Consider the following 57,671-nt stretch of genomic DNA (forward strand, 5'->3'; position numbering starts at 1 on the left):
CTCTCATCGGTCATCGTCGTCTCCGTTTCAGGTTTCAGGTGTTGCAACCCGAACCTTCTCCAAGATCGGCGATGACCGCCAGCGTCACTGTCGGCTGCGCGCTGCGCTATGCCGACCGCTCCGCGCGCGGCCTCCTACACCATCAGCGCGGACACGACCCAGGCCGCCCCCCGCCGACCCGCCCGGTCACTGCGGCATCAGCGCGAATCGTGATAGACGTCCCGCAACGGGTTCCGTCCAGCCACAACCTCGCAATTGAGCCTGGGGCATCCAAAGGGCGACAACAAGCCGGATGGACAAGCGACACGCCATGCACGCATCGAACCAACGTTCAGCCACGACGACCCTTTTCGACGCCGTTTCGGCTGAGAATCCTGTCGACGTCCTTCGCCGGGTCTGGGGCTATCCGGCGTTTCGTGGAAAGCAGGCAGATGTCATCCGCCATGTCATGGCAGGGAAGGACGCACTCGTGCTCTTCCCGACCGGCAAGGGCAAGTCGCTCTGTTTCCAGCTTCCCGGCGTTTGCCTGCCCGGCGTCACCGTCGTCATCTCTCCGCTGGTGGCGCTGATGAGGGATCAGGTCGAAGAACTGAAGGCACTTGGGATCGCAGCCGAGTGCCTCTGGTCCCAGCAGTCCGAAGAGGAATCGCGCGCCGTCAGGGCGAGGCTCCGCGCCGGGCAGATCAAGCTGATCTACGTCACCCCCGAGCGTGTGGTCCTTCCCGGCTTCGCCGGCCTCTTCGGAGACGTACCGATCTCGCTGATTGCGATCGACGAATGCCACTGCGTCAGCAGCTGGGGCCATAACTTCCGCAAGGACTATCTCGGGCTCGGGAAACTGAAGGAACTTTATCCCGGTGTTCCGCGCATTGCCCTCACGGCCACGGCCGACCCCCACACGCGTGACGATATCATCCGCCAGCTCCAGCTCGACGACGCCGCCGTCTTCGGAGACAGCTTCGACCGGCCCAACATTAGCTACCACATTGCAGAGCGGGACAACGCCAGGTCGCAACTCGTTCGTTTCCTGCAGCGCCACGAAGGCTCCAGCGGCATCGTCTATTGCCTTTCGCGGCGCAAGGTCGAGGAAACCGCCGCCTGGCTCAATGACCATGGCATCAAGGCGAGGCCGTACCATGCGGGCATGGACCCGGCCGTCAAGGCGGAGAACCAGGACGCGTTCCGGATGGAGGAAGACCTTTGCCTGGTCGCAACCGTCGCATTCGGGATGGGCATCAACAAGCCGAACGTCAGGTACGTCGCCCACCTGGACCTGCCCTCTTCCGTCGAAGGCTATTACCAGGAAACCGGACGTGCTGGTCGTGATGGCCTCCCCTCGGAAGCCTTCATGATCTATGGGATGCAGGACATCGTCCAACGTCAGCGGATGATCGACGAGGGCGACGCGACAGACGAGATAAAGCGCATCGAACGGGCGAAACTGAGCGCGCTCCTCGGAATCTGCGAGACCGCCGGGTGCCGCCGGAAGGCGATCCTTTCCCATTTTGGTGAAGCGGCGCCTGACCGGTGCGGCAACTGCGACACATGTAACAATCCCGTCGAGACCTGGGATGGCAGCGAATCGTCAATCAAGGCGTTGGCCGCCGTCTATCGCACAGGAGAACGCTTCGGGACCGCACACGTGATCGACGTCCTTCTTGGAAAGGACACGGAACGGACAAGGAAGTTCGCGCATGACCAGCTGGCCGTCTTCGGCGTTGGCAAAGAGCTTCCTGCCCACGCCTGGCAATCGATTTTCAGACAACTCCTCGCGCTCGGCTACATCCGGGTTGCTCACGACGAATATGGCGCACTGAAGCTGGAGCCGGCTGCTCATCGTGTTTTCAAGAAGGAAGTGGCGGTGATCCTTCGCCGGGACGCCGTTGACACCGTCCGCAAAAGGGAACGAGGGAAACCCGTCGTTACGGCAACGAGAGCCAGATTGACTGACGAGGACGAGACGCTTTTCCAGGCGTTGCGCGCCGAGCGGCTGGCGATCTCCAAGTCCCTGGGTGTCGCTCCTTATGTCGTCTTTCCGGATACGACGCTTATTTCCTTCGCGACCGCTCGTCCGAAGACGGAGCAAGAGATGCTCTCGATCTCGGGTGTCGGAGCGACAAAGTTCGCTCGCTACGGCGAGAAGTTCATGGCCATCATCGCGGGCGGCTAATACGGAGGGCGGCACGGGCCGGCGGGCCGACCGGCCCGCCCCCGTCGTCATTCTGGTTACGCCGCCAACCGCGCCGCGTCGCGCGGGATTTCCACCTCGATTTCGAGAATGGAAACGTGCTCGTCACGGTCCATCTTGACCTGCACCTTGTCGCCATCGACCTGCACGTGCCTGGCGATCACGGCGAGGATTTCCTCGCGGAGAACGGCGACCAGATCCGATCCCATCGAGGCGCGTTCATGGGCGAGCAGCACCTGCAGCCGCTCGCGCGCCATCGGCGCCGACTTCTGTTTGCGGAACAGACTGAAGATGCTCATGCAGCCCTCCGTGCGAAGATCTTGCCGAGGATGCCGCGCTTTTCGCCTGGAATTTCGACCGGCAGAACCTCGCCGGCAAGCCGGCGGGCCGCAGCGAAATAGGCCTGCGCCGCACCGCTGCGGGTGTCGGCCAACGTGACCGGCGCGCCGATGTTGGAAGCCCGCAGCACGTCCATGCTCTCGGGGATGATGCCGAGCAGCGGGATCGAGAGGATTTCCAGCACATCGTCCACCTTCAGCATGTCGCCGCGCTGGGCGCGCGCGCCGTCATAGCGGGTGAGCAGGAGGTGCTTTTCGATCCGCTCGCCGCGTTCGGCCTTGGCCGTCTTGGCGTCGAGAAGGCCGATGATGCGGTCGGAATCGCGCACGGAGGAGACTTCCGGATTGGTGACGACGACCGCCATGTCGGCGTGGCGCATGGCAAGTGTCGCACCGCGCTCGATGCCGGCCGGGCTGTCGCAAATCACCCAGTCGAAATAGCGCTTCAGTTCACCGATGACCTGTTCCACGCCTTCGGCCGTCAGGTTGTCCTTGTCGCGGGTCTGGGAGGCGGGCAACAGGTAAAGCGTCTCCAGCCGCTTGTCGCGGATCAGCGCCTGCGGCAGCTTGGCGTCGCCCTGGATGACGTTGATCAGGTCGTAGACGACGCGGCGTTCGGCGCCCATGACGAGATCCAGATTGCGAAGGCCGACGTCGAAATCGACGACGACGACCTTTTCGTTGCGCTGTGCGAGCGCAGCGCCCAGTGCGGCCGTCGAGGTGGTCTTGCCGACCCCGCCCTTGCCTGATGTGACGACGACTACCTTCCCCATCTTGCTCTCCTGTTTTCGGCCGGTTACGGCTCAGCTGAGTTTCTCTGCCATGATCGTGTCGCCTTCCAGCCACCACTGGGCGGGCTGTCCGCGCAGGCTGGCCGGCATGTCTTCCGCCATCTTGTAGACGCCGTCGATCGCCACCAGCTCTGCTTCGAGCTTGCGGCAGAAGATCCGGGCGGACGCGTTGCCGACGGAACCCGCGAGCGCTCGTCCGCGCAAGGCGCCGTAGATGTGGATCGAACCTCCGGCGATCACTTCGGCGCCGGAAGCGACCGAACCGATGACCGTCACGTCGCCCTCGGCGAAGATCACCGATTGCCCCGAGCGCACCGGCTCGCGAATGATGAGCGACTGCAGCGCCTGGCGGGTCGCGGCAGGCTCCGGCGTCCGGTTCTCTTCGCGCTTCTCCGTCGCCGTGTCGCTGACCGTCACCTCGAAATCGGAGGCCGGCCGGCCACCCTTCAGGATCGGCGGCATTCCGGCCTCGACGAGCGAAGGACGCCCGCCCTCGATACCCATGATGCTGACATTCCGTTGCGCGAGCTCGGCAGTGAGCTCCTTCAGCTCGGCACGATTGATGGCAAGCTCGGTGACGTCCAGCACGACCGGTCGCCCGAGAAAGAAGCCCGCCGAGCGCGCGGCGAGATCGTCGAGCCTTTTCAGCCAGTCGTCGAGCGGCAGATCGGGCGAGAGCACGACCGCCAGAAAGGAGCGGCCCTTGATGCGGATCGAGCGGGCGTCTGTTAGCACTTTGGTCATCTGCGTTAATGATTGGTTATCCTTGCCTACCTCCGGCATGGTTAACAAAGCGTTAACCGCAGCCGCTGACGATCGATACCGGATACGGCTGAGGCAGCCCCGCCGGCCGCGCGAGGCGCGCCCCAATAACGCGTCGCGCCGTCGCCACGTTCTGCCCCCAATCATGGTTAACGATCGGTCAATATTTCGCTGCCTACGATGAAACCGGAATCACTGCTTCGCCGTTACCGGCGAGAAAATACGGGAGGATCGATCATGCTTGCGATTCTGAAGGCTATCCGCGAACACTTGGCGGAAACGCCCGACGCCTGGACCACTGCTCCCGAGATCTGCACCCCGGACACCGGCACCTATGCCGACGGCGCCCTGCCCCTGCAGTCGTTCGACCCGAAAGACCGCCGCGGCGAGACCGCCCGTGCCGCCTTCCTCCGCGACTATGGCCAGGGCCGGACCGTCAGGCCCGAGGGCGCCGGATACGCCTGACCGACAATAGTCCGGCGAACGACGGCCCGCAGTCGCCCGCCAGGACGCTTCGATTGCTCCATAACAGGGAATGATAGCCCGTTCGCGGGAGGAGAAGTTCTCCCTGCGTTGTGGCTCAGTTGCCCTATCGTCCGGGGGCATCTGTCTGCTAGACGGGAGCGGCATATTGAACCGCCGGGCACCCGGGGTTCGAAGAAAAGAGGCGCATCCCATGGCAGATCTTTCCAGCTTCCCCATCACGCGGAAATGGCCGCCGGCCAATCCGGACGTCATCCAGCTCTACTCGCTGCCGACCCCGAACGGCGTCAAGATCTCGATCGCCCTCGAAGAGCTCGGCCTCCCATACGAGGCGCACAAGGTGAGCTTCGCCACGAACGACCAGAAGAGCCCGGAATTTACGTCGCTGAACCCGAACGGGCGCATCCCGGCGATCATCGATCCCGACGGGCCGGACGGAAAGCCGATCGGTCTCTTCGAATCGGGCGCCATCCTCATCTATCTCGCCGAGAAGACGGGCCGGCTCATGCCGGCGACGGCGCGCGAGCGCTACGAGATGCTCTGCTGGATCATGTTCCAGATGGGGGGCGTCGGCCCGATGTTCGGGCAGTTCGGACATTTCCACAAATTCGCCGCCGACAAGGTTGCGAACAACTCCTATCCGGTCGAACGCTACCGCGACGAGGGCAAGCGGCTGCTCGGCGTTCTGGAGGGTCGCCTCAAGGATCGGCAATATCTGATGGGCGACGATTACACGATCGCCGACATCACCACGTTCCCATGGATCTGGTGCGCCGATTTCTACTATGGCGGACGCGAGGTGCTGGAATACGAGCGCTTCCCCGCGGTCATGGCATGGTTCGAGCGCTGCATGGCGAAACCCGCAAGCCAGAAGGGGCTGACAGTCCCGGCCTGAGGCTGCGCAGAAGCGAGGTCGCGCTTGCGCATGACGCGTTCCCGCCGCTTCAGCCGAGGTCGGCGGGATCGGTTGCGCCGGCGATGACGTCAAGCGGTGACTGATCCGGGCGCCGCACCGCAAGGGCAAGCCGATATCCGTCGCAAGGCAGGAACTCGAAGAACCGCCAGGCGTCGGGATTGCTCGGCTCAGCAGAACCGTTTTCCGACGGCCAGAGCGTCACGCGCAGCGGGTCGAGTTGGAAGGCGGGCGAGTCCAGCCTTCCCGACAATCCCTCGCCGGTCGCCTTGAGATAGGCTTCCTTCAGCGTCCAGAGCCGGAAGAATATCGAGCGGTATTCGGCGCCCGCAGCCTTCGCAAGCATCGCACGTTCGCCCGGCGCGAAGCGTTCGGCCACTGCCGACGGGACGTTGCCGTCACTCGCCTCGACATCGACACCGACCGGGACACCCGCGATCACGCAGGCGACCAGACCACGGGTGTGCGAAATGTTGAAGTGGAGCCGTGATCGGGTGCTGGCGGCAAGCTCCGGCTTGCCGGAGAGGCCGGTCTCGAATGTCCACGCCCTCGGGTCGCCGCCGAGGGCTTCGCTCAGCATATGGCGGAGCAGCGCGTGGGCGGCGACGTAAGCGGCCCTGTCCGCGCGATGACGAAAGCGCGTTGCCCGGGCCTGTTCGGAGAGGTTGAGGAGAGCAAACCAGCGCTCCAGATACCGGTCCGGCAAATCAGTGGTCCGCAGCCACAGGAGCCGCACGCTTTCGGGAGCGAGAGGAGCCACGGCGAGGGCTGGTGCAAGAATATCTCCCTCGGCACCCATTCTCGCGCTCCGCAAACCACCTGTCCGTCCTTTCCCTTGGCCGATATTGGCGCGGCCATCGCTTCGCGATCGCCCCTCAGTCGCCTTCGAAGAAGGCAAAGCGCAGAGCGCGCGGCAGGCAGGTGACGAGCGAGCTCGAATGCTCGCCACCCTCCTCGATATCGCAGCGCACCGTCACTCCATCGCCATAGGTTTTCGCGAGCTGTTCAGAAAATGTCTGAACATTGCCGATCATGGCCCGGCGACGGCGGAGCGACACGTAGGAGGCGTTTGCCGCGAGATCGACCTGCCACGGGGCCGGTTCCTCCTCCCACTGGCCGACCGTCAGGTAGGCGCGACGGGGGGCGTCGAAGGCCGCTTTTCGCTCGGCGAGCTGGCCGAGCAGCGCCTCGCGTCCCCACCAGATGGAGGGACTGACCGCCAGGAATGCCTGGAACGACTGAGGCCGCTGACAGAGCCAGTCGAGCACAAGGTATCCCGCGAGCGAATGGCCAAGCAGTGCAGACTGATCCTCTCGGACGGGAAAGGTCGACCGGATGAAGGGCTTCAGCCGGTTTTCGACGAAATCGATGAAGGCCGCCTGACCGCCGTAGCAGACACTCGCCTGCCATCCGGCATCGTCGATTTCGGGAGGGCCGCGAGTGAAGTCCTCGTATCGACGGTCGAGATCATAGTCGCCACCCTCGGAATAGCCGATGCCGACCACCACCATCGGATGGATGCCGCTCGCCTTCGGTCGACGTGAGAGGCGCCGCAGTGTCTCCACGACGAGCAGGAAATCGGCATTCGCATCCAGCAGGTAGAGGACGGGAAAGCCGCCAGGCGGAACCTCCACCGCCGGCACATGGACGAAGATCTCGTGCCTTCGACCGCCGGCGCCGGGCAGCGGGAAGCGCTCGCAATCCGGAACCATCAGGCTGCTGCCGGGCGGCCGGGCACGATCGAACGCATGAAAACGCCTTGTCTTGTTGTCAGCCACGCAGGGTCGCGCCTCCGTCCACGTAAATGTCGGCCATGGTGATGTGTCCCGCCTGATCGGAGAGAAGAAACAGCACCGCGTTTGCAACATCCTCCGGCATGGCGAGTTTCTTCAGCGGAATGCCTGTTCGGTAGCTCGCAAGATCACCCTCGATGACCTGCGCTTCGGCGGCCGGTGTCGCCCACATGCCGGTCTGCATCGGCGTCAGGGTCGAACCGGGCGCAACGATGTTGCAGCGAACGCCGTGCCCGGCTACCTCCAGACCGAGACAGCGCACGAACATCGCCGCCGCCGCCTTCGAGGCTGCATAGGCCGCCATGTTTTTCCGCGGAATGCCGGCCGCATTCGAGCCGACGACGACGATGGCGCCCTGTCCGCGTTCGGCCATGCGGGCGGCGAGCGCCCGGCAGACGAAGAAGGTGCCGTGGCAATTGACGTCGAAAACGCGGCGCCAGACGTCACCTGAAAGCTCGGCCACGGGCGTCGTATCCAGGATGCCGGCGACGTTCACCCCGAAGTCGAAGCCGCCCATCTCCGCATCTGCCTCGGCAATCACACGCTGCACTGCTACCTCGTCGCTGATATCGAGCGCTGTACCCCACACCGGGCCTTCTGCAGCGCTCCAGGTGGGGTCGGCCTGCCTGTCCGTCGCGAAGACCCGTACGCCCGAAGCCACCAAGCCGTCGACCACAGCGCGGCCGATGCCCCCTGCCGCCCCCGTCACGAAGGCCGCCTTTCCTGCCAGTCCCGTCAGTTGCATCCCCGATCCTCCGACGCCGCCATTTCTGCCGCGAGAAGCGGTGCGATCGCCTCCACCGCCGGCGGCGAAGTCAGCTCTGCATGGATGAACGGCACACGTTGCTCTTTCACCGCTTCCGCATGGGGTCTCCAGTCCGCAGGCGAAAGCCGTCCCTTCCCGGAAGGCGCCGCGGCCACATGCAGAATTGTGCCCGGATAGCGCTCGTGAACATGCTCGCGCACCAGTCGGTTGTTGCCGCACACGACGCGCATGATGCCCTCAAAGGCAGTCTCGGGCAGCGCCGCGAGCGGGCTTTCCTTGCGACGGAGGAAATCCCTGACCGCATCCCGTGTCATAGGCAGGTCGAGGAGCCGGTCTGGATCATGGCCTGCGATGGCGAGAAGCGCCTTCAGCCCAGCGTCCGGGCCGGGGTCCGGCTCGTTCCGCCAGCAGTCGGCCGGATAGGAATCGAGCATGGCGAGGCATCCAACGGGCCGGCCCGACCGGACGAGCGCGTTTGCAACCGCATGCGCGATGATACCTCCGACCGACCAGCCGCAAAGATGCACCGGTCGAGCGCCAGCCACCTCCCCTATGCGTCGGGTATAGGCGAGCGCCATGGCCTGCAGGCTTTCCGGCTCGGGACGACCGGGATCGAGCGCCTCGGCCTGGATGCCCCAGACCGCACGTTCGCCGGCGAGAGCGCGCGCATAACCACCATAGCACCAGCCAATGCCCCCGGCCGGGTGGATCATGAAGAGCGGCGGCGCATCATTGTCGGTGGCATTGAGCCTGATCACCGGCTGCAATCCGTTGTCGTCCACCCTCGCCTCGCCGTCGAGATGCGCGGCAAGCCGCTTCACCGTCGGGTAGCGGAACAAGGCACCGAGCCCGATATCGCGTCCGAAAACGCGGCCGAGCTGTTGCACGAGGCGCACCGCCAGCAAGGAGTGGCCGCCGAGCGCGAAGAAGTCGTCATTGCGCCCGACCGGCTCACTCAAATCGAGAAGGTCGGCGAAGAGATCGGCGAGGATCTGCTCGGTGCCGGGCAGCGGAGGCTCGCCCCGCCCGGCCGAAAACCGGGGTGCCGGCAGGGCATTGCGGTCGAGCTTGCCGTTGGAAGACAGCGGCATGGCTGGAAGGCAGACGAGCAGCGACGGGACCATGTAGTCAGGCAGATGGCGCTCAAGGTGCCGCCGCAGCGCCGGCTCTTCAACTGCGGGCGAGGCAACGTAATAGCCAACGATCCGTTTCTCCGGTCCCGCCTGGTGCAGGATCACGACGGACTGGGTGACGTGCGGATACGAGAGAATGGCAGCCTCGATCTCGCCGAGTTCGATCCTGAGACCGCGCAGCTTGATCTGGTTGTCCAGCCTGCCGAGATAGTCGATCGCGCCGTCCGACCGCAACCGCGCAAGATCGCCCGTGTCGTACATCCGCTCGCCCTTGTGGAAAGGGTCCGCCACAAAGCGCTCGGCGGTGAGATCGGGCCGCCCGACATATTCGCGGGCAAGCTGCACGCCGGCGATATAGAGCCGTCCTGCCACCCCCGGCGGCACCGGCCTCAGGCGTCCGTCGAGGACGTAAAGACGAGTGTTCCAGACGGGCAAGCCGATCGGAACGAGATTGGAACCATCGTCGGGAGACGCCGCCCAGCAGCTGACGTCGACCGCGGCCTCGGTCGGGCCGTAGAGATTGTGCAGTTCGGCGGAGATCTCGCGATGGAAGCGGTCCCGCAGATCGGCTGTCAGTTCCTCGCCGCTTGCGAAGACGCGCCGCAGCGAAAGGCCACGCGCCTTCGGCTCCGACACGAAGGCCGAGAGCATCGACGGAACGAAGTGCGCGGTCGTCACGCCATTCTCCCGGATGAGGCGCGCGAGCCACTCGGGATCCTTGTGCGCCTCGGGCGACGCCATCACCAGGGTCCCTCCCGCAAAGAAGGAGAGAAAGAGTTCCCAGACCGAGACGTCGAAGGTCATCGGGGTCTTCTGCAGGATGACGTCGTCAGCCGAAAAGCCGTAATGGCTCTTCATCCATTCCAGCCGGTTGACGATCGCGCGGTGTTCGACGAGCACCCCCTTCGGCTCGCCGGTCGAGCCAGAGGTGAAGATCACATAGGCTGCATCGCCGGGAGCGACGGTCGGAAGCGCGCCAGCGGATGTTTCGGTTTCCCAGGCGGAAGGGGCAAGCACCGGCAGGTCCCCGATCAGCACGCCGTCGGGCGCGAGTGCCAGAACCGGCGTGCCGCGGGCAAGCATGCGTTCGATCCGCTCGGCCGGATGGGAGAGATCGACGGGCATGTAGGCGGCACCGCTCCGCAAGATGGCGACAAGTCCGATCAGAAGCTCCGTCGAGCGCGGCAACGCAACGGCTATCCGACGGTCGCGACCGGCGCCGGCCGCGATCAGTTGCCGGGCGAGCGCCGCCGAGCGGCGGTCCAGCTCGGCATAGCTCAGGGTCTCATCGCCGAACCTAACGGCCACCCGCCCGGCGTGGTCGGCAAAGGCTTTGTCGATCACCTCCACGAGCGTCACAGGCTCCACCACATGGCCGGTGTCGTTCAGTGTTCCGATCAGCCATGCGGCCTCTGTATCCGTCACCGTCGGGACATCCGCGAGCGTGCCGTCGGCGAGCGCGGACGCGACCGACCGGTCGAGGAAGTGCAGGAGGCGCTCCGCGTGCGCACGGACCTCCGCCATGCCGTAGAGGCCCGGATTGGCGTCGATCTCGACCGTCAGGTTCGTCCGCATCGGGTCACCGCGGAAGGAGAAGGTAATGTCGTCGACCGGGCCGGTTCCGAGCCGCTCCGTGGTGACCGTGGCACCCTCGAGTCTCAGATCCCCCTCGTAGGGCAGCACGTTGACCAGCGGCCCGAACAGCCGCCGCTGGCCACCGCCGAGGCCGAGATCGCGGCGGATATGCTCATGGCGATAGCGTCCGTGGCGACGCGCCACCGCGAGCGTCGCGGCTGCCGCGGCGAGCCAGTCGCCGAGGCGCTGGTCCTCGTCGATCCTCAGGCGCACCGGCAGGATGTTCATCAGCATGAGCGGCACGCGCGCGGCGGGCGAACCGAAACGCCCCATGAAAGCGACGCCGACCGTCACGTCCTGCTGCCCGACGAAGCGCGCGTAGTAGGCCGCGACGAGAGCCGTCACGATGTCGCTCCAACCCAGTCTTAGCGCCATCGAAAGTTCGCGAAGCCGTTCGGTCAGCGCCACCGGAACAGCCTGGACCTCATGATGATAGCTGCGGGCGGTCAGGGCCGGCCCCTGCTTGATGCCGGCCACCTCCGGCATGTCCTTCAGGGCGTCGACCCAGAAGGCACGGTCCTCGGCATATTGCGGCGACCCCCCGTAAAGCCGGTCCTGTTCGAGCGCGATCTCGAGGGGAGAAAGCGCCGGCCCTGTGTCCGCCGCGCCGCGGTTATAAAGCTCTGCCGTCCGCGACAGAATGAGGTGGGTCGCAAAGCCGTCGGCGATGACGTGGTGAAGCCGCACATACCACCAGAAGCGGTTCTTGCTAAGCCGGTAGAGCCGGAAGAGAGCCGGGTTGCAGCGGGCGAGATCAAGCGGCGTTTCCATGTCGCGCCGAATGTCGCTGCGGGCGACGGCGGCGGGATCGGCCTCTTGCGACAGGTCGACGATCGAAAGCGACGGCTCCTTGCAGGGGGCGAGGACCTGCCGGTTGTCGTCGAGGATGCGAAGAGACAGGCTGTCGGCTTCCTTATGGAGCTTGGCGACAGCACGGGCGAACCGCTCGACATCGAGCGCGCCGCAGATCTCCATCACCTGGCCGGTGTTGAAGACCGGGTTATCCGGGTCGAGCGCCTGGGCGAACCACAGTCCGCGCTGAGCCTCTCCGAGCGGGTGGACCTCCAGGAGGTCGGAGCTGTCGGAACGCACGGTGCCAGCCAAGGATGCCATGGGTCAGGTCCTTTCCATGTCCTGCTGCCGCGCGACGACGGCCCACCAGCCGGCAAGCGTGACGTCGGCCGCAAGTTCGGAGAAGTCGAGCTTGAGGCCCTGCTGTTCCCAGGAGAGCACGAGCGCCATCGCCCTCATGGAGTCGAGCCCGAGGTCCATGAGATTGTCATCGGCTCCGATCTCGGAAGGATCGGCATGGATCATCCGGGCGATGTCCCGGCGAAGCGTCTCCATCGTGAAATCCGTCATGGCTTATGCCCCCCGATCTCTTGAAGCGCGCGGGTGAGCCCGAGCGGTACAGCGAAGGTGCTCGCGGCATAGGCGAGCGCCATGTCGTGCTTCTCGCGGGAGAAATCCGCGAGGCAGTCGGCGACGAGGAAGGGCTCTATGTCCTGCTGGAAAGCATCGGCAGCGGTCAGCGTGCAGCCGATATGGGCGTAGACACCGCAGACGAGCAACTGGTCCCTGCCCCGGACGCGCATCAGATGGGCAAGATTGCTGTGCTGGAAGGCGCTGTAGCGGTGCTTGACCAGAACCACGTCCCCTACCTCGGGGGCGAGGCGCGCGTCGATGTGCTGGTGCTCCGGCGCGCTCGTCATGCCGGGTCCCCAGAGATCGGCCTGAAGCCCTCGGTCACGCCGGTCCTGATTGCCGTTCTGCGCCGTGTAGAAGACCGGAATGCCTTTGGCACGGCAGGCGCTGGCGAGGCTCCGGATGTTTTCGACCACCGGCGCGATCGGTGCAGCATCGGCCGCAAAGGCGCCGATGAAGTAGTTCTGCATGTCGTGGATCAGTAGCGCGGCACGCTTCGGCTCGAGCCGCCACGGTGCGCGCGCGGTCGGAAGCTCGTCGGCGCGTGGCAAGTCGTAAGCGGCAATTCTCGGCAGTCCCATCTTATACCTCCTCCTTTTCACGGCTCATGAGCGCATCCCGCAGCCGCTGGCGCAGCACCTTGCGGCTCACCTTTCCGACCGCCGTGGTCTCGAAGCTCTCGGCGAAGACGATCTGGTCGGGCACCTTGAACTCCGCGAGCCCGCGGCCACGGATGAAGGCCTTAAGGTCGGCGATGCCCGGCCTCGGGCCGTCCGGAATGACGAAGGCGCAGCTACGCTCACCGAGATAGGGGTCGGGAATCGCCACCATCGCAGCGTCGAACACCCCCGGATGAGCGAGCAGATGATCCTCGATCTCCTCGGCGGAGATCTTCTCGCCGGCGCGGTTGATGTGGTCGCCGGCGCGGCCCTCGACGACAAGATATCCCTCGGGCGTCATGCGCACGATGTCGCCGGTCCTATAGTAGCCGTCGGCGGTGAAAGCCCGCTGATTGGCGGCAGGGTCATTGTGGTAGGCGCGGATCGTATAGGGTCCGCGGGTGAGGAGGAGACCCCGCTCCCCCGCCGGCACCGGTTGCCCCATGTCGTCGACGATCAGGATCTCGTCGTCGGGGCTGATCGGCCGCCCCTGGGTTTCCGTCACCAGGTCCTCCGGATCGTCGAGCCGCGTGTAGTTGACGAGACCCTCGGCCATGCCGAAGACCTGCTGCAGCTTGCATCCGAGCGTCGAGGACACCCGCCGCGCCGCCTCGGGCGCGAATTTTGCGCCGCCGACCTGCAGGACTTCGAGACTCGAGATGTCGAACGTCGACCGCCCCGCCGCCTGCATCCAAAGGAGTGCGAGCGGCGGCACCAGTCCGGTCATCGTCACCCGCTCCTGCTCGATCCAGTGAAACGCCGTCTCGGGGCTCGGCGACGGGCACATGACGACACGGGCGCCGACATATACCGCGCCGAAGATCCCCGGAGAGCTCATAGGGAAGTTGTGGGCCACCGGCAGGCTGCCCATGAAGACGGTGTCGGGCGTCATTCCGCAGATTTCCGCGCTCGCCCGGAAACTGTAGACATAGTCGTCGTGCGTGCGCGGAATGAGCTTGGAGAGCCCGGTGCTTCCGCCGGAGATCTGCAGGAACGCTACGCTTTCGGGCGCGGGGTCCGCCGGAAGTGGCGCGTCGCCGGCCGGGAGGTCATCGAGGCTCGGGAATTCCTCCGCCTCCCCGACCACGATGACATGGCGCAGCGCCGGCACCTCCTGCTTCACCTTGCGGGCGAGCGCACGGTAGTCGAAGCCGCCATGACGGTCTGCGACGATGTAGCCGACCGCTTCGGCCCGGTGGAGGAAGTGGGCGATCTCCGTCTCCCGATGCGCCGGCAGCGAAAATACCGGGATCAAGCCGGCGCGGAAGAGGCCGAAGACGACGGAAAGAAAGGCCGTGCAGTTCGGCAGCTGCACCACCACGCGGTCGCCGGGCGTGAGGCCCGCGGAGAGCAGCCCGCGGGCGATCCGTTCGGCTCGCTCATGCAGTTCGCGGTAGGTCCAGCGTCCGTCGGTGCCGACGACCGCGAGGTTGTCCGGATAGGCAGCAGCCGTCCTGCGCAACACGCCGAACATGGTTTCGCCGCGCCAGTAGCCTTTTTCCCGGTAGCGTTCGGCAAGATGTTGGGGCCAGGTCTGTCGAAGCGGTTGCATCTCAGGCCTCTCCGATCTGCGCGGCGGAAAGGCCGAACGCTTCGAGCATGGCGGAAAACTTGTGGGCGGTCTCGGCAAGCTCCCCTTCCGGTGTCGAGCCGGGGACGATCCCCGCGCCGGCATAGAGGCGGGCGTGCCGGCCCTCGATCTCGGCGCAGCGGATCGAAACATACCAGCGGCCGTCGCCGGAGGAATCACACCAGCCGACCGCGCCGGCATAGAAGCCGCGGTCGTAACCTTCGAGATCACGGATGACCGCATCGGCCTCTATGCGCGGCATGCCGCAGACCGCCGGCGTCGGGTGCAGGAGCGCCACCAGATCGACACTCGACGTTCCGATATCCTTCAGCGTTCCTTTGATCCGCGTGCCGAGATGCCACATGCTGCGGGTGGCCTTGAGCGTCACGCCGTCCGGAGCTTGAAGCTCCGTGCAGAGTGGAGAAAGCACGTCCATGATCTGCTCGACCACCAGCGCATGCTCGCGCCGATCCTTTTCGGAGCTCAGCAACGCCTCGGCCGCTTCGCGGTCGCGCGCGGCATCCGGGCTCCGTCGTGCCGAGCCCGCGAGCGGATGGGAAAAGACGCGCGAACCCCTTCGCTCCACCAGAAGTTCGGGCGTCGCGCCCACAAGGAAGCGCAGATTTGCCTCCCGTGGCGACAACGGCGTGGCAAACGTCACGACGGCATCATCGACCGCGAGCCTCGCTATGAGGGCCGGTATGGAGATGTCGCTGCCGACGGTGATCCTGAGGCTGCGAGACAGGACGATTTTGCGCAGGCTGTCCGGTTCCTCACGGAGCCGCGCGAGCCCGCGAGCGACGGCGGCCGAGAAGACGTCTGTCGGCGGCTCCGCCGTCACCTGCGTGCCGAAACCTTGGGGCGCGAGGCGGCCGGCCGGTGTGGCGAGTTCGTGGCGGCCCATGACCCGCAGCGCCTTTTCCGGGCGAAGAAGATAGGCCGGAGCCTCGCGGGCATAGGGGATCGCGCCGACCAGAATGTCGGGACCGGTCGGGTGTTCTTCGAAATGACGCCGGACGCGGTCTGCAAGATCGGCGATGGCACCGCCCGGCAGCTCGCGCGCGACGCCATAGGCAAGCAGGGTCTCGTCGCCGGACCGGAGCACGTAGGACGGCCGGTTCGCCGGGAAGACCCGATCTTCGGGCAGTACGTCATTCAAGGTCGACGGATGGACCATGGTGAACTCCTATGTCTGGGTTTTCTGCCGACGAACGCGGTGGCGTCCGGCGGATCACTTTGTCCAGTAGGTGCCCGCTAGCGGCACGGCGGTGCGGGCATTCAGCTCTTCGAGAGCCTGTCCCGCGTCGAAATCTGTGAAGGCCTGCGGGTAATACCACGTCGCCATCAGTTGCATCGCCAGGAGGTCGAAGCCGGGCGCCAGCAATTGCGACGACATACCGTGGACGCGGCCGGATGCGACCGCCGGCAGGCTCGAAAAGCCGGGGCGTGAAAGCAGCCGCACAAGCGAGGCCTCGGTCGTTTCGGCGTCATAGGAAGGGCCGATCAGCAGGCCGTTACGTTTCTCCATGTAGGGGCCACCGGTCGCGATGTAGACCTCCGGGCCGGAAGAGATCACGTGTTCCGTGCTCACCTGCCCGAACGGGCGTCCCTTCAGGATATCGCCGATATTCCGGACCTTGAGGAGGGCGAGTATCCTGCCGAAGTTTTCCGTTCCCGGAGAATTGCAGCAAGCCTCGGTCGTCGAGGCATGCGTCTCCATGAAGACGGTCGGCGATCCGGCCGCGGCGACCTCGTCTACGCGCGCCACCAGCCCGGCGATCTCCCCATCGCGGAAGTCGGCAAAGGCATCGGCCGCCGCCTCGTTTCCCGTCAGCCGGCCGAGCAGTCGAATACTCTCCCCGGTATGGGCGAGCGGATCGAGTGTGAAGTCGACATAGGCGACGGGAATGCCGAGCGCTTCGAGCTGTCCGATCTGTTCGGGAGCAACGTGTGAGTACAGCGAGAGCAGCACCAGATCCGGCTTCGCCGCGACGATTTCCTCCACCGCGAGGTTCTGCTGGTTGCTCGCAATCTGCGGCAGCCCGTCGATCTGCGGAAAGCGCGCGCGATAGGCCTGGTAGAGATCTTCGCCGATCCGTGCCACGTCGTGCGGCCAGGCCGCGACAAGCGCCGGAGCCTCCTTCCCCGTGAAGGAGAGGGCGATGATGGTGCGCGCATCGTCGACAGCCAGCCTGCGGGCGGGCGCCCGCAAATGGACCTCGCGACCCTTGAGATCGGTCGTGACGATCTCGGCCTCTGCGGCGAAGGCCGACAGCAGCGTGAAGAGCATGGCTGCGAGCATCCCGACCAGGTGGTGGACCGCCCCCAGCCGTATGACAGCATGTCTCAGTCCGGTCATCTCGGCGCCCTTCAGGCAGCGACGCCAACGGCCGTCACCCGTTCGCCGGCGCGCGTCCGCGGACGGATGAAGGTCATGCCGTCGCCGAGCGGCACGAGCGACATGTCCACCCGATCGTCGGACTGGATCTTGAGATTGAGGCTGCGAAGCGCCACCGTTTCCGGCCGCATGTCCTCCGGGTCGGCCACGGAGCGCCCCCAGAACATGTTGTCGAAGCAGATCAGGCCGCCCGGCCGCACGAGCTTCAGGCAAAGTTCGTAATAGGCGTCGTAGCTTTCCTTGTCGGCATCGATGAAGGCGAAGTCGAAGCCGGCGCCGCCTTCCTCCGCCAGGATCCCCTCCAAGGTGCGGGTGGCATCCCCGAGACGCAGCTCGATCCGGTCGTCGAGACCGGCCTCCCTCCAGTAGGATCTGGCGACCGCCGTCCATTCCTCGCTGGCGTCGCAGGCGACGAGGATGCCGTCCTCCGGCAGGACGTCTGCGACACAAAGGGCGCTATATCCGGTGAAGGTGCCGATTTCGAGCACGCGTCGGGCTCCTATGCTTCGCGCCAGAAGCGCGAGCAACTGACCGGCGGCCGGGGTGGTCATCATGTGCCCCTCGGCAAGTGCCAGCGTCTGTTCCCGCAACCTTCTGAGGAGCGGCGTCTGGCGCGTGCCGCAATCGATGACGTACTGGCGGATCTGCTGGTCCGGGATCTTCGGCATTCTGCTCTCCATTTTCGTTCTTGCTCGCCGCTCACCACTTGTATTTCAGCGTGGCGTAGACGGTGCGGGTGCTGCCGTAGAAGCAGGCCGTCGTCGAACTGCAGCTCGACACGTATTCCTTGTTGAAGATGTTGCTGGCCGCGACGTTCAGGCTCAGCCCCGCAAGGTCGGGATTGCGGCGGCCGAAATCGTAGTCGAGCGCCGCGTCGAAGAGCGTGAAGGCCGACACCTTGAAGCTGTTGGCCTCGTCGCCGTAAGTCGACCCGACATAACGCACGCCTGCGCCGAGCCCGAGGCCTTCGAACGCTCCGTCCTGGACGCTGTAATGGACCCAGAGCGAAGCAGCGTCCTCCGGCACGGCATAAGGCCGGTTGCCGACATAGGCCGCGGTCGCGTTCTCGGTCATCTCGGCGTCCATGTGGGTATAGGCCGCCGTGACATCCCAGCCGGCATCGAATGCCAGCTTGGCTTCGAGCTCCACGCCCGTCGTGGTCACCTCCGCGACCTGCAGGTAATAGCCGGGATGGGCGGCATCCGAGGTCGTCATGTTGGACTGGACGAGGTGGTAGACCGAGGCCGCGAGGTAGCTGTCCGAGCCTTCCGGCTGGTACTTGACGCCGGCTTCGATCTGCCGGCCCTCCACGGGATCGAGGGCGACGCCGCCGGCCGTGCTGTAGCCGAGTCCGGTCGGCGGCTCGAACGAGGTGGCATAACTCACATAGGGTGCAATGCCCGAATCGAAGAGATAGGCTGCTCCGACCCTGCCGGTAAACGCATGACTGTCCTGCTCCGTCGATGTGGTGACGTCAGTTGCAAGCGTCGTCGTGTCGGTCTGGATGTCGTAGCTGTCGTAGCGTCCGCCGAGCGTCACATTGAGCTTGCCGAACTCGATCTGGTCCTGCGCGTAGAGGCCGGTCTGGCTCGTCAGCTGCCGGGTGTCGGAGGTGAAGGCCGGGACGGCAATCGCGGCGCCATAGACCGGGTTGAGGTAGTCGATCGACGGTGCCGGCCCGGTCCCCATCAGCCGGTCGGCATCGGCATATTGATAGTCGAGGCCGAAGAGCAGCGTGTGGGCCAGCGGTCCGGTCTCGAAGTCGGCCTGCAACTGATTGTCGACGACGAAGGTGTCGACCTCTTCCTGGAGATGGGAAGCCAGCCGGGTGATCGTGGTTCCGCTCATCGAGCGCCCGCTGAGGCCGATATGCTCGCTCTCGACATGCATGTAGCGCAGGTTCTGACGGAAGGTCAGGTAGTCGTTCAGTTCATGCTCGAACTCGTAGCCGACGCGCGTCGTCCGACGTTCGAAGCTGTCGAAGTCCGGATCACCGACATTGAAGTCGTAGGGAATGTCCGGATAGCTGCCGTTTGCATAGGCGGTGCCGGCGGCCGGCAGGCCGGCCGGATAGGCGCTCGCCGGATCGTCGGTATAGTTGAACAGAAAAGTGAGGCTGGTGCCTTCCTCCGGCTTGATCAGCAGCGAGGGAGAAACCGAAAACCGCTTCGAGGTCACGTCATCCATGTTCGTCTCGTTGTAGCGGCCGGAGGCCGCCAGCCGGTAGAAGAAGACGTCGCTGCCGGCGACCGGGCCGCCGAGGTCCAGCGTCGCCTTGACATACCGATCCGTCCCGATCGTCATCCCGGCCTCGTGGTAAGGGTCCTCGGTCGGGTGCTTCGAGACCAGATTGACGAAGCCGCCCGGCGCCATCTGCCCGTAGAGCACGGAGGACGGCCCCCGCACGACGTCGATGCGCTCGACATCAAAAAGGTCGACGGTCGGCTGGGAGAAGGAAAGGCCGCGCTGCATGCGCAGGCCGTCGAGATAGCCGATGAAGTTCTGATAATTGGCCATGCCCATGCCGCGCACGGGCACGATGTCGTAGCGGTCGTTGTTGCGGATGTCGGGCGTGACGCCCGGCGTGTAGCGCAGGGCCTGTGCCGCAGTCGCAGCACCCTGCTGTTCGAACTGCGTCTTCGTCACCACGGAGACCGCCTGGGGCGTCTTGATGAGGGGCGTCCCCGTCTTTGTCGCCGTGCGCGCGCTCTTGGCGACGAACGTGTTGCCGCTTCTGTCGGCCTGGTCGCCTTTCTGGGTGACCACGATTTCCTCGAGAACGGTCGAATCCTGAGCCACCGCGGAAAACGCGGCCAGGACCGCCAGCGTGCTCACCGATCCCCTGAACCCCCAATGCATAACCCGGACTTTCACAATGCCTCCGCGAATGTCAATTTAACATGATTGCTTTACTCATGTTTTCTATATAGCAAGGACCTGTGCCGACCAATGCCGAGGTCTTTTGCGCACCGCGAAATTTCTTTTGCGAATTCGAAACCCATCCTTCCTGGAGGGCGCCATGGGCGAGATCATCCGGACCGGCGACTTCATCGACCGCCTGCGGCGGCAGAACCGGACCGTCTCGCTGGTCGAGCACGACCCCGGAACCGATTCTTCTCTGATGCGCGGCCGGTTCTGCGACATCGAACTCCGACGGGGGCTGAGCGTGCACGTCTCGGACGTCGTCAGTCTCTGCGACTTGACCGCCGAAACCGAGATAAGGCCCCACATGTCGATCAAGTTCTTCTTCGAGGGAAAGGTCGATGCCGAGATCGGCAACCGGCGCCTGCCCTCCCCGCAGCAGATCCCGCCCTCCTCGCGCTGGATCCCGGCAGCCTGCATGCTCGCCAATCGCCAGGAGGAACGCTTCCGCAATCACACCAGCGCCGGCAATCACATCCGCAAGCTGAAGATCAGGATCGAACCGGAATGGCTGGCGGCCGGCGACATGTTCGCGGACCGCTCCGCCGGCGCGATCGAGCGCTTTGCCCGGTCCGAGTTCGAGCTACTGTCATGGCAACCGACGCCCGCCCTCCTGAAGCTGGCGAACCGGATCATGTCGCCCCCAGAGGAAGAGGCGTGCCTCCGCCATCTCTTCCTTGAAGCCCAGACCCTCGCCGTCATTCACGAGTGCTTCAAGCTCATCGCCGGCGGCAATGCGGACGCCGGAGCGCCGGTCGCGGCGCTGAGAGCATCGGAAGAAAGGAAGCTCGCAGAAGCGGAAGACTATATTCGCGACTGCACGGGCCGCATGCCGTCCGCCGAGGAGATCGCCGCCCATCTGTCGGTCAGCGTCAACACGCTGCACCGCCTGATACGTCGCGGGCGCACCGTCGGCACAGCCAGCTTCGTGCGCACGACGAAGCTCAGGCAGGCGCGGCACGCCATCGAGAACGACGGTCTGCAGATCGCCCGCGCCGCTCATCTTGCCGGTTATTCGAGCCCGGCGAATTTCTCCACCGCCTTCAGGCGTGAATTCGGCGTCCCGCCGAAGGCCGTGCGCGGCTAGCATCAGGCCTGAATCAAGACAGCACGGAAATCATTGACGTTGGTCAGCGTCGGCCCGGTCACCACCTGCCCGTCGATCGCCCCGAAGAAGCTGTGCGCGTCATTCTCTGCCAGCGCCTTTTCAGGATCGAGACCGAGAGACTGTGCGCGGGCAAGCGTGTCGGGACGGACGATGGCGCCTGCCACCTCCGCTGCTCCGTCGACGCCGTCGGTATCGCAGGCGATCGCATGAATGGCTTTGGCGCCGTTCAGCGCCAGTGCCAGTGCCAGGCAGAATTCAGCGTTCGGTCCGCCGACGCCCTTGCCTCGCCGCGTCACGGTGAGTTCGCCGCCGGAAAGCAACAGTGCCGGAGGATCGCCGGGCTTCATCCCCGCCTTTATGGCAAGAGCCTGCTCTGCCTGGGCGGCGGCCACCTCGCGCGCCTCGCCTTCGAGGCTGTCGCCCAGCATGTGAACGGCACAGCCGGCCTGCCCGGCGAGCGCCGTCGCCGCATTCAGCGATTGCCGAGGGGCGGCATAGATGATGTTCTCCACCCGGGAGAGCCTCGGATCGCCCGGCGGCACGACCCCGCCCGGGCGGCGAAGCGCAGCCCGCACGCTCTCCGGGACCTCGACCTTCCATCGGCTGAGCACATCGAGCGCCTCCTCGCGGGTCGACGCGTCACCGACCGTCGGGCCCGAGCCGATGAAGGCCGGATCGTCGCCCGGTACGTCGGAGATCATGAGCGCCAGCATCCGCGCCGGATAGGCGGCCGCGGCGAGCTGGCCGCCCTTTACCCGGCTCAGGTGCTTGCGCACCGTGTTCATCCGGTCGATCGGCGCGCCGGAAGCAAGAAGCGCCGCGTTGACCGCCTGCTTGTCGGCAAGGGAAACGCCCTCGACAGGCTGCACCAGAAGAGCCGAGGCCCCGCCGGAAATCAGCGCCAGCACGAAATCGCCCTCCTTTGCAGCCGCAAGCAGATCCAGCATGCGGCGGGTTGCTACGAGCCCCGCCTCATCCGGCACCGGATGGGCGGCCTCGACGATTTCGATCCCCCGGCAGGGCCTCGCATAGCCGTAGCGTGTGATGACCAGACCCTCGCAAGGACCCCATTCCGCCTCGACGGCCTCAGCCATCCGCGCGCTCGCCTTGCCGGCGCCGACGACGATCACCCGCCCTTCGGGTTTCGGCGGCAGGAAAGCCTTGAGCGAACGCATCGGGTCTGCGACTTCGACCGCCCGGTCGAAAAGCTGCCGCAGGAAGCGGTCCGGATCGTTGATCATGCCTCTGGCCCCCTCCCGCTGGTCTCCCGGATGACGAGCTCGACGGGGGTCAATCGCTCCGGCAGAGGGGGGTGGTTCTCCTCCAGCCATGCGAGGACCGTTTCGGCGATCTGCCGGCCGAAGTCGGCGATCCCGCACCGGACGGTCGACAGCGTCGGGTAGACCTGGCTGCATTCCTCGATATCGTCGAAGCCGACGATACGAAATGCGCTGCCGATGCTCCTGCCGATCTGGGCGAAGCCCGACAGCATGCCGAGCGCGACGAGGTCGTTGAAGCAGATCGCAGCGTCCACGTCCGGGTGGTCGCGCGTCAGCGTGACGGCCGCCTCGCGCCCGAAGGCGCGGCTCGCGCGTCCCGAGACGACAAACGGTTCCATGCCGGCCTCCTCCAGTGCCTGGAGATAGCCGGCCATGCGCTCCTGCGTGACCGTCCGGTCCGGCAAGCCGCCGACGAAGGCGATCCGGCGCGGCGAGAAGCCGAGCAGATGCCGCGTCGCGAGCAGGCTTCCGTTCCTGTAGTCCGGTGCCGCAAACGGAAAGAGATCGACGCGCGGATTGACCTTGCGCAGCACCTGCATGGTCGGGATGCCGGCCCGCGCGATCGCCTCGAACGTCGAGGCGTCGTCGTCATAGGCCGGCGAGACGACGAGAGCCGACACCCCATGCTCGATCATCGCCGCGACCACCTGCGCCTGGATGCGCGGGTCCTCGTCGGTATTGGCAAGCACGGTCGCATAGCCGCGGGCCGACAGCGCCATCTGCAGCGAGGTCGCGAACTCGGTGAAGAACGGGTTGCGGAGATCGTTGATGACGAGGCCGATCAGGCCGACATTGGAGGTGCGCAGGTTGGCGGCGGCGCGGTTGTAGACATAGCCGATCCGGTCCATGGCCTCGCGTACCGCGTGGCGCGTTTCCTCCTTGACCAGCGGGCTGTTCTGCAGCACGAGGCTGACGGTCGACTTCGACACGCCGGCGACGCGCGCCACATCCACGATTGTCGGCCTACGCTCCATTACCGCTCATTCGACTCCGTTGATCTCCAGCAGGAGACGCATCCTTCTCACGGCAAGCTCGGGGTCGGCAAGCAGGTTTGCCTGGTCGGCGAGGCGGAAGACCGCGCTGTAGTGGACAATGTCGCGGCTCGACTGGAAACCGGCCGGCATGATGAAGTGCTTCTGGTAGCCATTGAGCCATGCGAGAAAGGCGATGCCCGCCTTGTAGAAGCGCGTCGGCGCGCGAAAGATCTCGCGGCTCAAGGGCACCGTCGGTGCCAGCAGGCGATGGTAGGTCTGAAGGTCGCCGCCGGCCAGCGCATCGAGGGCCTGCGAGGCCGCCGGCGCGATCGCCGCGAAGATCCCGAGCAGCGCATGGGAGTAGTGCTTGCCGTCGCCGGCAATCAGATCGGCATAGTTGAAGTCGTCGCCGGTATAGAGCCGCACGCCCTCGGGGAGGCGGGCGCGGAAGGCCTCCTCGTGCGCCTGGTCGAGCAGGGAGATCTTGATGCCATCGACCTTGGCCGGGTTTTCGGAAATCAGCGCGAGGACGAAGTCGCTGGCGGTCGCGACGTCCTCGCTGCCCCAATAGCCCTTGAGCGCAGGATCGAACATGTCGCCGAGCCAGTGCAGGATGACGGGCGCTGCCGCCCCGTCGATCAGCTTGCGATAGACCGAGCGGTAAACCTCCGGCCCAGCGCCGATTGCCGGGAAGGCGCGCGAGGCCATCAGGATCAGCTGTCCGTCGACGGCCTCGATCGCCTCCGCCTGATGTTCGTAGGCAGCGAGGATCGCGCCCGCGTCGCGCAGATCCTGCGGGGCCACGTGATCGGTGCCCGCACCGCAGGCAACCCGCGGTTTCATCGGATGCGACCGGGCCGCGGCCATGGTGCGCTCGATCAGTTCGCGCGCCGTCTGCCAGTCGACACCCATGCCGCGCTGGGCGGTATCCATGGCTTCGGCAAGGCCGAGCCCCTGGTTCCAGAGCCCCTGACGGAAGGCGAGCGTCGCCTCCCAATCGACTGCAGGCCTCGTATCCCATGGATTGCGCTCCCGCAGCGGGTCCGACACGACATGCGCCGCGGCGAAGGCGGTGCGGGTCAACGGACGGGAAGGCGCGCGTGGCGTGAGCGGCGCGCCGGTGAGCGTGTAGTCCTCTATCCGGCAATCCTCGGTGGGCAAACGTATCATGGTGATGTCCTTCAGTTTTGAACCGGCAGGTCGAACACGAGGATCCCGTCGAGGCCGCCCTCTGCATGGGCAACCAGCCGGGCGCCGAAGCGCTGGTGATCGGGATGGGCCTGATAGGCTTCGAGCGCCGGCCAGTCGGCGAAATCGGCAACGAAGCCGTGCATGTAGCCCCGCTCGATCTTTTCCGGGCTCTCGCTGCGGCCGGAGGTGATGGAAAGCAGGCCGTCGATCCTGCCTTCGATGGCGTGAAGCTCCTCGAAAAGGGCGCGGATCGTCGCTTCATCGACATCCGCGCGAAACCGGACGAGCACGATATGGCGGATCATCGGTCACACTCCATGGTCGGCGCGGATCATGTCGGCGGCCTTTTCGGCAATCATGATCGTCGGCGCGTTGGTGTTCGAGGAGACGACGGCCGGCATGATCGAGGCGTCGACCACACGCAGGCCGTCGATGCCGTTGAACCTGAGGCGCGGATCGACGACGGCGGCGGGATCGGAGCCCATACGGCAAGTGCCCGCCGGATGATGATCGGTCTTGGCGTGCGCGCAGGCGTAGTTGAAATAGTCCTCGTCGGTCGAAACGTCGGGACCGGGCAGCCGCTCCGCCTTGACGAAAGGCTTCAACGCATCCTGCCGCATGATCTCGCGGGCGAGCTTCAGGCCGCGGATCGACATCTCGCGGTCGTAAGGGTCTTCCCAGTAGTTCGGATCGATGAGCGGCGCGGCAAGCGGATCGGCCGAGGCAAGCCGCACCGTGCCGCGGGAGCGTGGCCGCAGATAGGCGGAGTTGAGCGTTACCCCGCCATTTTCCATTGCCGCCACGCCGGCCTCGATGCCGGAGCCGAGGCCGAGATGGAACTGGATGTCCGGCGAGCGTGCCTCCGGGTCGGCATACCAGAAACCGCCGGTCTCGAAGAGGCTCGAGGCCACCGGCCCGGTCCGCGAGAGGATGTACTGAAGCCCGGCCAGAACCGAGAGGTGCGGCTTGGCGTAGCGGTCGTAGGTGTGGGGTCCGGTGCACTCGGCGATCACGAAGAGGTCGAGGTGATCCTGGAGATTGGATCCGACGCCCGGCTGGTCCAAGACGACGGGCACGCCCACGGATTTCAGATGATCGGCCGGTCCGATGCCGGAGAGCATCAGCAGCCGCGGGCTACCGATCGCACCGGAGGAGAGGATGACCTCCCGCTCGGTGCGGACGATGCCCTCGCCCGCAAGGTCGACGCCGACGGCGCGCCCCTTCTCGACGACGACCTTCAGGACCTGCGCCCCGGTCCGGATCGTCAGGTTCCTGCGGCCGCGCGCCGGGTTGAGGTAGGCAATCGAGGCGGACGAACGGCGGACGTTGCGCTGGGTGAGCTGATAGTAGCCGACGCCGTCCTGCTTTTCGCCGGTCATGTCGGGGTTGAAGGGAATACCGAGTTCGCCCGCTGCCTTGAAATAGGCCTCGCAGATCGGCAGGGGTGCGGCCGGTTTGCTCACCCCCAGAGGTCCGCCCTTGCCGTGATAGCGGTTGTCGTAGGTGTCGTTGTCCTCGGCCTTGCGGAAATAGGGCAACACGTCATCGTAGGCCCACCCCTCGCAACCCGCCTGCCGCCAGCCGTCGTAGTCGAGCGCATTGCCGCGGGTGTAGATCTGGGCGTTGATGGTCGACCCGCCGCCAAGCACCTTTGCCTGCGTATAGCGGATCACCATGTCCTTCATGTGCCGCTGCGGCACTGTCTGCCAGCCCCAGCTGCCGATGCCCTTGGTCATTTTGGCAAAGCCCGCCGGCAGGTGATAGAAGGGATGCCAGTCGCGACCGCCGGCCTCGAGCAGCAGAACGCGCGTTTGCGGGTTCTCCGAGAGCCGCGCGGCGAGCACCGAACCGGCCGAGCCTCCCCCGACGACGATGAAATCATAGGACGTCTGCATACGATGCTCCTACAGGCGCGGGATCGAAAGGCCGCCGTCGACGGGAACGATAGCGCCGCTGGCGAAAGCGAGGTTTCCCTCGGCCATCGGAACCACCACCCGGCCGATGTCTTCGGGCTGCCCCCAGCGCTGTGCGGGCACGAGCCCCCCTTCGATCCGGGCGGTGTACTTGTCCTTCACGCCGGCGGTCATCTCGGTTGCGATGATGCCGGGCCGAAGCTCGAACACGCCGATGCCGTGCGGCGCCAGGCGAACGGCGAAGAGTTCCGCCATCATCGCCGCCCCTGCCTTCGAGATGCAGTATTCGGCCCGTTCGATCGACGCCATGGCGGCGCTGACCGACGTGACGAAGATCAACGAACGGTAGACGTCGGAAGGTCGGGCGACCATGCGGCGGGCGACCTCCTGGGCGAAGAAGAAGGCGCCGCGCAGATTGACGCCGAGGACGAAATCGAAGCTCTCCGGGGAAAGATCGAGCATGTCGCCGCGCACCTTCGCCGGTACGCCGGCATTCGAGACAAGCGTCGTTACCGGTCCCATCTCGCCTTCGATCGCGTCGAGCACGGTGCCGACCCTGTCGATCTCCTGCAGGTCGTGCCGGAAATAGCGCGCCCTGTCCCCGAGCCTTTCGAGCGCGGTCCCGACCTGCGGGGTGTCCGCCTCCGAACGCGATACCAGCGCCACGCGGAAGCCGGCGCCGACCAGGGCCTCTGCAATGCCGAGGCCGATACCCTGCTGTCCGCCGGTGATGAGTGCGAGCCGTGTCACTGCTGGAACTCCGTTTTGGTGATGTGCCTTGCAGCCCTGAGCGCAAGCGCGGCGATGGTGAGTGCCGGATTGACGGCCGCCGAAGTGGGCAGGACCGACGCGTCGACGACGAAGAGGTTGCCGTGATCGTGGCTGCGGCCATAGCTGTCGACGACACTCGTCCGCGGATCGGCTCCCATGCGTGCCGTCCCGCACTGGTGGGACGGCGTGCGCCGGTCGAAGGCCCGTGACAGCACCACCGGATAGCCAGCCTTGCGCAAGAGCGCCTTGAGACGCGCGACGAGCGCCAGATGCGCTTCCCAATTGGAGCGCTTCCAGTCGAGCACGATTTGCCCGTCCTTCAGGCTCACCCGACTTTCGGGATTGGGCAGATCCTCGGACATCGCGTAGAGATCGATCGACCGGGCGGCGATCCAGTGCGCGAGCCGCCGCGGCAGGGGCGAGCTCGCCGCAAGGATCGGACCGGTGATCTTGCCGAGCAGCTGGATGTTGCCGAGCGGCTCGCCATGCGGCCCGCCGGTGAGGTAGAAATCGTTGACCAGCAGGGTCTTCTGGTAAACCGACGGGTTGCGGCGGAGCGGATTGAGCGCAAGCACCGCCGAGCAGTTGTGGTTCATGAAGTTGCGCCCGACCTGGTCGGAAGAGTTCGCAAGCCCGTTCGGATGGCGGCTGTCGGCGGACGCCAGGAGAAGCGCCGCCGAGCGGACCGCGCCGGCCGCAAGAACCACGAGCGGCGCCGTGATCACCTCGCGTTCGCCGCCCGCCTCGACCTCGACGCCGGTGATGCGGCCGTCTTCGGACGCAAGCAGACGCCTTGCCTCGCAACCCGTCAGCAGCGTGACGTTCGGGTGCTGCAAGGCCTTCGACAGGCAGGCCGTCTCGGCGTCCATCTTGCCGCCGCAGGTGTCCGGAAAGGCATCCCAGGTCGTCCGGCCGCCGGCGAGCCAGCGCTCGATGTCGACCCCGAGCGGCAGCGAGGCCGGGTGCAGGCCGACCCGGCCGAGCCGCCGGCGAAGATCGGCAATCGCAGGCTCATCGGGAACCGGGAGATAGGCGTATTGGCCGGAGTGAGAGGGTTCCGTCGGATCATCACCGAGCGCACCCCGCACCTGAAAGAGCGTCTCCGCCTCCTGGTAGAAGGGTTCGAGGTCGTCATAGCCGATCGGCCAGCCCGGCGTCGTTCCGCCCATATGGCGCAGCGGTGAAAAATCCTCGAGGCGATAGCGGATGAGAACGGCGCCGTAGAACTTGGAATTGCCCCCGACATAGTAGTAGTTGCCCGGATTGAAGGGACGCCCCTCCCCGTCCAGCCACGTTTCCTTCGGCCGGAACCGCGCTCTCCCGAAGATTTCCTCCGGGTCGCGGTCGGCCGCAGACGGCGTCAGCCGTTCCCCCTTCTCGATGATGAGGATCCGCCGGCCGCTCGGCGAAAGCGCGGCCGCGAGTGTGGCGCCGCCCATGCCCGAGCCGACAATGATGATGTCGGGGACGACATCCGGGATTGTATCGGGAGCGTTCATGGCCGGATGCGTTCTTCCGTCTTCGGATCGAAGGCGACGGCCTTTTCCATGTTGACGGCAAAGTCGAAGACCTGACCGGCATGAATGTCGGTATCGGCACGCATGCGGCCGATCACATCCTTGCCGCCCAGCGTCATGGTGACGAAGGTGTCGGAGCCCGCCGGCTCTGTGACGACGACCCGGTTCTTGAGGCCGACGATGTTCGACGACTTGCGGTCGGCACCCTCCGGATCGGTGATCGCTTCCGGCCGGATGCCGAGGAGGATTTCCCTGCCATCCCAGGCAACGAGGTTCTGCTGGCTGAAACGCAGGTGTTGCTCGCCGCCCTCTCCATCCGTGACTGCGGCATGCGGCGCTCCGTCACGGACGACGACGCGGGCCGGCAGCACGTTCATTGCCGGGCTTCCCATGAAGGTCGCGACGAAGACGTTGGCCGGCGTGTCGTAGATCTCCTTCGGCGTTCCGAGCTGCTGGATATAGCCCTTGTTCATCACCGCGATCCGGGTCGAAAGCGTCATCGCCTCGATCTGGTCGTGGGTGACGTAGACGATCGTCGTCTTCAGCTTCTCGTGCAGCTTCTTGATCTCGGTGCGCATGTCGACGCGCAGCTTGGCGTCGAGGTTGGAAAGCGGCTCGTCGAACAGGAAGACGTCCGGGTCGCGCACCAGTGCGCGGCCCATGGCGACACGCTGCCGCTGCCCGCCGGAGAGCTGGCCCGGTTTGCGGTCGACCAGATGGTCGATCTGCAGGAGCCTGGCAACCTCGGTGAGCGCCTTCTCCCGCTCGGGCTTCGGCACGCCGTGCATTTCCAGCCCGAAGGTGATGTTCTGGCCGACCGTCATGTTGGGATAGAGCGCGTAGGACTGGAACACCATCGCGATGTTGCGCTTCGAAGGATGCACGCCGTTGACCACCCGGCCCCTGATGGCGATCTCGCCCGAGGAGATGTTCTCGAGGCCGGCGATCATGCCGAGAAGGGTGGACTTGCCGCAGCCGGACGGTCCGACCAGCACGAGGAATTCGCCTTCTTCGACGGAGATGTCGACGCGATGGAGCACCTCGAGCTGTCCGTAGGACTTGGTGACGTTGTTGATGTCGAGAAAGCCCATGTTCTTATCCTTTGACTGAGCCCGCCATCAGCCCGCGCACGAAATAGCGGCCGGCGACGATGTAGACGAAGAGGGTGGGAAGAGCGGCCAGGATCGCGCCGGCGAAGTGGACGTTGTATTCCTTCACGCCGGTCGACGACTGCACCAGATTGTTGAGCGCCGCCGTCATCGGCTGGCTGGTGCCGCCGAAGGAAACGCCGAACAGGAAGTCGTTCCAGATGTTGGTGAACTGCCAGATCACGGAAACCACGGTGATCGGCCCGGAAACCGGCAACAGGATGCGCCAGAAGATACGGAAGAAGCCCGCGCCGTCGATCTGGGCCGCCTTGACGAGTTCCGTCGGGAAGGTAGCGTAGTAGTTGCGGTAGTAGAGCGTCGTGAACCCGATGCCGTAGACCACATGGACGAGAATGAGACCCGGCACCGAGCCGGCGAGCCCCAGCTTGCCGAGCACGAGCGCCATCGGGATCAGCACGATCTGGAACGGGATGAAGCAGGAAAACAGCATCAGCCCGAAGATGATCGTGTCGTATCTGAACCGCCACTTGGTGAGCACGTAGCCGTTCAGCGCGCCGACGATGGTGGAGATCGCGACGGCGGGGACCACCATCAGGATGGAATTCAGGAAATAGGGCTTGAGGCCGGTTGGCGAGACGCCGATCTGTGCGGTCGACCAGGCGGATTTCCAGGCCTCCAGCGTCCAGGTCCGAGGCAACGCCATCATGTTGCCGCCGGTGATCTCCGGGAGCGGCTTCAGCGAGTTGATGCCCATGACATAGAGCGGCAACAGGTAGAAGAGCGCAAAGAGAAGCAGCACGAGGTAGATGAAGGTACGGGCGACGCGGCCGGTCCTGACCGCGGTGTCCTGGCTGACGGCAGACATCAGTGCTTCTCCTTCAGCTCGGCATAGAGATAGGGAACCATGATCGCGGCAATCGTCATCAGCATGATGACCGCGGAGGCCGCGCCGATGCCCATCTGGTTGCGGGTGAACGTGTAGGAATACATGAAGGTCGCGGGCATTTCGGTCGCCCGGCCGGGACCGCCGCCGGTCAGCGCGATCACGAGGTCGTAAGACTTGATCGCCAGATGGCTGAGGATGACGAAGGCCGAAAGGAAGGCGGGCCTCAGGAGCGGGATCACGATGCGGCGATAGAGCTGCAGGCTGGAGGCGCCGTCGATCTGGGCGGCCTTCAGGATTTCGTTGTCGATCCCGCGAAGCCCGGCGAGGAACATGGCCATGACGAAGCCACTGGTCTGCCAGACCGCCGCGATCACGATCGTGTAGATCGCCATGTCATTGTCCTTGATCCAGGTGAAGGTGAAGCTCTCCCAGCCCCAGAGCCGCATGATCCGCTCGAGCCCAATGCCGGGATCGAGAAACCATTTCCATGCCGTGCCGGTGACGATGAAGGAGAGCGCCATCGGGTAGAGGTAGATCGGACGCAGGAACCCCTCGCCGCGGATCTTCTGGTCGAGGAAGATTGCAAGACCGAGGCCGAGCACCGTGCAGATGACGATGTAGAGGCTCGCGAAGATCGCGATGTTGACGATCGCGATGTGCCAGTTTTCGAGCGCCCAGAGCCGCGTGTAGTTGCTGAGACCCACGAAGGTATAGAGCGGCAGCATCTTCGATCCGGTGAAGGAGAGGAAGATGGTGAACAGGATGAAACCGTAGACGAAGACCAGCGTCACCGCGAGGGAGGGTGCGAGCACCACCTTCGGCAGCCAGTCCTGTAGGCGCGTGCGCATATCGGCCCGCGTTGAGCTTGTCATGGGTCTCCTCCCTGTCCCTGTCGATCATGCCGGGCGAGCCCTCTCTGCGTCGCCGGCGAATGACCGGGCGGCGGCAGCCGCCGCCCGGCATCTGCGGTTACTTGGTCGCCGCAACCGCGTCGGCGAGCGCCTTTGCCGCTTCCGCACCGTCCTTGTAGCCACCGTTGAAGGCCTTGGTGACGACGTCGTAGACAGCGTTCTTGACCGCGGCCGGCGCCGCATGGCCGTGGGCCATCGAGCCGAACAGCGTGCCGCCGGAGCTCGCCTCCGCCAGATCCTTCATGCCCTTCTTGCCGCAATCGTCGAAATCAGCGTCCGGTACGTCGGTGCGAGCCGGCACCGAACCCTTGACGACGTTGAAGGCCGACTGGAATTTCGGGCTCTCGATCGAGGAGGCCATCGCCATCTGGGCCTTGACCTTGTCGTCACCCGAGACGTTGAACATGGCGAACTGGTCGGAGTTGAAGGTGACCGAACCTTGCGTTCCCGGGAAGCGGATGCAGACAAAATCCGCACCCGGCTTCTTGCCGGCCTTCAGGAATTCGCCCTTGGCCCAGTCGCCCATCATCTGCATGCCGGCCTTGCCGTCGATCACCATCGCGGAGGCGAGGTTCCAGTCGCGGCCGGAGAAGTTGTCGTCGGCATAGGTCCTGAGCTTCATCAGCCGGTCGAAGGCATCGGCCATGTCGGCGCCGCCGAGCGTTTCCTCGTCGAGGTCGACGAAGGCCTTCTTGTAGAAGTCGGTGCCCTTCGAGAGAACGACACCGTCGAACACGGTCGCATCCTGCCAGGGCTGTCCGCCATGGGCGAGCGGGGTGATGCCGTTCGCCTTCATCTTGTCGAGCACGGCGACCAGCTCGTCCCAGCTTTCCGGCGCCTTGCCGCCGGCCGCATCGAGTGCTGACTTGTTGATCCAGACCCAGTTGGTCGAATGGACGTTGACCGGGGCCGCGATCCAGTGACCGTCATACTTCGAGAACTTCTGCAGGGCTTCCGGGACGACCTTGTCCCAGCCTTCGGCGGTCGCCACCTCGTCGAGGTTGCCGAGAGCACCCTGTTCGGCCCAGTCGAGAATGTCGAAGCCGAGCATCTGCACGGCGGTCGGCGGATCACCGGCCGTCACACGGGCACGAAGGGCGGTCATTGCCGCTTCGCCGCCGCCGCCGGCCACCGGCATGTCGACCCAGCCGATGCCCTTGCCGGCGAGGTCTTCCTTCAGGACGTTGAGAGCGGCCGCCTCGCCGCCCGAGGTCCACCAGTGCAATACCTCTACATCGGTGGCATGGGACAATGTCGCAGTTCCTGCCAGCACGGTACCAGTGACCAGCAATGTCTTGAAAAGGCTACGCATGTTCTCCTCCTGTGTTATGCGTTGCTTTCATCGATTCCAAAGATCTGTCAGCCGCGGACCCAGTTCGCCCGCGTGCGCCCGACCCGCATGACGACCGACTTGATCTCGAGGAATTCCTCGAGACCGTAGCGGCCGTTTTCTCTTCCCTGACCGCTCTGCTTGTAGCCGCCGAAGGTGACTTCGGGGAAACCGTCCATCCAGGTGTTGGTCCAGACCGTGCCGGCCTCGGCGCGGCGCGCGAAGGCAAGGCAGGTGTGGACATTCTCGCTCCACACGCCGGCCGAAAGACCGTAGGCGGCGTCGTTGGTCAGCGCAATCGCCTCGTCGAGCGTGCGGAAGGTGAGCACCGAGAGCACCGGCCCGAAGACCTCCTCGCGCGCAATCGCCATGTCGGCGGTCACGCCGATAACCACGGTCGGCGCGAAGAACCGGCCCGGCAGGCCGGGATGCGAAACAGGCGCGCCCCCGAGCTTGAGGCTTGCTCCCGCCGCCAGCGCATCCGCAACATAGCCGGCGATCTTCTCCTGGTGGGCCTGCGAGATGATCGCGCCAACCTGCGTTTCGGGGTTGAGCGGATCACCGAATGCCACCTTCTTCGAAAGCGCGACGACCTTCTCGACGAGCGCCTCGGCAATATCCTCGTGGACGATGATGCGGCTGCCGGAATTGCAGCATTCGCCGGCGTTGAAATAGACGCCGAAGGTGATCGCGTCGGCGGCACTTTCGAGGTCGGCATCCGGAAACACGACCTGCGGGTTCTTGCCACCGAGTTCGAGCGCCACCTTCTTCAGTGTTGCAGAAGCGGCCGCCGCGATCGCCTTGCCGACAGCGGTCGAGCCGGTGAAGCTCACCATGTCGACATCCGGATGCTCGGCCATCAGCGCGCCGACCGGCTGGCCGAAGCCGAGCACGATATTGACGACGCCCGCCGGCAACCCGGCCTGAAGCAGAAGTTCGCCGAGGATGACCGTCGTCGACGGCGTCATCTCCGACGGCTTGATGACGCAGGTGCAGCCGGCGGCAAGCGCGAAGGGCAGCTTCTGGCTCAGGATCCAGAAGGGAAAGTTCCACGGCGTGATGATCGAAACGACCCCGATCGGCTCCTTCAGCACCATGGCGAGCATGTCTTCGCCGAGCGAATTGTGGCTGTCGCCGTACATCGTGCGGGCGAGCGACGCCGCATAGCGCCAGAGATCGGCCGCGCCGGCAATCTCGCCGCGCGCCTGACTGATCGGCTTTCCGCTTTCGAGCGTCTCGAGGAGAGCCATCCGCTCGACATTGGCTTCGATCCGGTCGGCGACCTTGAGCAGAAACATCGCGCGTGCCTTGCCGGAGATGCGGCTCCAGCGCCCGTCGTCGAAGGCCTTGCGCGCCGCCTCGATCGCGGCTTCCGTCTCTACCCGGCCGGCGCGGGCGGAGCGGCTGACGAGAATGCCGTGCGAGGGCGAGATCCGGTCGAAGGTCTCGCCGTCGTGGCTCTCTCTCCAGATGCCGTCGATCAGGTGCCGGCCCTCGAAGGGGGCTTTCGGCAGGGCTGCCTCGACGGCGGCGGTCATGGTCATGTCGCTCATGGTCACTCTCCCGAAAAGACCGGTTTGCGTTTGTCGCGGAAGGCCGCAACACCTTCGTTGCGGTCGGCGCTGGCCGCGATCGCAGCGCTTCCGAGCGCCTCGATCATTGCCGCCCGATCCTCGCCGCAGCCGGCATGGATCATAAACTTGGCGACCTCGACGGCCCGCGGCGAGAGCTCCGCGACCTTTGCGGCGATCTCGACGGCCGCCTGGCGAGGATCATCGGCGATCTCCGCGACGAAACCGAGCTGCAGGGCGCGCTCGGCACCGATGCGCCGCCCGAAGAGCGCCATTTCCTTGATGACAGCTTCCGGCAGCAGACGGGCAAGCCGCTGCGTGCCCGACCAGCCCGGCACGATGCCGACATGCGCCTCGGGAAGGGCGAGCGTCGCCTTCGGCGCCATCACGCGGATGTCGCAGGCCGCCGCAAGTTCCAGCCCGCCGCCGAAGGCATGGCCGGAAATCACGCCGATGACGGGTTTTGAGAACCGCGCGAGACGGTCGAAGATCCGGTGTCCGTCGCGGACCCAGTGGCGGGCGAACTCCGCCGGCGAAAGGTCGCCCCAGGCATTGATGTCCGCACCGGCGCAGAAGGCCCGCTCCCCTTCCGCCGTCACCATCAGGCAGGTGATGTCCGTCCGGCACTCGACGGTGTCGAGATGCCCGGCGAGTTCCTGCAGCATCGCGACGGTGAAGGCGTTGAGCTTGGCGGGATTGTCGAGCCGGATCTCCGCGAGCCGGCCGTGGATATCGAGATGAACCGTACTCATGGCGTCCACCCCATCGGCGCCTCGGACAGCAGCTTGCGGTCGATCGTCACCGCATCCGGCGCGACCCGGACACGTCCTTGCGAGGCGTTGACGATGTCCCGCTCCGGCTCGATGCCGGGCATGATCTCGGTGGCGACGAGGCCGTCCCCGGTCAGCCGCATGACACAACGCTCGGTGACATAGAGCACGTCCTGTCCCTCGGCGCGCGCGCGCCGGCCGGAAAACGTCACGTGCTCGACCTTCTCCACCATCTTGGTGAACTTGCCGGGTTTGGCGACACGGATGCCCTCTCCGGTGAACTGCACCTCCGCACCCGCCTCGAACCAGCCGGAAAAGACGATCTTGCGCGCCTGCGCGGTGATGTCGACGAAGCCGCCGCAGCCCGCCGTGAGATAGGGTTTCTTGCCGAGCTTGGAGACGTTGACATTACCCTCGACATCGACCTCGAGGAAGGAGAGGAACGACACGTCGAAACCGCCGCCCTGGAAGTAGATGAACTGCTGCGGCGAGGGCACGAAACCATCGGCATTCGAGGCACAGCCGAAGGCGAAGTCGGTGAGCGGCATGCCGCCGACGGCACCCTGCTCGATCGCCCAGGTCACCGCGTCAGGATGGCCCTCCTCGAGCAGGATGCGCGGCACCTGCGCGCTGATGCCGAAGCCGAGATTGGCGGTCATGCCACGCTTCAGCTCGAATGCGGCCCGGCGCGCGATCACCTTCTCGACACCGTGCTCGGCGAGTTTGAAGCTCGACCACGGCCGCATGATCTGGCCGGAGATCGCCGGATCGTAAGGCGTCTCGCAGGTCTGCTTCTGGTCTGGATCGATAACCACGAGGTCGACGAGGTGACCCGGTACCCGCACGTCGTGCGGCCGGAGACTGCCGGCAGCCGTCATGCGCTGCACCTGCGCGATCACGACGCCACCGTGGTTGCGCACGGCAATCGCCTGTTCCAGGCCGCCGAGATAGGCGCCCTCGTGCTCGTAGGTGAGGTTGCCGCGCTCGTCGGCCGTCGTCGCCCGCAGGATGCAGACGTCCGGCACGATATTCGGAAAATGCAGCCAGGTTTCGCCCGCAAACTCCACCCGCGCGACGATCGGTCGGGCGGCGGCCTTCGCGTTCATGGCGCAACCCTCGCGCCGCGGATCGACGAAGGTGTCGAGACCGATACGGGTGAGGACACCCGGCCTGCGGGCGGCCGCCTCGCGGTGCATGTCGAACATGATGCCGGAGGGCACGTTGTAGGCCTCGATGCGATCCTCGACGATCATCTTCCAGATCTCGGGCATCGGCAGGCTCGACGGGCCGGATGGGTAGGAGCCGGCGAGAACGCGGCTGATCAGGCCGTCCCTGGCGATGTGGTCGATGCCCTTGACGCCGTACATGTCGCCGGCCGCGATCGGATGCAGCATGGTCAGGCCGCGCGGATGGCCCTCGTCGTCGAAGCGTTTTCCGAGCGCTTCCAGAACGAGATCGGGGCAGCCGAGGGCGGAGGAAGACGAAACGGTGACCACCGCCCCGTCGGGAATGCGCGCAACGGCTTCTGCCGCCGAAACGAGCTTGCTCATTTGGCACCCCCATAGTCGACGTCGACAGCGGCACCCGTCAGCGCGGCCTCGCGAACGGCAAGCGCGACCGCAAGCGATTTGACGCCATCCCAACCGGTCGCGGCCGGCCCGCCATGGCCAGCGACAGCCGCATGGAAGCGCCGAACCGCCTCGCCGTAAAGATCGTGGGGATCGTAGGCGACCGGTTCTCGGCCGGCCGCGGTCACGAGTTCGATCTCGCCCACCGGATTCTGCGTCATCACACCCCTGGCGAAGATGGAGCCTTCGGTGCCGTGCACCTCGAGGCCGGTTCCGGCGAAGGGATGAGTGAAGCTCTCGTGGCTCATCACCATCGCCCCGGACGGCATCGTCCAGGCGGACATGACGGAATCCTCGACACCCTGTCCAAGCCCCGATGCGGCCATCCGGGCGACCACCGTCTTCGGATCCTCGCCCGTGAGGAAGCGGACGACATCCGCATCATGCACGGTAATGTCCGGGATGACGCCGCCGCCGGCCGCGGGAGAATTGATGCGCCACCCCTGCAGGTTCTCCGGCAGGTGGACGGCGTGATGGAGCCGCAGCGACAACACCCGGCCGATCCGCCCGTCGCGGATCAGGGACTGGACGGCGCGGTGGCTGCCCGAGCAGCGAAGATGATGGTTGGTGGCGAAGACAACGCCCCGCTTCTCCGCCGCGCGGACCATCGAGCCGGCGTCGGCAATCGACATCGCCAGCGGCTTTTCGCAGAGAACGTACTTGCCTGCCGCAATCGCAGCCAAGGCCTGAGGCAGATGTTTCTCGTTGGTGGTGGAGATGTAGACGGCGTCGACGTCGGGATCGGCCACCGCCTCTTCGACACTTGCGCCGGAAAGAGGAATGGCATGGGTTGCGGCAAAGGCGGCACCGCGCTCGGCCGATGCGCTCACCACGCGGACAATCTCGCCGCCCTCGGCCCGCAAAGCCCGGATCATATACTGCGCGGCGATGGTGCTCGCCCCGATCAGCGCCCAGCGCATCTCCGTCCTCCATGATCGAGTTTAGATCGTTCCAATTTCTATATGGAACGTTCCAAATCTTGTCAACGAGGAAAATCGTACGAACGAGGTAGCGATTGTATCAGGAGGTTCGCCGCTCGTCGGGCTCGACCGCCGGCAACCAATGACCAACCGGCCGCAACGGTCGCCTGTTCACACGATTGGCAACGGCGGTGGCGCTATCCGCCTATCGCCTCGCGGTGCGCCGGCTATCGGCACTTGCGGCTTCCGGCCCTTTCCTCTCCGCCATCGCCCGGACAAGGAGCAGCATGACGAGGGCCTGGCCGTAGGGCGCCGGGACATTGGGGATCTGCCGGTAGAAATCGAGCGTATGCCCCATCGGCGTGCCGTCGGAGACCTCGAGCACGATCCCGTCGTCGTCGATGCGCGCCAGCACCGCCTCAAGCGCCTTGTCGGCGACCGGCTTCAGTCCTGCGTCCAGCAGGCCGAGATCAATGCCGCGCAGGATACCGTAGGCGATCGCCGCCGTGGCGGAAGTCTCCTCCGGCGAGCCCGGATCGCAAACCAGGGTGCAGAACATGCCGTTGTCGCGCTGGTGGGCGGCAAGCGTCCTCACCTGCGACCGCAGCACGAAAGTGAGGTGCCGCCGCAAATGGTCCGGCACGTGGGAGACGAGACTGAAAAGCTCCGGGATGGCAACGGTGATCCACGAGTTGCCCCGCGCCCAGAAAGCCCTGGCGAAATTGTGCCGGCCGTTGAAGGTCCAGCCGTGATACCAGAGGCCCGTCACCGGATCGGCGAGATAGCGTTCGTGGACGAGAAACTGGTAGAATGCTTCCTCAATCCAGTCCTGCCGGCCGAAACGCTGACCGGCGCGGGCCAGAAAGAGGCACGTCATGAACAGCGTGTCGTCCCAGAGTTCGCCGTCATTCATCCGCTCTTTCACGACGTGCTGGAATCCGTCATCCTCGGTGCGCGCGAGCTTCGTCATCAGCCAGTCGGCCCAGTCCCGGACCAGCGCCTCCCAGTCCGGACGGTCGACATGGTCGATCAGCACGCTGAGCGCCAGCATCGGCGAAGACGAGTTGACCTGGCGCGGCGGCAGGCCGCGGCCGATCTGCCAGTCGTACCACCGAGCGATCGCGTCCATCAGCGAGCGGTCGCCGACCGCCTCGGCGTGGCGGATCAATCCGTAGATGCCGACGCCGACCTCCCAGTCCCATTCATCGAACTGCAACTGGTAGGCGCCATCGGGCGCGGCGACCGTCTCGTTGATTCCCTTCAGGCGGGCAAGGCCCAGCGCAACGCGGGAGAGAGTCTCGGAAAGTAGCTCGGGCTCGATCAACATCGGCGTTCCTGTCACAAGAGAAGATGGTCAGAAGGAATAGGCGTCGAAATGCCGGACGGCGGGGTCGAGGCTTCGGTTGGGGAAGACGTAAGGCTTGCCGTCGACCGTCAGTCCCTCATCCCAATCGAGGGCAAGCGCAGTCCGGCCCGGTCGATCGAGAACAAGCTGACCGGCCGCGTCGAACGATACGGAGACACCGGTGAGGTGGTCCCGGAATGTCACGAAGTCCGCGGGACTGGAGCCTTCCCCGACCACCGCCACCCAGCCGCAACGACGACCTTCGGCACGGAACTCGATGCCGGCGCCCGGGCCTGCGGTGGTCGCTTCGATCGGGCTCGTCGCCAGAAGTCCGGCGAAGCCACGCCCTGCCCTGAGCACGATCCAGTTACCAAGGCGCTCGACCGCATCGAAGGCATCGGACTGGACATAGGCATGTGTGAAGGACTGGCGGGCATTCGAGCCGAGGTCGAAGAGCAGCATCGCGACGTTTTCGTACTGTGCCACGCGCGGCAGCGAACCGTTGCCGGCCCAGTAGGAAGGGCGCTGATTGCCCCAGGGATCGTCCTCGCCGGGATGGTTGATCCAGGCACGGGCAAAGGGATCGGCGGCGAAGCGCAGGTCGACGACATGCTGCTGATGTCCGCGGCCGCCGGGCTTGCCGTCGACCATCGATGACAATTGCACTGCCGCCGTCTTGTAGAGCGCCAGCCGAGCCGCCTCGTCGTGACCCTGCACATAGTGCGCCGTCAGCGCCTTGCCGGGCTCGGGCTCCACAATGGCACAGGCCGTTTCGGGCGGCTCGTAGCTGCCGGCGCAGAACATCGGTAGCGCCGCCACGCCGTCGTTGAGCCAGCCCTTGCCGAACGCAACGGTCGCAAAAGGCGCAAGCTCCGTCAGCGGCCCGGCGCGCAGCTCCTTGTCGTAGGCACGCCCCATGGTGCCGGCAGGGACACCGGCCAGCGTGTGCAGCCCGATCATCAGCATCAGCCGGTCGAGCAACGCCCGTGCGCGCGCCTTGATGGCGCCGTCACCCAGATGTTCCAGCGCCAGCAGGCCGATGAAATCGATGGGATAATAGGCAGCCGAATTCCATTCCGCGAGCCCGTGACGTTCGACGGAATCGAACCATTTCGAAAGCCGCTCCTCGCCGAGACGGGCCTGTTCGGCGCCGCTGCGCGCGGAGCAGCTGAAGGTTTCCTCCGGCAGCAGGCGGCCGGCCAGATATTGGGAGACATGGAAGCACAGCACATGGTTCTCGCTCCAGAACCACATGACGTCGTTGCCCGGCTCGTCGACCCAGTAGCGGTAGTCGAGAACCGCCCGCCGGATCTCGCGACGGGTCGCCTCGGGCAGACCGTCACGATAATCCGAGTAGAGCCAGAGCAGCGGCACCATCACGAAGTCGGAACAGTCACGGCGCTCGTCGACGGCGGCCAGCGTGTCGGCGATGATCGCGTGAACCATGGCATCCGCCGACCGGCCCGTTGCCATGATGGCAATCGCCCGGCCTATCCGCGCCTCGCCGTTGGCGGCGGCGTAGTCAAGAGCCAGCGCCTTGCGCTCTGCCAGTGTCCTATCCGAAAAATCGCGGAACGGGGCGGCGAACGTGGCAAAGGCGATGTGTCGGGTGACCCGGTTGTCTCCGACGGCGAACGTGAGTTCCAGCGGGTGATAACCGTCGGCAAGCGCATCCGCACCGGGCAACTCGACCAGGGTCTCGCCAGATTCGAGAATTCCCACAGCATCGAGAAGCGGGGGCTTGTCGCTCATGTGCACGCTCGGGAGGATGCGGCCGCGCACGGTGACGTCAACGCTTGCCGGCCGTTCCACCCTGAGCCGCAGCCGTCCGTCGCGTACATGCAAGGGGTCCGGCCGCACCTCCGCCGCGAGGTCCTTCAACAGCCCGACGGTCGCGCCCGAAATCTCCACCGGCAGCCGCGCCGTGAGTCTATCGGGACCGAGCAATGTCAGCTCGAAATACCAGAGCGCGTCGCGCTCGGCGAGCTCCTCGGTGAGGACGGCCACCTCCGAGCCGCCGGCCTTCAGCGGCAACCGGATTTCGGTCTCGGATTCCCTGTTGCGGCGGAAGGGCTCGAATACCGCGCACTCGACGCCATCCACCCAGATCCGCACGCCGCCGCAAGTGGCAAGCCGGAATACATAGTCTCCGGCATGTGCCGGGACGAGTTCAGTCTTCAACCAGCGCGCAAGCCGCGTCGGACGATGCCAGAACCCGGAGAATTCCACCCGCCGGTTGAAACCGGGTAGGTAGAGCCCGTCGATCTCGAAATGGTGCCGGAAGGCTACGCGGCGGGTTTCGAGCTCCCGCCACAGCGCCACCCGGCACGGCAGGTCGCCGACATCGACGAAGCCGTTGACGAAACGGTAGTTGACCCGATCCTCGGCAAGCGCCGGCTCGCCCGGATAGAGGCGGGCCTCGACCGGCGACATGGCCCAGGCGGTCACCGTCTCGCCCGGCGCAACGGTAAAGTCAGTAGCGGATGTGGTTTCGGCGAAGCGCGGTGCGGTCATGACGACACCTCCGGGCACAACGCCAGCTCCGGCAAGCTGAGCTCGATCCGTTCGAGGAGCTCCGGCAGCTTCCAGATGTGCGAGATGGTGAAGAGCGGGCGCTCGCGGCGCAGACGCGGCGTGTGACTGCGCCGTGTCGACCAGGAGAGAAACACGCTCATCATGCCGAAGCGGTTGGCGCCGAGAACATCTCGCTCGAGATTGTTGCCGACCATGATACTGCGAACCCGGTCCACGTCGGTCAGGCCGAGTGCCTCCATTGCCGCGGAGAACATTTTCCCCGAGGGCTTCAATTCGCCAACGTCGCCGGAAATGACGTGGGCTTCGAAGCGCTCCCACAGGCCGTATGCACCGAGGACGTTCTCGAAGGTTGCGCGCGGCCCGTCGGCGACCAGAGCGAGCCGGTAACCGCTACGCGAAAGCTGCTCGACCACCTCGCCCGCTCCCGGCATGAGCGCAGCCTTCACCACGATCTCGGTTCCAGGGATCTTTTCCTCCGTCGCCTCGTCGACCAGGGTGTCGCCGCAATCGAGGAAGACGGCGGCAAGATGGGGGACAGTCGCCGGCAATGCCGCCACAAGGGACGACACCCTTCCGGGAATCCACGCCTCGAGCTGCGGCCAGGGCACCAGCGTCAATCCCTCTCCGGCATCACTGTCCCGGCCGAAGTGCCAGGCGGGCGTGAACCGCATGCGCTTCAGCTTCAGCGCGGCGAGCCGGTTTTCAAGCGCGCTCGCACCGATCAGTCCGCGGTCGGAAAACCGGTTCGACAGATGGACGCCCTGCGCGCCGGCAAAGGCGCCGCACATGCCCTCGATCAGCAGACCGGCTTTCGCCCGCATCTCGCCGGGGTCCGCCCAATGCGCGTGCTTTCCCGGTTCGAGATAGAGGAGCGGCCGCGGCCCCTCGACGGGCAATGAACCGTCCGGCCGCGTCATCGTGCGCCGCGCGCCGTGGCGCGAGGCCTCCACCTTCACCACCCGCCCGGCCGCATCGACATGCACCCAGACATGCTCCAGATCGTAAAGGTGCTGGACGTCCCAGTCGTACCAGATGACATACTCGATCACGCAGTCCGCGACTGGCCGGATCGTGAATTTGGAGGAGACTGACTGCATCTCACCCCGATAGACGGCATAGCCGGCCGCGAGCGGGCGGAACGGTTCCCGGTCGTCGAGCCTCAAGAGCGGGCAATGTCGCCCGGCGAGTGCGAGGTCGGGGTCTTCGGCCGATCCCGTGAGCGCGACAGGCATGGTGGAGAGAACATTCATGCCGCGGGCACCCCGGTGAGTTCGAGGTTTTCCGCGTGGTGGCAGCGCGCCTGCCGGCCCGGCAGCACGGTCCGGAGCTCCGGAATCTCCTTGCGGCAGCGCTCGTCGGCATAGGCACAGCGCGGATGGAACGGACAACCGGAGGGAACGTTCATCGCGTCCGCGATTTCGCCCTTGAGGGGTACGCGCTTGCGCGTGCGGTTGCCGCGCGGATCGGGTTGCGGGACGGCGGCAAGCAGGGCCTCGGTATAGGGATGCAGCGGCCTTGCGAACAGGGCGTCGGTCTCGCCGACTTCCATCAGGCGGCCGAGATACATGACGCCCACCCGGTCGGAGATATGCTCGACCATGCCGAGATCGTGGGTGATGAAGAGGTAGGTGAGGCCGAACTGCTCCTGCAGGTCCTGCATCAGGTTGATGTTCTGCGCCGCGACCGACACGTCGAGCGCAGAGACGGCCTCGTCCGCAGCGATGAAACGCGGCTGAAGCGCGAGCGCCCGTGCAATCCCGATCCTCTGGCGCTGGCCACCGGAAAAGGCGTGCGGGTAGCGCGAGGCGTATTCGGGGCGAAGGCCGACGAGCTGAAGCAGTTCCGCGACCCGATCGGCGATTTCCGCCCGCGTGCCGACGCCATGGATCACCAGCGGTTCCCCGACGAGATCGCGCAGCGTCATGCGCGGATCAAGCGAGGAATAGGGATCCTGGAAGATCATCTGCATTTCGCGCCGGATCTGCCTGAGGTCGCGGTCGGAGAGACTGGTGATGTCGACCACCTCTCCGTTCTCGCGCCGGAAGAGGATCTCGCCGCCGGTGAGATCGTAAGCCCTGAGAATCAACCGGGCGATCGACGACTTGCCGGAGCCGCTCTCGCCGACGAGGCCGAAGGTTTCGCCCTTGCGGATGTCGAAGGAGATGTCGTCGACAGCCTTGACGGTCGCGATCTCGCGATGCCGCCAGCCGCCGAAGACCGGAAAGTGCTTCTTCGCACCGCGGACGGAGATCAGGACCTCGTCATCCATCGAGAGTGCCTTGGTGGGTTGGAACGTCATTCGGCGGCCTCCGGAAGAACCTCACCGGCACGATGGCAACGCGCCACCTGTCCGCTCGGAAACCTCGCCTCAGCCGGCACAACGACGTCACAGCGGCCCGCGACCGCATGGTCGCAACGCGGATGGAAGGAGCAGCCCTGCGGCACGCTGTAGGGGTCCGGAACCGAACCCCGGATCGTGCGCAGGCGCCGCGTCTTCTCTCCGCCGAGCCGCGGGATCGAACGCAGCAGAGCCTGGGTGTATGGATGCTTCGGCTCGTAGAAGATCTCGTCGACGGTGCCCGTCTCGATCACGCGGCCGAGATACATCACTGCGACACGGTCGGCGATATCCGCCACCACGCCGAAATTGTGGGTGATGAAGACGATCGCCATGCCGAGTTCCTGCTGCAGGGATTTCAGAAGGTGCAGGATCTGGGCCTCGGTGGTGACGTCGAGCGCCGTGGTGGGCTCGTCGGCGATCAGCAGGGTCGGATCGCAGGCAAGCGCCAGCGCAATCATCGCCCGCTGGCGCATGCCGCCCGACAGATGGTGCGGATAACGATCGACGATGTCGTGCGGGCGCGGCATCTGCACCTTTGTGAGCAGCTCGATCGCCCGCGCCCTGGCTTCCGCCTTCGACACTTTGCGATGCAGCATGACGGTGCGCATGATCTGCGTTCCGATCGTGTGCACAGGCGACAGCGCCGTCATCGGCTCCTGGAAGACCATGCCGATCTCACCGCCGCGCAGGGCGCGCATCGTCCTACTCTGGCGATGCTCGGCGGAAATCAGCACCTCGCTGCCGTCCTTGCGGCGGAACCGGACACTGCCGCCGGCGTCGACCGCATTGGCGGCGGTCAGCCGCATGATCGAGCGGGCGGTCACCGACTTGCCGGAACCGCTCTCCCCGACGATACCGAGCACCTCGCCCTTGTCGACGTGATAGGAGACGCCGTTGACCGCCCTGACGACACCGTCCCGGGTCGGGAAATGCACCGCCACGTCATGGAGCTCGAGGAGACGGCCCGGCGGCATGGCGTTCTGAGAAGTATTCGAAGGCTGTGACATGGTGGGCATCCGTCAATGGCCGTAGGGGTCGGCCGCGTCGCGAAGGCCATCACCGATGAAATTGAAGGCGAGCACCACGAGAACGACCGCCGCACCCGGCGCGAGAAGCCACGGCGCGAGCGAAATGGTGCGCAGGTTCTGGGCGTCCTGCAGCAAGACACCCCAGCTCACGACCGGCGGGCGAAGTCCGAGGCCGAGAAAGCTGAGCGCCGTCTCGCCGAGGATCATCTCCGGGATGGCGAGCGTGACGGCCGCGATGATGTAGCTGGTCATGGCCGGGAGCATGTGCCGGGTAACGATGCGATACTCCGAGGCACCCGCGAGCCGGGCCGCCATGACGTAGTCTTCCGATTTCAGCGACAGGAAACGGCCGCGAACGACCCGCGCGAGATGTGTCCAGCCGATCAGCGACAGGATGATGGTGATCAGCACGTAGACGAACAGCGGATCCCAGCTGATCGGCAGCGCGGCTGCAAGCCCCATCCACAGCGGTATTGTCGGGATCGACCGGATGAATTCCATCAGCCGCTGAATCGCCGCGTCGATCCACCCGCCGTAATAGCCGGAGACGGCACCGAGCGCGAGACCGAGGACAAAGGAGAATGCGACCCCGATCAGCCCGGCCGAAAGCGTCACGCGGGCGCCATAGAGAAGGCGGCTGAAGAGGTCGCGTCCGAGGGAATCCGTCCCCATGAGGCTGATCTTCTGGCGGCGGTCGTCGACCCCGAAGAAATGCAGTTTCGTTTCGACGAGACCGAGAAACCTGTAGGTCTCCCCTTCGACGAAGAAGCGGATCGGCAGCACCTTGCTTCGATCCTCCGCGTAGATCACCCGGGCCGTCTCCGGGTCGCGGGAGCGCTTCACCGCGTAAACGAAGGGGCGTTGCAGCCGCCCCTCGTGCAGGACGCGAACCACACTCGGCGGCGTGAAGGTATTGATGCGGTTGATCGTGTTCGGCGTGTACGGTGACATGAAGTCGGCAAAGATCGCGAGAAAGCCGAGGCAGGTCATGAAGACGAGCGAGACCACTGCCAGCTTGTGCTGGCGGAAACGCCACCAGACGAGTTTCCAGGGCTTGGCGGTGTAGCTTGCGTCGGCCTTGGCCTCGTCGAAAACCGCAAGGGGCGGAGACTCGATGAGCATGTCTGTCGTGGGATAGGTGCCGGTATCGGTCATTTGCGCCTCATGAGAACCGGATGCGCGGGTCGGACAGCGCCAGCAGAATGTCGGAGAGCAGCGTGCCGATGACGGTAAAGACGCTCAGGATCAGGATGAAACTGCCGGCCAGATACATGTCCTGCATCTTGAGCGCCTGCAGGAGAAGTGGACCGGTGGTCGGCAGGTTGAGCACCACGGCCGTGATCACGTCGCCGGAAAAGAGGGCCGGCAGTGCCCAGCCGACGGTCGAAATGAACGGATTGAGGGCGATGCGGACCGGGTAGCGCCATACGACCGTGCGCTCACCGAAACCCTGTGCATAGGCGGTTTCCACATAGGGCTTGCGCAGTTCGTCCAGCATGTTCGCCCGCATGACGCGGATCAGCCCCGCCGCCCCGCCCGTCGCCAGGACGAGCAGCGGGATCCAGATGTGCGAGAGCATGTTGACGATCTTCGGAAGGTCCCACGGTTGTCCCTCGAACTGCGGGGATACGAGCCCGCCGACGTCGAGGTTCAGCCAGATATAGGTCATCCACATGAGAACCAGAGCCAGCAGGAAATCCGGAATGCCCTTGCCGAGAAAGCCGAAAACGGTGAACACGTAGTCGAATACCGAATACTGCCGCGTCGCGGAATAGACGCCGACAGGTATGGCGATCAGCCAGGTGAAGACCATGCTGAGCGTCGAGATCAACAGGGTGAGGCCGAGGCGCTCCCAGATGAGATCGCCGACGGCGGCGTTCCACTCGAGCGACCGCCCGAAATCACCGTGGAAGACAATGTTGGAGATCCATCGCCAGTATTGCACCAGCAGCGGGTCGTTCAGCCCGTACCGGGCCCGCATCAGCGCTTCCTCGGTTTCGCTGATGAAGTCGCCACTGTTTCGAAGCTGGGCGGCATAGGCCGTCACGAAATCACCCGGCGGCAGCTGGATGATGACGAACGAAATGAACGAGACGAAGATCAATGTGGGGATAGCCCACATGGAGCGCGTGACAACATACTTCAGCACGACGCACCTCCTGTTCCCAACACGTCGCCCGGTCGCCGACATCCTTCCGCTGGATGGGGACCGGGATTCTCCCCGGGGTCTGAGACGGGGACCGCCGACACTTTCGGGCCGGCGGCCTGCCGCGATCTCCCGCGAACCTTCCGCCTATTGCGCCATCCACATCCGCTGCGTGGCGCCGAGACCGATGCCACGTGTGATGTCGTCCTCAATGAGGTCGTCGGGGAAGTTCATGAAGTTGTTCTTCACGACCGAAATGGCCGGCAACTCACCCACGACCCCGATGACCCAGCCTTGCGTGACAAAGGTCTTGATCAGGTCGTTGAGCGCTGCGTCCGCTTCCTTGCGATCGGCAGCCTTGCCGGCTTTGTCCCAGTCGGCAAAGAGCGTGCGGATCGGATGGTCGGCCGGCGGCTCGATGCCTGAGGCCCCCTTGGTCGTGTACCAGATGTAGTACTGATGGGCGTAGGAATCGTTGCCCATCATGATGCGCGGGTCGGCCGCGACGACCGACAGGCGGTCGAACGGATACCATTGCATCTGGAACTCGTTGTTGTCGCGGTCGGCATCCCACTGGGTACGGTCGATGATCCGCGGCAGCAGCTCGACACCGATGTCCTTGTAGTTGGCGGCGACAATTTCCATGGTCTTCGGGCCGTTCGAGTGCTCCATCTCCACGACGATCGACAGGCGCTTGCCGTCGGGGCGCAGGCGGAAACCGTCGCCGTCCCGCTTGTCGAGGCCGATACCGTCGAGAAGCGCGTTCGCCTTGTCGGGATCATACTCGGTCCAGTGCTTTTCCAGCTCCGGAGCGAAGTTCGGCGAACCGGACACAGGGGAGGCCTGGCGCGCTTCCGCGAGCCCCGAGAAGATCAGCTCGTTCACCGTCTCGCGGTCGATCGCGATGCTCAGCGCCTCGCGGAAATCGGAGGTTTCGAACAGGCCGCGCAACACCTCGTCCTTCACGTTCAGGTTCGGCACGAGCGACCAGGTCTGCGCCTGCGTCCAGCGATGGACCTTGTAGCCACCCTTGGCCTCGTTCTCCTTGTAGAAGGTGAAGTCCTGCGGCTCGACATAGCGCATCTGCATGTCGATCTGCCCCTGGACGATCATCAGGTTGAACGCCTCCTGATCACTGAACAGCTTGTGCGAGATACGATCGATATAGGGCAGCTGGTTGCCGGCCTGGTCGACGGCGTAATAGTACGGGTTCCGCACCATGGTCACGACATCGCCCGGAGCGGGCTTCTCGATCTTCCATGCGGTGATCACCGGCAGGTCCGGGTTCTGCCACCAGGCGGTCGCGGCACCCTTCGAGCCCCAGAGATCCGTCCACTTCTCGACGCCGAACTTCGCGGCCGCCGCCTTCAGCTCGTCCTCGGAGGCATACTTATTGTTGAATTGCTTCAGATAATGCTTGGGGAAAAGGAAGCTCGGACGGTCGAGGCTCGGATCGCCGGTGGAGTCCTTCGCCAGAATCTCGAGGAAATAGACATACGGCTCGTCGAAACTCACCTTGAAGGTCTGCTCGTCGACGATCTCCAGTTTCATCGGTTTGCCGCCCGGCGCCAGGGTCTGGTCGATCGAGGCCAGAAGGTCCTTGTTCATGAAGACGTCTTCATACCAGAAGCGGACGTCCTCGGTGGTGACGGGTTCACCGTCGGACCACTTGAGACCCTTCAGCAGCGTGAAGGTGAATTCGCGGGAATCCGCGCTCACGGAGTAGGACGAGATGTAACCCGGAACGAGTTCCAGCGGCCCGCCCGGCTTCTGCGACCACTTGACGACGCGCTCCTCCATCAGCTTCGTCGGCCCCCAGCGGTCACCCGGCCCCTTGTAGCCGCGCTGCCAGTTGCCGCCGTACTTGCCAACCTCTGCAGCCTGCAGAACCGTCGGTTTTTCAGGGAGACGCTGCTCGACCGGCGGCAGCTTGCCCGCCTTCACCTGTTCCGCAAGCATCGGCGATTCCTGGAACGCGAAGGCCGACCCCGCGAGGCACGTCGCCATCAATACGCCAAGAGAAGATGCGAAAATATTTTCATTGAAAAACATGCCAACCTCCCAGTTCAGCAAACGGAGCCGCGATCCCTCTATTTTCTCGCGATATCGCCGTATTTCGGACGATCGTGTATCGACATCCAAAAATCAAGCTTAAAAATATTTTCACAAACTCGGCAAAGCCGAACCGCCGCTCTCGCGCTCGATCAAGCGACAGCCGAGTTCGATCCTGGTTGCCGGCTGGTCACGGCCGGCACCCGACAGCCTTTGCTCCAGCGTCTGGACGGTTGCGACCGCCAATGCGTCGAGCGGCACCCTGACCGTCGTCAGCGATGGCTGTGTGAGATCACCCGGCGCCACACCGTCGAAACCGACGACAGCGATGTCGGCCGGGATGCGGAAGCCGAGCGCCTGAAGTTCGGTAAGCGCACCGATCGCGAGATTGTCGGCGGCACAGAAGACGGCGGTAAATCCGTCGAGACCACCCCGCTCGGCCACGAAGGTGCGCAGGGCCTCGCGCGCATGCTCAGGTTCATAGCCCTTCGCATAAAGCACCTCGCCGAGATCGGTCGACAAGTCATGCTGCAGGTAGGCATCGTGAAAGCCGTCGAGCCGGCGCATGATCGTGCTGCGACCGCGCCAGGTCAGGTGCAGTATCCGTCGGTGGCCTTTTGAAAGCAGCCATTCCGTCGCGAGCCGGGCACCGTAGCGGTTGGCTGGAGCGACCGTGTCGATGCTCATCGTCGGATCCTCGCCGTTCAGGAGAACGACGGCGATGTCGCTGCCGGCAAGCCCCTTCAGCAGTTTCGGATTGTCGTCGAAGACGACGGCAATCGCTTCCGCTTCCGCGGCGCGCGCGCCCGCAAGAATCTCGGCGGCGTTGAGCTGTGGCGCGCCGTTATGGGCGACGATACGGATGCCGCGCCGCTCGCATTCCCGCGAAAGCGCCGTCAGCAGCGTCCATGACACGAGATTGATGTCGTTTTGCGGCAGGTTGCCCGGCGGGACCGCGAGATAGAGCGTACTGAGCGAGGCGATGGCACCCTTGCGCTGGCGCTTCGCGAGATAGCCGAGCTTGCGCGCCGCTTCCAGCACCCGCACGCGCACCTCCTGCGAAATGGGTGCGGTACCGTTCAGGACATGGGAAACCGTGCTGAGTGCGACGCCGGCCTCCCGCGACACATCCTTGATACCGATCTTGCGTTCCGGTCGTCTTTCGAGGGGCACCCGCTATTCTCCATAGAACGGATTGGTGAAAAGTCTCGGTTCCTTATCATGCCAGACCTCGTAGCGCACGAAGCGCCCGGCAAACCGCTGGTCGAGGCGGAGCGTCGGACCGTCACCGGCCGGCACCACCTCCACGACGCCGGCCTCAGTGACTCGACGGATTTCGTCACCCACCGAGAGGCCGGTAAAGATCACGGAAATCTCCCGCCCGGCGGCAATCTGCGAGCCGAAGTCCGGCACCTCCTCGGAGGAGGGCCTTGCCATCGTCTCATCGGGCGCAAAGGCGACCACGTTGCGACCTCCCCGCACGGCGGCGAGGATGTCGGACACGGACATCCCCTCCACGCAGAGCCGGTTGGCCGGCCGCCCGTGCCGCCTGCGGTTCTTCAGATGAAAGTCGCTGCCGCCCGTTGCCGGAACGCGCCGGCCGGAGGTCAGCAATTCCTGCCAGAAGGCGAGGCCCTGTTCGTTCATCACCGACCAGTTGCCGTTCCAGATTTCGAGTGCGTCGAAGGCAACGTCGAAACCCGATTGCCAGCGCCCACCGGCCGAATTCTGGAAAGGGTGGTTGATGACGATGGTCGCTCCGTTGGCTCGCGCCTCGGCCATCTTCTCGGCGACGTCACGGGGCGAACGGCAGCGCCAGTCCGCGACCGGACGCGGCAGGCCGAGAAAGTTCGTGTGGCCCCAGTAGGAGGTGAGTTCCATCGCCGGAATGACGAGAATGCCGGGATCGTCCGGCCGGACATCATTCTGCGTGACGGTGTTGTGGTCGGTGATCGCCAGGAAATCGAGGGCCGAGGCGCGCGCACGGTGGATCGCGTCGAGCACGGTGACGCCGCCGTCGGAATGCTCCGAGTGGCTGTGCAACTCGCCGGCGAGCCAGCGCCGCTGGCGGCCGATCAGGCGGATCTCGACGTCGACCTTGCAGTTCGGGCCGATCTTCACGATCCCCAGCACGACATGCCACGCACCCGCTAGCGGACCCGGCTCGTATCCGGGCGTCGCCCGATCCTCCTCCAGCGTGATGTGGCCGCGTTCGGCGCCCGTCCAGCCGCGCATGCGGCCGTTGCGGGCAACACCGAGGTCGATGACGCTGCCGCCGCCACCGAATGGAAAGTGATAGCTCACCTCGATCCGCTCTATTTCGGATCCGACCTCGAACGGAATCTCGACGAAGGATTTCTCACCGTCCGGGAAGTGGTCGATGGTAGCGGTGATCACGCGGTTCTGTGTGGACATCGATCAGCCTCTCAAGATCAGCGTGATGATTTCGAAGGGAGCGAAGGCAAGCGTCAGCGCGCCGTCTTCGAGTGCGAGGGGCCGCCCATCCCGTTCCAGGAGGTCGACCAGTTCCGCCATGCTGATTGCCGGATCGACCATGATCCGGGCAGTGCGGCGAACACCTGTCGTCTCCCAAAGCCTGACGACGATGCCGTCGCCCTCCTCTGCCTGCTTCACGGCCTCGACCACAATGCCGGGCGTCTCGACCGAGAGAAGCGGCGGCGGCGGCTCGCCGCCCTCTCCACCTTCGACCAGGCGCAGCGGCAGATTGAAGTCTTCCGCCGCCTCGTGCACCGCCAGCTTGTCACCATCATGGACCATGACGGCGTAACGGAACCGGTGTTCGCCCTGGTCCGCCTCCGGCCAGGGATAGGTCGGAGAACGGAGCAGCGTCAGGCGGATATCCGTGCCCTTCGCGTCGTAGCCGTATTTGCAGTCGTTGAGCAGGGCAACGCCGAAGTCCGGTTCGCCGATATCGATCCAGCGCTGCATCGAGCATTCGAACCGGGCGCGGTCCCAGGAGGTATTCCGGTGGCTCGCGCGTCGTACATGGCCGAACTGGATCTCCGCATCCACGGCGGCCGTATTGAGATCAAGCGGGAAGGCCGTTTTCACCAGCGTGTTGTGCTCGCGCCAGTCGATGAAACAGTCAATCTCCACCTGCCGCGCTCCAGCCGCAAGCGAGACGACCTGCACGATCCGCGAGGATTCGTAGCGCCATTCGAAGCGAACGGCCGCCCGCAACGGCCCGCGCTCCACCACCTCGGCACCAACGAGCACATCGATCTCGAAGACCTGGTCCTCGAAGTCGGAATCGATGTCCCAGGCGTCGAACTGGGCGGGCATGTCGCGGAAAGCCTGCAGCCGGTTGCCGACGCGGCCGGGCTTCAAGACCTCGCGTCCGGCCTTCCTGTCGAGGATTGACGCAATCCGGCCGGCATCGTCGAAGCGCACGGACAGATGTTCGTTCTCGATATGCCGCTCCGAGACGGAAAGGGCACCAGCCGGCGCATGCACGCCATGTCCGGCGAGATCGACCACGGCAAGTGCCGGAACGGCCGACACCAACAGGCCGTAGACCTCTCCACCATCGGCGAGAACAAGCTTCTGCTCTTGCGGACGACCGAATGACCCCGGAGAGACGACCAGACTGCCGCGGGGACGTCCTGCCACGTTGAAAAGCGCCTTGCTGCCCGCAGGCGCGAGCCTGCCCGCAAGCCGCGCCGACAGTGCATTCGCCCGGGCGAAAAACTCGGCGTAACCGGCGTCGCTGTCCTCATAGACGGCGCCGATGGACGAGCCCGGCAGGATGTCGTGGAACTGGTTGAGCAGCACGATATCCCAGAGCGCCCGGAGTTCTTCGGCAGGATAGACTTCTCCGCAGTTATGCGCGGCAAGTACGGCCAGGGTCTCGATCTCACGGAGTGCCGTTTCGGCGAGCCGGTTGTTGCGCTTGTTCTTGGCAACCGAGGTCAGCGTGCCGCGATGGAATTCGGCGTAGAGTTCGCCCACCCAGATCGGGTATCGCGCCGGGTCGCCCTTCATGCGCGTAAGCAGACGTTCGAAGAAGGGCCGCATCGGGGCATGGACGACCTTGGGGCAGCCGGGTATGCCGCGCTCCATGCGGCGGATGTTGTGCAGCATTTCCCGGGTCGGGCCGCCGCCGCCGTCCCCATGGCCGTAGACCAGGAAGAGTTCGTTGCTGAGGTTCTGTTGGCCGTGCCGGCGCCAGGTGCCCATCACGTGCGTCGGTTTCAGGTTCGGGCAGTAGGTCGTGCCGATGCTCTTCGAGTCGTAAGGCTGCGTCGTCAGGAAGTAGGCCGTGACCGTGGAGCCGTCGATGCCCTGCCAGAACAGCGTCTCCTCCGGCATGCGGTTGGTATCGTTCCAGGAGAGCTTGTGGGTGACGAAAGTGTCGAGGCCGGACTTCGCCATGAGTTGCGGTAGCGAGGCGGAATAGCCGAACGTGTCCGGCAACCAAATCATGCGCGGCCGCACGCCGAAGGTTCGCTCATGATAGCGGACGCCGTGGAGAATCTGCCGGACCAGGGCTTCTCCTCCGGCGATGTTGACATCGGGTTCGAGCCACAGCGCTCCCTCGATCTCGAAGCGGCCGGAACGGACCTCGCCGGCAATGCGATCGAAGAGGTCCGGATAGTCCTGGTGGAGATAATCGAGCAGGACGCACTGGTTGTACATGAAGCGGTAGTCGGGAAACTCCTCCATGAGCGCCAGCGCGGTGGCCATCGAGCGGGCCATTTTCTGGCGCGTCTCGCGCACGCGCCAGAGCCAGGCGACGTCAATATGGGTGTGCCCCGTCGCCACGATCGTCGGTTTCGCCTCGAAGTCGCTGGCCGCGTAGATCTGCGCCGCGGCTGCCTTGGCAGCAGCAATGGAGGCCCTGAAGCGGGCGGGGTTCCCCGGCCTGAGGTCGACCATGTCGATGGCCGCGCCAATGGCGTTCAGAATGAAATGCCGTCGCGGGTCGTCCTCGGCGAGCAAGCGCGCTACGTCGAGGGGCACCTTGAGGTCGTAATAAAGATCCTCGACCACGCGGTCGTGCGCAAAGAGCGCGCAGGCGAAACCGAGCTGGCGGCGGTCCTCGATCGTGCCGGCCTCGATCAGGATGTCGAACTGTTCTCCGGCGCGCCCGCTTTCCGTCAGAAGGAATTCGCGGTGGTTGCCGTCGACGCCCTGTCGGATACGTCCGTCGACACGGACGAGGCATTGCGGGTCGCTGCGCCCCATGACGTTGCCGAAGGCTGCCTCCACCCGGCAGACGACGCGCCTGCCCTCGGCAGCGGTCGGCAGCACGGCCGTTCCGCCGAACCAGTAATAGCCGTCCGGTTCGCCCCAGACGAGATTGCGGTCGACAGCCACCCAAGCCTTTCTGTCGGAGGCAAGCATCGCCGCGCGGTCCGCCGCGCTCGCCGGGGCAAAGGCGAGTGGCACTTCGACGCCGAGCGGCAAGAAAATTCGCTCCGCGAGATGGGCGAGCAGGTTGTCGAGCTTTCGGATTGCCTTCATGAACGCGGCCCCTCCTCCCGGACCATCGCGAGCATCGGATCAGGACCAGACACTCGGCTCGTTCTCGCGAATGACGATGGCGTCGGCATTCCATCCGGCGGGAAGCGGCGACGGCCGGTCGAAGCGCACGTCTTCCAGCACGAGGTTCTCGACATTGGAGGAGAAGAGCGACGGCATTCCGCCCGGATAGGCGACCAGGCCGATCACCTTCCCGTCTGCGTCCTTCACCCAGGCATTCGCGCGCCCGGCTGCATCTGCAGAAGGGGTGAGATCGAAGTGGGTCGGGCGCATGTCGTAGCGGTGGCCGCGCAGCGGTCCGTCGACCTGATGGATCCAGACACGCGTCAGGCGCACGTTCCCGATGCCCGCCCGTCCATCCGCCACGAGATTGACGGCCCCTTCCATGGAACCCTCTATGTCCTCGAACACGATCGCCTCGACGCGCCCGGCGGGCCGTTCGGCGCGCCGACGGTCGACGACGTTGACCGTAATCGCCTCACCCGAACCCCAGAAGCCGTCAGGGGTTTCACGGGCTTCCAAGCGTATTCGTCTGAAAACCACGTTGCGGATGTGCCCGCCATCGCGCGAGAAGATGCCGATCGCCCGGTTGGATCGCTCCACCTCGCAATCGACGAAGCGGATATTTTCGATATCGCCGTGGGTTTCCGTGCCGATCTTCAGGGCGCAACTGCGGCTTTCGATGCTGGATTTCTCGACAATGATGTTGCGGCAGCGCCCAAGCGCGCGGCCATCGGCCCGCTGACTGGTCTTGAGCACGACGCCGTCATCGGCCGTGGCGATCTTGCAGCCGCGCACCAGCACGTCCTCGCAGGTATCGATGACGATGCCGTCGGTGTTCGGCATCTCCCGATCGTTGTCAACCGACACGCCCTCGACGCGCACGCGCCGGCAATCGACGAGATGGATGGTCCACATCGGCGAGGCATGGATGGAGAAGCCTTCCAGCACGACGTCCGTGCAGCCCTGCATCACCAGGACGCGCGGCCTCTGCTTCGCCGGGATATGCGTGCCCATGTCGTCGAGACGGCCGGTGATGAAATCGGAGCCGGGCGCCTCAATGCGCCCCGAACCGTGGATACGAATGCCGCTCGCATTGGTCGCGAGCATCATGGCGGTGTTCGAATCCTCCGCCGTCACCTCGACATGATTGGCAAGGTAGGCTTCGTATTCGGGCATGAAACGCAACACCGCGCCCTCGCCGAGGCGCAGGTCAAGTCCTGACGGCAGGCGCAAGGCGCCGGAACGATGTTCGCCGGTCCCGAGTTCCAGCGGCACGCCCGCTGCGGCAGCGGCGTCGATCGCATCTTGCAGCGCGGTCGTGCAGTCGCCAGACATTGGCATGAATATTTTTTTATACTCTGCCACAGTTAGCTCCTCCTCACCGCGCCATCTTCGATCGCGGGAACGGCTCAATCTATCCCTGTTTCCTGCCGATCATCAAGAGGAGACGGAGAAAGAAGGATGCTTTTCCGAGAGCGCTGTTGCCAAATTCCAGTTGAAATATTTTTGTTGGCCTGCGATGGAGGAGCATACTCAGATCGACGGCTTGAGGGTCCGAGCATGGTGAAGAAACAGGCGAGCGCCGGGCGGGAAGCCGCAAGGTTCGACGGAAGGCTGCATGGACGCGAAGACCGGCCGACCCACGTCGTGGGCATAGACCTCGGCGGGACGAAAATTCTCGCCGGCATCGCCGATCATCAAGGAACGATACTCGCCGCCATTAACGAGCCGACCCGCCACGGCCCCGGAGCGCCCGTGCTGGCGCAGCTGGCCGACATCGTTCACCGGCTCGCCGTGGACGTCGGCATTCCGCTCGACCGCATCGCCCATGTCCAGGTCGGCGTGCCCAGCGCCGTCTCGCCGACGACCGGCCTCGCCACGCTTTCCCCGAATCTGGCGCTTCCGGAAGACCAGCCGCCGGCGTCGCTGATCTCCGCCAGCCTTCCTTTACCGGTGACCGTCGAGAACGACGTCAACCTCGCCGCATTCGCGGAGGCGAGCCGGGGTGCAGGCAAGGACAAAGGATCGCTCGCCTTCATTTCCTTCGGAACCGGTGTCGGCATGGGACTTGTCGTCGGCGGCGAGATTGTCCGCGGTGAACATGGCCGCGCCGGCGAGATCGCCCTGCTGCCCTTCGGCGCCGACGTGCATGCACGCGCGCGATCGGTGGAAAACGGGCTGTTCGAGGACGAGGTGGGAACACCGGGCATCCGCAAGCGCTTCCAGCTCGAGGAGACGACCGTCGCCGAACTGTTCGAGAAGGCGATGTCCGGCGAAAGGGAAGCCCTCGCTGCCGTCGACACGATCGCCCGTGACGCCTCGGTCGGCGTCGCCGCGGTTTTCAGCCTCTTCGATCCGGCCGTCGCCGTGATCGGTGGCGGCATCGGCAGTCATCCGCTGTTCTTCGAGAGCCTGAAGCGGCATCTCCAGCCGCTTCTTCCCTTCCCTTGCCCGTTGGAGCCGAGCTGCTTCGGACCTCGCGCGGGCATGGTCGGCGCCGTCATGCTGGCACTACGCCATGCCGAGCTCGCAGCCTCCCCCTGATCTGGAAGCACGTGCCAGACCTCGCCACGATCCGGTGTCAGATTCTCTGGAACCCGCCGATCAACTGGCGCAATCCGAACAAGGCGCCGAGAACGATGCAGGCAAGGGTGACTGGACCCGACCACGCGAGCGCGGCCACGCCCGAGACGCCCTGACCGATCGAGCACCCCATGGCGATGACGCCGCCGACGCCCATGAGTGCCGCACCCCCGACCTGACGGCCCAGTTCCCGCGGATCTTCGCAGGCCTCCCAGACGAAGGTGCCCTTGATGCTGGATCCGATGAAGGCGCCGAGAATGACGCCGGCCACGGAACCGACAGAGAAGGTGATCCCGCCGGCGGTCGAAGTCATCAGGTAGATGAGCGTCCTGCCGATCGGTGCCGTGAAGGACGGCCCTTCCGGCGCAATCGCCCCGAGGCTAATTTCTTCGAGATAAGAGGTGCCCGCAAAGCACCAGGTCACGGCAATCCCGGCCGCAACGCCCCAGGCGAGCATGCGCCAGTCCTTCCGGAGGCGATC

At 65.1% G+C, this 57,671-nt stretch carries 47 protein-coding genes (1 of these 47 running past the window's edge); 5 read left to right on the plus strand and 42 right to left on the minus strand.

What is annotated here, in order from left to right; all coding sequences use genetic code 11:
- Positions 1 to 310 precede the first annotated feature (310 nt).
- On the plus strand, positions 311 to 2,170 hold the full coding sequence (recQ, locus tag DFR48_RS11565) for a DNA helicase RecQ (protein ID WP_114363553.1): 1,860 nt from the start codon (positions 311 to 313) through the stop codon (positions 2,168 to 2,170).
- 56 nt (positions 2,171 to 2,226) lie between these two features.
- Here recQ and minE read toward each other — a convergent pair whose 3' ends face one another.
- Genes minE through minC form a run of 3 tightly spaced genes read right to left on the minus strand, consistent with a single transcriptional unit; the run spans position 2,227 to position 4,061 of the window.
- Positions 2,227 to 2,487 carry a cell division topological specificity factor MinE gene (minE, locus tag DFR48_RS11570; protein WP_114363313.1) on the minus strand — a complete coding sequence of 87 codons (261 nt, stop codon included), beginning with the start codon at positions 2,485 to 2,487 and terminating at the stop codon, positions 2,227 to 2,229.
- A complete protein-coding gene (gene minD / locus DFR48_RS11575; protein WP_112690328.1) occupies positions 2,484 to 3,299 on the minus strand; it encodes a septum site-determining protein MinD in 816 nt (271 codons plus the stop codon). The genes minE and minD overlap by 4 nt, the downstream gene beginning before the upstream one ends.
- Positions 3,300 to 3,329: 30 nt before the next feature.
- Entirely contained in the window at positions 3,330 to 4,061 is a 732-nt protein-coding gene (minC, locus tag DFR48_RS11580) for a septum site-determining protein MinC (RefSeq protein ID WP_114363314.1), read from the minus strand.
- 255 nt (positions 4,062 to 4,316) lie between these two features.
- On the opposite strand from minC, the gene DFR48_RS11585 reads away from it, so the two are divergent.
- Positions 4,317 to 4,544, plus strand: a complete 228-nt coding sequence (locus DFR48_RS11585; RefSeq protein ID WP_114363315.1) for a hypothetical protein — start codon at positions 4,317 to 4,319, stop codon at positions 4,542 to 4,544.
- Between the two features lie 211 nt (positions 4,545 to 4,755).
- On the plus strand, positions 4,756 to 5,457 hold the full coding sequence (locus tag DFR48_RS11590) for a glutathione S-transferase family protein (protein WP_114363316.1): 702 nt from the start codon (positions 4,756 to 4,758) through the stop codon (positions 5,455 to 5,457).
- A gap of 49 nt (positions 5,458 to 5,506) precedes the next feature.
- Here DFR48_RS11590 and DFR48_RS11595 read toward each other — a convergent pair whose 3' ends face one another.
- The 11 genes from DFR48_RS11595 to DFR48_RS11645 form a co-directional block, all read right to left on the minus strand.
- Positions 5,507 to 6,274 (minus strand): 4'-phosphopantetheinyl transferase family protein, encoded by a 768-nt coding sequence (locus DFR48_RS11595; RefSeq protein WP_114363317.1) that lies wholly within the window; start codon positions 6,272 to 6,274, stop codon positions 5,507 to 5,509.
- Positions 6,275 to 6,350: 76 nt separating this feature from the next.
- Positions 6,351 to 7,253: an alpha/beta hydrolase gene (locus DFR48_RS11600; protein ID WP_170141854.1), complete on the minus strand. Its 903-nt coding sequence runs from the start codon at positions 7,251 to 7,253 to the stop codon at positions 6,351 to 6,353.
- The gene (gene dhbA, locus DFR48_RS11605) at positions 7,246 to 8,013 is read right to left on the minus strand and encodes a 2,3-dihydro-2,3-dihydroxybenzoate dehydrogenase (protein ID WP_114363319.1); all 768 of its coding nucleotides are present in this window, start codon (positions 8,011 to 8,013) and stop codon (positions 7,246 to 7,248) included. Before dhbA ends, DFR48_RS11600 begins: the two co-directional genes overlap by 8 nt.
- Positions 8,004 to 11,915 carry a non-ribosomal peptide synthetase gene (locus tag DFR48_RS11610; RefSeq protein WP_114363320.1) on the minus strand — a complete coding sequence of 1,304 codons (3,912 nt, stop codon included), beginning with the start codon at positions 11,913 to 11,915 and terminating at the stop codon, positions 8,004 to 8,006. The genes dhbA and DFR48_RS11610 overlap by 10 nt, the downstream gene beginning before the upstream one ends.
- 3 nt (positions 11,916 to 11,918) lie before the next feature.
- A complete protein-coding gene (locus tag DFR48_RS11615) occupies positions 11,919 to 12,164 on the minus strand; it encodes a phosphopantetheine-binding protein (RefSeq protein WP_114363321.1) in 246 nt (81 codons plus the stop codon).
- Positions 12,161 to 12,808: an isochorismatase family protein gene (locus tag DFR48_RS11620; protein ID WP_114363322.1), complete on the minus strand. Its 648-nt coding sequence runs from the start codon at positions 12,806 to 12,808 to the stop codon at positions 12,161 to 12,163. The genes DFR48_RS11615 and DFR48_RS11620 overlap by 4 nt, the downstream gene beginning before the upstream one ends.
- 1 nt (position 12,809) lies before the next feature.
- Entirely contained in the window at positions 12,810 to 14,438 is a 1,629-nt protein-coding gene (locus tag DFR48_RS11625) for a (2,3-dihydroxybenzoyl)adenylate synthase (protein ID WP_114363323.1), read from the minus strand.
- Between the two features lies 1 nt (position 14,439).
- Positions 14,440 to 15,633 (minus strand): isochorismate synthase, encoded by a 1,194-nt coding sequence (locus tag DFR48_RS11630; protein WP_114363324.1) that lies wholly within the window; start codon positions 15,631 to 15,633, stop codon positions 14,440 to 14,442.
- A gap of 54 nt (positions 15,634 to 15,687) precedes the next feature.
- Complete coding sequence (locus DFR48_RS11635) at positions 15,688 to 16,815, minus strand: ABC transporter substrate-binding protein (protein ID WP_114363325.1); 1,128 nt, start codon at positions 16,813 to 16,815, stop codon at positions 15,688 to 15,690.
- An 11-nt stretch (positions 16,816 to 16,826) separates the two neighbouring features.
- Complete coding sequence (locus DFR48_RS11640; RefSeq protein WP_210205982.1) at positions 16,827 to 17,522, minus strand: O-methyltransferase; 696 nt, start codon at positions 17,520 to 17,522, stop codon at positions 16,827 to 16,829.
- Positions 17,523 to 17,553: 31 nt separating this feature from the next.
- Positions 17,554 to 19,689, minus strand: a complete 2,136-nt coding sequence (locus tag DFR48_RS11645; protein ID WP_170141855.1) for a TonB-dependent siderophore receptor — start codon at positions 19,687 to 19,689, stop codon at positions 17,554 to 17,556.
- Between the two features lie 184 nt (positions 19,690 to 19,873).
- On the opposite strand from DFR48_RS11645, the gene DFR48_RS11650 reads away from it, so the two are divergent.
- Positions 19,874 to 20,863, plus strand: a complete 990-nt coding sequence (locus DFR48_RS11650; RefSeq protein ID WP_114363328.1) for a helix-turn-helix transcriptional regulator — start codon at positions 19,874 to 19,876, stop codon at positions 20,861 to 20,863.
- Positions 20,864 to 20,865: 2 nt separating this feature from the next.
- On the opposite strand, the gene DFR48_RS11655 is transcribed toward DFR48_RS11650, so the two are convergent.
- From DFR48_RS11655 to pglB, 27 genes are all read right to left on the minus strand, one after another.
- Positions 20,866 to 22,125 (minus strand): glycerate kinase type-2 family protein, encoded by a 1,260-nt coding sequence (locus DFR48_RS11655; RefSeq protein ID WP_114363329.1) that lies wholly within the window; start codon positions 22,123 to 22,125, stop codon positions 20,866 to 20,868.
- Positions 22,122 to 23,138: a LacI family DNA-binding transcriptional regulator gene (locus DFR48_RS11660; protein ID WP_114363330.1), complete on the minus strand. Its 1,017-nt coding sequence runs from the start codon at positions 23,136 to 23,138 to the stop codon at positions 22,122 to 22,124. The genes DFR48_RS11655 and DFR48_RS11660 overlap by 4 nt, the downstream gene beginning before the upstream one ends.
- Before the next feature lie 6 nt (positions 23,139 to 23,144).
- Positions 23,145 to 24,314, minus strand: a complete 1,170-nt coding sequence (locus tag DFR48_RS11665) for a dihydrodipicolinate synthase family protein (RefSeq protein ID WP_170141870.1) — start codon at positions 24,312 to 24,314, stop codon at positions 23,145 to 23,147.
- 5 nt (positions 24,315 to 24,319) lie between these two features.
- Positions 24,320 to 24,634, minus strand: a complete 315-nt coding sequence (locus tag DFR48_RS11670) for a Dabb family protein (RefSeq protein ID WP_114363332.1) — start codon at positions 24,632 to 24,634, stop codon at positions 24,320 to 24,322.
- A 3-nt stretch (positions 24,635 to 24,637) separates the two neighbouring features.
- Positions 24,638 to 26,224, minus strand: a complete 1,587-nt coding sequence (locus DFR48_RS11675) for a GMC family oxidoreductase (protein WP_114363333.1) — start codon at positions 26,222 to 26,224, stop codon at positions 24,638 to 24,640.
- A gap of 9 nt (positions 26,225 to 26,233) precedes the next feature.
- Positions 26,234 to 26,992 (minus strand): 3-ketoacyl-ACP reductase, encoded by a 759-nt coding sequence (locus DFR48_RS11680; protein ID WP_114363334.1) that lies wholly within the window; start codon positions 26,990 to 26,992, stop codon positions 26,234 to 26,236.
- Positions 26,989 to 28,512 carry an FAD-dependent oxidoreductase gene (locus DFR48_RS11685; RefSeq protein WP_114363335.1) on the minus strand — a complete coding sequence of 508 codons (1,524 nt, stop codon included), beginning with the start codon at positions 28,510 to 28,512 and terminating at the stop codon, positions 26,989 to 26,991. Before DFR48_RS11685 ends, DFR48_RS11680 begins: the two co-directional genes overlap by 4 nt.
- Positions 28,509 to 29,621, minus strand: a complete 1,113-nt coding sequence (locus tag DFR48_RS11690; protein ID WP_114363336.1) for an ABC transporter ATP-binding protein — start codon at positions 29,619 to 29,621, stop codon at positions 28,509 to 28,511. The genes DFR48_RS11685 and DFR48_RS11690 overlap by 4 nt, the downstream gene beginning before the upstream one ends.
- A gap of 4 nt (positions 29,622 to 29,625) precedes the next feature.
- A complete protein-coding gene (locus DFR48_RS11695) occupies positions 29,626 to 30,504 on the minus strand; it encodes a carbohydrate ABC transporter permease (RefSeq protein ID WP_114363337.1) in 879 nt (292 codons plus the stop codon).
- Positions 30,504 to 31,397, minus strand: a complete 894-nt coding sequence (locus DFR48_RS11700) for a carbohydrate ABC transporter permease (RefSeq protein WP_114363338.1) — start codon at positions 31,395 to 31,397, stop codon at positions 30,504 to 30,506. Before DFR48_RS11700 ends, DFR48_RS11695 begins: the two co-directional genes overlap by 1 nt.
- A gap of 97 nt (positions 31,398 to 31,494) precedes the next feature.
- Entirely contained in the window at positions 31,495 to 32,748 is a 1,254-nt protein-coding gene (locus tag DFR48_RS11705; RefSeq protein WP_114363339.1) for an ABC transporter substrate-binding protein, read from the minus strand.
- Between the two features lie 47 nt (positions 32,749 to 32,795).
- The gene (locus tag DFR48_RS11710) at positions 32,796 to 34,310 is read right to left on the minus strand and encodes an aldehyde dehydrogenase family protein (RefSeq protein WP_425359252.1); all 1,515 of its coding nucleotides are present in this window, start codon (positions 34,308 to 34,310) and stop codon (positions 32,796 to 32,798) included.
- Positions 34,311 to 34,321: 11 nt separating this feature from the next.
- Complete coding sequence (locus DFR48_RS11715) at positions 34,322 to 35,089, minus strand: enoyl-CoA hydratase/isomerase family protein (protein WP_114363554.1); 768 nt, start codon at positions 35,087 to 35,089, stop codon at positions 34,322 to 34,324.
- Positions 35,086 to 36,657 (minus strand): acyl CoA:acetate/3-ketoacid CoA transferase, encoded by a 1,572-nt coding sequence (locus DFR48_RS11720; protein ID WP_114363341.1) that lies wholly within the window; start codon positions 36,655 to 36,657, stop codon positions 35,086 to 35,088. Before DFR48_RS11720 ends, DFR48_RS11715 begins: the two co-directional genes overlap by 4 nt.
- A complete protein-coding gene (locus tag DFR48_RS11725) occupies positions 36,654 to 37,655 on the minus strand; it encodes a Gfo/Idh/MocA family protein (protein ID WP_114363342.1) in 1,002 nt (333 codons plus the stop codon). The genes DFR48_RS11720 and DFR48_RS11725 overlap by 4 nt, the downstream gene beginning before the upstream one ends.
- Positions 37,656 to 37,860: 205 nt before the next feature.
- Positions 37,861 to 38,982 (minus strand): beta-galactosidase BglB, encoded by a 1,122-nt coding sequence (gene bglB, locus DFR48_RS11730; protein ID WP_114363343.1) that lies wholly within the window; start codon positions 38,980 to 38,982, stop codon positions 37,861 to 37,863.
- A 27-nt stretch (positions 38,983 to 39,009) separates the two neighbouring features.
- Positions 39,010 to 41,514, minus strand: coding sequence for a PA14 domain-containing protein (locus DFR48_RS11735; RefSeq protein WP_210205983.1), 2,505 nt, complete (start codon positions 41,512 to 41,514; stop codon positions 39,010 to 39,012).
- The gene (locus DFR48_RS11740) at positions 41,511 to 42,785 is read right to left on the minus strand and encodes an HAD family hydrolase (protein ID WP_114363344.1); all 1,275 of its coding nucleotides are present in this window, start codon (positions 42,783 to 42,785) and stop codon (positions 41,511 to 41,513) included. Before DFR48_RS11740 ends, DFR48_RS11735 begins: the two co-directional genes overlap by 4 nt.
- Complete coding sequence (locus DFR48_RS11745; protein WP_245415594.1) at positions 42,782 to 43,834, minus strand: ABC transporter ATP-binding protein; 1,053 nt, start codon at positions 43,832 to 43,834, stop codon at positions 42,782 to 42,784. The genes DFR48_RS11740 and DFR48_RS11745 overlap by 4 nt, the downstream gene beginning before the upstream one ends.
- The gene (locus tag DFR48_RS11750; RefSeq protein WP_210205984.1) at positions 43,831 to 44,883 is read right to left on the minus strand and encodes an ABC transporter ATP-binding protein; all 1,053 of its coding nucleotides are present in this window, start codon (positions 44,881 to 44,883) and stop codon (positions 43,831 to 43,833) included. Before DFR48_RS11750 ends, DFR48_RS11745 begins: the two co-directional genes overlap by 4 nt.
- Before the next feature lie 12 nt (positions 44,884 to 44,895).
- Positions 44,896 to 46,020, minus strand: coding sequence for an ABC transporter permease (locus DFR48_RS11755; protein ID WP_425359253.1), 1,125 nt, complete (start codon positions 46,018 to 46,020; stop codon positions 44,896 to 44,898).
- A 46-nt stretch (positions 46,021 to 46,066) separates the two neighbouring features.
- Positions 46,067 to 47,053, minus strand: a complete 987-nt coding sequence (locus DFR48_RS11760) for an ABC transporter permease (RefSeq protein ID WP_114363347.1) — start codon at positions 47,051 to 47,053, stop codon at positions 46,067 to 46,069.
- Between the two features lie 144 nt (positions 47,054 to 47,197).
- Positions 47,198 to 49,009 (minus strand): ABC transporter substrate-binding protein, encoded by a 1,812-nt coding sequence (locus tag DFR48_RS11765; protein WP_245415595.1) that lies wholly within the window; start codon positions 49,007 to 49,009, stop codon positions 47,198 to 47,200.
- A gap of 204 nt (positions 49,010 to 49,213) precedes the next feature.
- Positions 49,214 to 50,275, minus strand: coding sequence for a LacI family DNA-binding transcriptional regulator (locus DFR48_RS11770; RefSeq protein ID WP_114363348.1), 1,062 nt, complete (start codon positions 50,273 to 50,275; stop codon positions 49,214 to 49,216).
- A 3-nt stretch (positions 50,276 to 50,278) separates the two neighbouring features.
- A complete protein-coding gene (locus DFR48_RS11775) occupies positions 50,279 to 51,517 on the minus strand; it encodes a CehA/McbA family metallohydrolase (protein WP_114363349.1) in 1,239 nt (412 codons plus the stop codon).
- Between the two features lie 3 nt (positions 51,518 to 51,520).
- On the minus strand, positions 51,521 to 54,586 hold the full coding sequence (locus DFR48_RS11780) for an alpha-mannosidase (RefSeq protein ID WP_114363350.1): 3,066 nt from the start codon (positions 54,584 to 54,586) through the stop codon (positions 51,521 to 51,523).
- A 39-nt stretch (positions 54,587 to 54,625) separates the two neighbouring features.
- Complete coding sequence (gene pglB, locus DFR48_RS11785; RefSeq protein WP_114363351.1) at positions 54,626 to 55,948, minus strand: polygalacturonase PglB; 1,323 nt, start codon at positions 55,946 to 55,948, stop codon at positions 54,626 to 54,628.
- A 219-nt stretch (positions 55,949 to 56,167) separates the two neighbouring features.
- On the opposite strand from pglB, the gene DFR48_RS11790 reads away from it, so the two are divergent.
- Positions 56,168 to 57,151: an ROK family protein gene (locus tag DFR48_RS11790; RefSeq protein WP_114363352.1), complete on the plus strand. Its 984-nt coding sequence runs from the start codon at positions 56,168 to 56,170 to the stop codon at positions 57,149 to 57,151.
- A 37-nt stretch (positions 57,152 to 57,188) separates the two neighbouring features.
- Here the strand turns inward: DFR48_RS11790 and DFR48_RS11795 are convergent, their stop codons facing one another.
- Positions 57,189 to 57,671 carry the 3' end of a YeeE/YedE family protein gene (locus DFR48_RS11795; RefSeq protein WP_114363353.1) on the minus strand. It continues 564 nt past the right edge of the window, so the window shows 483 of its 1,047 coding nt (coding positions 565-1,047); its start codon lies off the right edge, out of view; its stop codon occupies positions 57,189 to 57,191.

The sequence above is a fragment of the Ciceribacter lividus genome, from assembly GCF_003337715.1.
Classification (GTDB): domain Bacteria; phylum Pseudomonadota; class Alphaproteobacteria; order Rhizobiales; family Rhizobiaceae; genus Allorhizobium; species Allorhizobium lividum.

Coding starts and splice junctions, on each gene's coding strand:
- recQ (WP_114363553.1), top strand. CDS start 311: ATGCACGCATCGAACCAACGTTCAGCCACGACGACCCTTTTCGACGCC.
- minE (WP_114363313.1), bottom strand. CDS start 2,487: ATGAGCATCTTCAGTCTGTTCCGCAAACAGAAGTCGGCGCCGATGGCG.
- minD (WP_112690328.1), bottom strand. CDS start 3,299: ATGGGGAAGGTAGTCGTCGTCACATCAGGCAAGGGCGGGGTCGGCAAG.
- minC (WP_114363314.1), bottom strand. CDS start 4,061: ATGACCAAAGTGCTAACAGACGCCCGCTCGATCCGCATCAAGGGCCGC.
- DFR48_RS11585 (WP_114363315.1), top strand. CDS start 4,317: ATGCTTGCGATTCTGAAGGCTATCCGCGAACACTTGGCGGAAACGCCC.
- DFR48_RS11590 (WP_114363316.1), top strand. CDS start 4,756: ATGGCAGATCTTTCCAGCTTCCCCATCACGCGGAAATGGCCGCCGGCC.
- DFR48_RS11595 (WP_114363317.1), bottom strand. CDS start 6,274: ATGGGTGCCGAGGGAGATATTCTTGCACCAGCCCTCGCCGTGGCTCCT.
- dhbA (WP_114363319.1), bottom strand. CDS start 8,013: ATGCAACTGACGGGACTGGCAGGAAAGGCGGCCTTCGTGACGGGGGCG.
- DFR48_RS11610 (WP_114363320.1), bottom strand. CDS start 11,915: ATGGCATCCTTGGCTGGCACCGTGCGTTCCGACAGCTCCGACCTCCTG.
- DFR48_RS11615 (WP_114363321.1), bottom strand. CDS start 12,164: ATGACGGATTTCACGATGGAGACGCTTCGCCGGGACATCGCCCGGATG.
- DFR48_RS11620 (WP_114363322.1), bottom strand. CDS start 12,808: ATGGGACTGCCGAGAATTGCCGCTTACGACTTGCCACGCGCCGACGAG.
- DFR48_RS11625 (WP_114363323.1), bottom strand. CDS start 14,438: ATGCAACCGCTTCGACAGACCTGGCCCCAACATCTTGCCGAACGCTAC.
- DFR48_RS11630 (WP_114363324.1), bottom strand. CDS start 15,633: ATGGTCCATCCGTCGACCTTGAATGACGTACTGCCCGAAGATCGGGTC.
- DFR48_RS11635 (WP_114363325.1), bottom strand. CDS start 16,815: ATGACCGGACTGAGACATGCTGTCATACGGCTGGGGGCGGTCCACCAC.
- DFR48_RS11640 (WP_210205982.1), bottom strand. CDS start 17,522: ATGCCGAAGATCCCGGACCAGCAGATCCGCCAGTACGTCATCGATTGC.
- DFR48_RS11650 (WP_114363328.1), top strand. CDS start 19,874: ATGGGCGAGATCATCCGGACCGGCGACTTCATCGACCGCCTGCGGCGG.
- DFR48_RS11655 (WP_114363329.1), bottom strand. CDS start 22,125: ATGATCAACGATCCGGACCGCTTCCTGCGGCAGCTTTTCGACCGGGCG.
- DFR48_RS11660 (WP_114363330.1), bottom strand. CDS start 23,138: ATGGAGCGTAGGCCGACAATCGTGGATGTGGCGCGCGTCGCCGGCGTG.
- DFR48_RS11670 (WP_114363332.1), bottom strand. CDS start 24,634: ATGATCCGCCATATCGTGCTCGTCCGGTTTCGCGCGGATGTCGATGAA.
- DFR48_RS11675 (WP_114363333.1), bottom strand. CDS start 26,224: ATGCAGACGTCCTATGATTTCATCGTCGTCGGGGGAGGCTCGGCCGGT.
- DFR48_RS11685 (WP_114363335.1), bottom strand. CDS start 28,512: ATGAACGCTCCCGATACAATCCCGGATGTCGTCCCCGACATCATCATT.
- DFR48_RS11690 (WP_114363336.1), bottom strand. CDS start 29,621: ATGGGCTTTCTCGACATCAACAACGTCACCAAGTCCTACGGACAGCTC.
- DFR48_RS11695 (WP_114363337.1), bottom strand. CDS start 30,504: ATGTCTGCCGTCAGCCAGGACACCGCGGTCAGGACCGGCCGCGTCGCC.
- DFR48_RS11700 (WP_114363338.1), bottom strand. CDS start 31,397: ATGACAAGCTCAACGCGGGCCGATATGCGCACGCGCCTACAGGACTGG.
- DFR48_RS11705 (WP_114363339.1), bottom strand. CDS start 32,748: ATGCGTAGCCTTTTCAAGACATTGCTGGTCACTGGTACCGTGCTGGCA.
- DFR48_RS11710 (WP_425359252.1), bottom strand. CDS start 34,310: ATGACCATGACCGCCGCCGTCGAGGCAGCCCTGCCGAAAGCCCCCTTC.
- DFR48_RS11715 (WP_114363554.1), bottom strand. CDS start 35,089: ATGAGTACGGTTCATCTCGATATCCACGGCCGGCTCGCGGAGATCCGG.
- DFR48_RS11720 (WP_114363341.1), bottom strand. CDS start 36,657: ATGAGCAAGCTCGTTTCGGCGGCAGAAGCCGTTGCGCGCATTCCCGAC.
- DFR48_RS11725 (WP_114363342.1), bottom strand. CDS start 37,655: ATGCGCTGGGCGCTGATCGGGGCGAGCACCATCGCCGCGCAGTATATG.
- bglB (WP_114363343.1), bottom strand. CDS start 38,982: ATGTTGATCGAGCCCGAGCTACTTTCCGAGACTCTCTCCCGCGTTGCG.
- DFR48_RS11735 (WP_210205983.1), bottom strand. CDS start 41,514: ATGACCGCACCGCGCTTCGCCGAAACCACATCCGCTACTGACTTTACC.
- DFR48_RS11740 (WP_114363344.1), bottom strand. CDS start 42,785: ATGAATGTTCTCTCCACCATGCCTGTCGCGCTCACGGGATCGGCCGAA.
- DFR48_RS11745 (WP_245415594.1), bottom strand. CDS start 43,834: ATGACGTTCCAACCCACCAAGGCACTCTCGATGGATGACGAGGTCCTG.
- DFR48_RS11750 (WP_210205984.1), bottom strand. CDS start 44,883: ATGTCACAGCCTTCGAATACTTCTCAGAACGCCATGCCGCCGGGCCGT.
- DFR48_RS11765 (WP_245415595.1), bottom strand. CDS start 49,009: ATGCTTGCGGAACAGGTGAAGGCGGGCAAGCTGCCGCCGGTCGAGCAG.
- DFR48_RS11775 (WP_114363349.1), bottom strand. CDS start 51,517: ATGTCCACACAGAACCGCGTGATCACCGCTACCATCGACCACTTCCCG.
- DFR48_RS11780 (WP_114363350.1), bottom strand. CDS start 54,586: ATGAAGGCAATCCGAAAGCTCGACAACCTGCTCGCCCATCTCGCGGAG.
- pglB (WP_114363351.1), bottom strand. CDS start 55,948: ATGCCAATGTCTGGCGACTGCACGACCGCGCTGCAAGATGCGATCGAC.
- DFR48_RS11790 (WP_114363352.1), top strand. CDS start 56,168: ATGGTGAAGAAACAGGCGAGCGCCGGGCGGGAAGCCGCAAGGTTCGAC.